The sequence below is a fragment of the Modicisalibacter sp. genome (assembly GCF_055145905.1).
Genome location: NZ_JBSREH010000014.1, coordinates 1 through 55,590 on the forward strand (window position 1 = coordinate 1; position 55,590 = coordinate 55,590).

The window sequence follows — 55,590 nt, forward strand, 5'->3', positions numbered from 1 at the left end:
GCCAGATGCGATCTTCGTCCCTCCACCCCGGCAAGTCTTCTCCATACTGCCCGTGTTGGGTCATTTCCAACATACAAGCGACTTCAGTCGCGATGAAGCCGCCATCGGGGATAAATCCCCGCCCCACGATACCCCGGCGGGCCCGTCAGCCTGAATGACCACCTCCCGATTAGTCGGGTGGGGCTTCCCGTGAACAACCGGGTGGGTTTACACAGCCCGACTCTCCCATGACGTTGCCGGCCACGGACGCTATAATCGGGCCCATTTTTCCTCACGCCTGCGATCGGTGGCGCGCCGCGACAAGCGAGGCCGCGCTCGGTCGACCCGGCACCGTCAGACAGAGCGCTCATGGACAAGACCTACCAACCCGAACAGATCGAAACCCGCTGGTACCAGCGCTGGGAAGCCGACAACCGCTTCGCGCCCTCGGGCGAGGGTCAGCCCTTCTCGATCATGATCCCGCCGCCCAACGTCACCGGCAGCCTGCACATGGGGCATGCCTTCCAGGACACCATCATGGACACCCTGGTGCGCTACCAGCGCATGAAGGGCCGCAACACCCTGTGGCAGGTGGGCACCGACCACGCCGGCATCGCCACCCAGATGCTGGTCGAGCGCAAGGTCGCCGCCGAGGAAGGCAAGAGTCGCCACGACCTGGGCCGCGAGGCGTTCACCGACAAGATCTGGGAATGGAAGCAGGAGTCCGGCGGCCACATCACCCGCCAGCTGCGGCGCATGGGCGCCAGCGTCGACTGGACGCGCGAGCGCTTCACCATGGACGACGGCTTCTACAAGGCGGTGCAGGAAGTCTTCGTGCGGCTGTTCGACGAGGGCCTGATCTACCGCGGCAAGCGGCTGGTCAACTGGGACCCCACGCTGCACACCGCGATCAGTGACCTCGAGGTCGAGAACAAGGAGCAGCAGGGCCAATTCTGGCACTTCCGCTACCCGCTGGCCGACGGCGTCACCACCGACGCGGGCCTCGATCACCTGGTGGTCGCCACCACCCGCCCCGAGACCCTGCTCGGCGACACCGGCGTGGCGGTCAACCCGGACGACCCGCGCTATGCCTCGCTGATCGGCAAGTTCATCGAGCTGCCGCTGGTCGGCCGGCGCATTCCCGTCGTCGCCGACGAGCACGCCGACATGGACAAGGGCTCGGGCTGCGTGAAGATCACCCCGGCCCACGACTTCAACGACTACGAGGTCGGCAAGCGCCAGGGGCTCGCGCTGATCAACGTCATGACCCCCGAGGCCACCATCCGCGAGCGCGCCGAGGCCTTCGACCTGCAGGGTCGCCCACGTGACGACATCGATCCCGCCCTGCCGGCCGCCTACGCCGGGCTCGATCGCTACGCCGCCCGCGAGCGCATCGTCGCCGACATGGAGGCCGCGGGGCTGCTCGAGAAGACCGAGACGATCACCAACACACTGCCCTATGGCGACCGCAGTGGCGACGTCATCGAGCCGCTGCTCACCGACCAGTGGTTCGTCGCCGTCGAGACGCTCGCCAAGCCCGCCATCGAGGCGGTCGAGAACGGCGATATCCAGTTCGTGCCGAAGAACTACGAGAACATGTACTTCGCCTGGATGCGCGACCTGCAGGACTGGTGCATCTCGCGCCAGCTGTGGTGGGGCCATCGCATCCCGGCCTGGTACGATGCCGAGGGCAACGTCTACGTGGCGCGCAGCGAGGCCGAGGCCCGCGACAAGTACGGCCTTTCCGCCGACGTGGCGCTGACCCAGGACGAGGACGTGCTCGACACCTGGTTCAGCTCCGGGCTGTGGACCTTCGGCACCCTGGGCTGGCCGGAGCCCACGCCCGAGCTCGCCACCTTCCACCCCTCCAGCGTGCTGGTCACCGGCTTCGACATCATCTTCTTCTGGGTCGCGCGGATGATCATGATGACCCTGAAGTTCACCGGCGAGGTGCCCTTCAGGCAGGTCTACGTGCACGGCCTGGTACGCGATGCCCAGGGCCAGAAGATGTCCAAGTCCAAGGGCAACGTGCTCGACCCCATCGACCTGATCGACGGCATCGACCTGGACAGCCTGGTGGCCAAGCGCACCGGCAACATGATGCAGCCGCAGAAGGCCCGCGCCATCGAGAAGGCCACCAGGGCCGAGTTCCCCGAGGGCATCGAGCCCCACGGCACCGATGCGCTGCGCTTCACCTTCCTGTCGCTGGCCACCACCGGGCGCGACGTCAAGTTCGACATGGGCCGTCTCGACGGCTTCCGCAACTTCTGCAACAAGCTGTGGAACGCCTCGCGCTACGTGCTGATGAACACCGAGGGCGAGGATGTGGGACTCGACGGCGAGGTCGAGCTGTCGCTGGCCGACCGCTGGATCGTCTCGCGGCTGCAGCGCACCGAGCGCGAGGTCACCCGCACGCTCGACGACTACCGCTTCGACCTGGCCTCCCAGGCGCTCTACGAGTTCGTCTGGAACGAGTACTGCGACTGGTATCTGGAGCTCTCCAAGCCGGTGCTGTGGGACGACAACGCCTCGCTGGCGGCCAAGCGCGGCACCCGGCGTACCCTGGTGCGCGTGCTCGAGGCCATCCTGCGCCTGGCGCACCCGATGATGCCGTTCATCAGCGAGGAAATCTGGCAGCGCGTGGCGCCGCTGGCCGGCACGGCCGCCGAGGGCGCATCGCTCATGACCCAGCCCTGGCCGCAGGCCGACGACGCCCGCCTCGACGAGACCGCCGAACGCGACATCGAGTGGCTCAAGGGCGTGATCGTCGCGGTGCGCAACATCCGCGCCGAGATGAACCTGGCCCCCGGCAAGCCGCTCGACGTGCTGCTGACCAAGGGCAGCGACGCCGACCGCGAGCGGCTCGTGGCCAATCGCCGCTTCCTCGCCAAGCTGGCCAAGCTGGACAGCGCCGAATGGCTCGACGACCCGGCCGCGGCACCGCTCGCCGCCACCCAGCTGGTCGGCGACATGGAAGTGCTGGTGCCGATGGCCGGGCTGATCGACAAGGACGCCGAGCTAAAGCGCCTGGGCAAGGAGCTCGACAAGCAGGACAAGTTCATCGGCGGGCTCGAGAAGAAGCTCGGCAACGAGAGCTTCGTCGCCAAGGCGCCCGCCGAGGTGGTCGAGAAGGAGCGTGCCAAGCTGGCCGAGGCCCAGGCCAGCCGCCAGGTGCTCGCCGAGCAGCGCGACAAGATCGCCGCCCTGTAGACCCGCTCCTGCCGGCCCGGCCATACCCGGCCGGGCCGGTCGTCCTCACGAACGTGACGGGGCGAAGGCCAGCGACATCTCCCGGGCGGCCTCGCGGGCGGCGGGAGATTCGATGTCGTGCCCGCAGACCCGATTGCGCCCGCTGCGCTTGGCGGCATACAGCCGCTGGTCGGCCAGCGCCACCAGGGCATCGAGGTCGGGGGCCTCCCGAGGCACCGCCACGCCGATGCTCACCGTCAGGGACAGCGTACCGTGGCTCTGCGTCTCGTAGGGCGTGTCGCTCACGCAGGCCCGCAGGCGCCGGGCCACACCCATCGCCTCCTCGCGATCCATGCCCTGCAGCACGGCGATGAATTCCTCGCCGCCGTAGCGGCCCAGCATGTCCTCGTCACGCAGGTTGAGACGCAGGCATTCGACCACATGGCACAACGCGCGGTCGCCGCACTTGTGGCCGTAGGTATCGTTGATGCGCTTGAAGTGGTCGATATCGAGCATCAGCAGGGCGAAGGGCGCGCCGCTCAGCTGAGCGCGCTCGATGGTCCTGAGCGCCGCGCGACGGTTGTAGACGCCGGTCAGGGCGTCATGGTTGGCCTGGCGCCGGTAGCTGACCTCGAGACGCTCGGTCACACCCTCGAGCTGGCGCAGGATCACGCCGAACAGCACGCTCACCGTGGCCAGGTTCACCATCAGCACGCTATCCGCCACCCCCGGCGTCAGTCCGCTGGCGGGCGTGCCGTTGCGCGTCAACTGCCAGGTGGTCAGCGCCAGCACCCCGGCGCTGACCAGCCACTTCAGACGCTGATCGAGGGCACTGATGCAGGTAATCAACAGAATCAGGGCGAAATACAGTTCGAAGCCTCGGCCGCTGCCATAGATCTGCAGGGCCGACAGCATGTGGACGGTCATCATCCCCAGCAGCAGCATCACGGCGCTGCCCATGTAGCCGCGTCGGTGAATCTCGCGGGCCACCAGCGTCACGGCCAGTCCGACCAGCGATACCGCCAGCAACCGTTGACTGCCCAGCAGCCAGAACAGCGGAATCAGGTCGACGACATAGGTGACGATGGCGATCAGGTACAACCGCGACAGCGTGTGAAAGTAGCGCTGGTGTTCGGGCGGCAGAACACGAACCGGCAGCATGCGCGCCAGCCGAGCCTGCAACGGACGGAAGATGCCTCGCATGGAAAGTCCCTTTCTCCTTCCACCGGCCTCGTGCCGGCGGCTGCCTTCTCGTCGGCGGGCAAGCCGCGGGCGAGAGGCCTCATGGTCCGAATGCTCGATGCCGTCGCGGTTTCACGGACGTCCTTGCCCGCTGGCGCGACGCAGCATCACTCCTGGCAATACGACGAGTCTTCGGCTGCGATGTCATTCTTTGTGTCTGGATCCTTGGCGTCCCGCCGTCCTGGCCGGCGGTTGCGCCATCGAGGCACGGCGACCTCGACGGTTCCTTAGGGTAGCCGCTCGGCCCCGGCTTTTGTAGGGCCTAAGGGCATTTTGTTCGCCCGCTGCCGACGGCGTTGTCATGCCGTGGAAACGGCGGCTGGGAGCGGCGCCCGCGCTGTGGAATAGTAGGCACGGCAACGTCATTCATCGATTCAGGGAACACAAGGGACTCTCGATGCACCACGACGCTCTCGGCAAGCTCGTCCTGCGCCTGGGACTGGGCGGCCTGATACTGCTCCACGGTATCGCCAAGCTGCTCCACCCCGACACGCTCAACTGGATCGGCGGGCTTGTCGCCGATCACGGCCTGCCTGCCTTCCTGGCCTACGGGGTGCTGATCGGCGAGGTGGTTGCGCCGCTGATGGCGATCATCGGCTGGCAGACGCGCATCGCCGGCGTACTGATGGCCGGCAACATGATCATCGCCATCGCGCTGGTGCATACCGGCCAGCTGCTGAGCCTGACCGACCAGGGCGGCTGGGCACTGGAGCTGCAGGGCATGTACCTGATCGGCGCCCTCGCCCTGATCCTGCTGGGTAGCGGGCGGCTGGCGATCCGCCCCGACTAGGCATTGTCTGAAAACTGTCTGCGCTCGGCCATACTGCGTTAAAAATCAGCTCAAAATGCTCATTTACACCCCGTAAACTCCGCCTTTTCGCTGATTTTTGCCTTGTCTGACCTTCGCTCGTCGACTTTTCAGACAGTGCCTAGGCTCGCCACACGGCCGGTTCAGCCCAGCCGGCGTGCGGCATCGAGCGCCTCGAGGCGCGCCGCCAGCAGGGCCGGAAAGCGCCGGTACCAGGTCTGGTTGAGCGGCGAGGGATGCGGCAGTGGATACAGCCGGAAGGTCGCCGCGTGGCCGTTTTCCAGCGTCAGCGTCGTGTCATGGTGGCTCTCGAAGCGGTCGTCGCGCTTCCAGAACGCCTCCAGCGCCTGACGCGTCTCGCGCGGCTGGTTGATGCCGAACCACAGGAAGGCTTCGCGGCCCAGGGTGATCAGTTCCCGCCCCTGCCAGTGATCCACCAGCACGGCGGCCATCAGCGGCTGGAAGCGGCGCTTGACCGCCATCGGCCAGGCCTTGTTGCCGGTCGGCTTGTAGGGCACGGTGTTGGCCCAGAAGGCCAGCCGGCCGACCTCGCGCGAGGCCTCGAAATCGGGCAGCGCCGCGCCGTGGATGGCCCGGTACAGCCCTTCGCGGACCTTCTGCCCGCCGGCGCCGATGAACGGCTCGCCCCAGCGCACCTCCTGCTCCCCCGGGTCGCGGCCGAAGAAGCCGACCGGCGCCTCGCGCGGACCGAGGCCGATGATCGGCTCGCACGGGTCGCGGCCGTACTTCTCGTAGGCCGCGACATCGACGCCGTCCAGCTCCGCCGCCTCGCGGCGAAAGGCGGCGTGCAGTGTTTCATCCAGCTGCATGCGCTCCTCCCTAGCCTCAACCAATACCCAGAGGGTGTTTGCAAATGTTACGAGCGACGGCCAGGCAAGGAAAAATCAGCCGAAATAGCGGAGTTTACGAGATTGTAAATGAGCACTATTGACCGGGCTCGCGCGCGAGGCTGATTTTGACGCAGCATGGCCTAGCGCAGTAGTTTGCAAGCATCCTCTTTACCAGCTGCCGGTATTCTCCATGGAAGCCCACGGCTCTTGCGGCGCCAGGGCATCGCCCTTCTGCAGCAGTTCGATGGAAATGCCGTCCGGCGAGCGCACGAAGGCCATGTGGCCGTCGCGCGGCGGACGGTTGATGGTCACGCCGTTGGCCTGGAGGTGCTCGCACAGCGCGTAGATGTCGTCGACCCGATAGGCCAGGTGGCCGAAGTTGCGACCCCCGGTGTACTCCTCGGGGTCCCAGTTCCAGGTCAGCTCGATCATTGCCGTGCCTTCCTCGCGCGCCCGTGCCTCGTCCTCGGGTGCCGCGAGGAAGACCAGCGTGAAACGCCCCTTCTCGCTCTCCTTGCGGCTGATCTCCTTGAGTCCCAGCAGGGTGCAGTAGAAGTGCAGCGACGCCTCGAGGTCGCTGACCCGGACCATGGTGTGCAGATACTGCATGTTCAGGTTCCTCCGTGGTGGGCTGCCGGGAACGGCTTTTCCCGGCGACGCGTTCTGGGGCATGATGCCCGATGACGGCCGCCACGTCACACGGGCGGCCCGGGTACCTCCATTCGCGATGCGGAAACCGCCATGGCCGACTACTGTGACCTGGCCCCCGGCCACCCCTACCACGGGCCCTACCATGACCGGGAGTACGGCTTCCCGGTCACCGACGACGACACCCTGTTCGAACGCCTGATCCTGGAGATCAACCAGGCGGGGCTGTCGTGGTTGACGGTGCTCAAGAAACGCGAGGCCTTCCAGGCCGCCTTCGAGGGCTTCCGCGTCGCCCGGGTCGCCGCCTACGGCGACGCCGAGCGCGAACGCCTGCTCGGCGATGCGAGCATCATCCGCAACCGCCGCAAGGTCGACGCCGCGATCCACAACGCCGGCGTGGTGCAGGCCCTGCAGGCCGAGCACGGCAGCTTCAAGGCCTGGCTGGATGCCCATCACCCGCGGTCACTCGCCGAGTGGACCCGGCTGTTCAAGCGCACCTTCCGCTTCACCGGCCCGGAAATCGTCAACGAGTTCCTGATGAGCACCGGCTACCTGCCCGGCGCCCATCGCGAGGACTGCCCGGTCCACGCCCGCGCCCTCGCCCATCGTCCGCCCTGGGCCGCGGCCTGAGGTTGGCCACCGCCGACACACGCCGGTCATCCGGCCGAGCTAGACTCCTTGCCCTTGTCCGCACCGCCGCCCCAGGCGGCCGCCACCTTTCAGGAATCGATCGCATGTCACAGCCCCTGACCCTGCACAACCGGCCCCGCCAGGTGATCGACGCCATCACCCGGGCCAACGCGGGCCTCGACGCGGCCGACCGCGACGCCAAGTATGCCAAGCTGGCCGCCTCCCCCTACCGCTTCTTCCGCGGCACCAACCATCTCTACTGGGACGACGTGTGGCACGACTGGCGCGTCGCGCTGTTCGGCGGCACGCCCGAGACCCAGACCTGGCTGCAGGGCGACGCCCATGCCTACAACTTCGGCGCCTACGGCCACCACGACGATCGCGTGCGCTACGGCATGGACGACTTCGACGACGCCCTGATCGGCGACTACCAGTACGACGTCTGGCGCCTGGCGATCAGCGTGGTGCTCGACGCCCGGGAGAACGTGGGGCTGTCCGCCAAGGCCACGCGCAAGGCGGTCGCCACCCTGCTCGCCCACTATCAGGCCGAGCTGGCCCGCCACCGCGAGGGCGAGATCCCCGAGGCCGTCAACCTCGATACCGCCAAGGGCGTGCTCAAGGGCTTTCTCGGCGACGTCGCCGCCAAGAACAGCCGGGCGCGCATGCTCGGCAAGTGGACCCGGCGCGACGGCGAGGGGCGTCGCTTCGCCGACCGCCCCAACAAGCTGGCCGGCCTGCCGGCCGACAAGGCCAGCCAGCTGCGCAAGGCGGTGGAGACGGAATACCCGCAGACCCTGTCCGGCGGCGCCGCCAACCAGGGCGCGGCGCACTTTCGCGTCAAGGATCTGGCGCGCCGGCTCGACGCCGGCACCGGCTCGCTGGGGCTGGAGCGCTATTACGTGCTGATCGAGGCCGACGAGGCCCACGGCCACGACGACGTGATCCTCGACATCAAGCAGCAGACGCCGCCGGAGGGCTGGCGGCTGATGGACCGCGCCGAGAAGCGCGCCTGGCGGGCCGCCTTCCCGCACGAGGGCATCCGTCACGCCGCCGCCTTTCATGCCATCGCCGAGCACCCCGACCCGTACCTGGGCTGGCTGCATCTCGGCGAGACGGTGTTCTCGGTGCGCGAGCGCTCGCCGTTCAAGGCCGACTATCCGACCCACAAGATCGATGACGGCAAGTCCTACCGCAAGCTGGTCCGCCAGTGGGGGCGGATCCTCGCCCGCGAGCACCTGCGCGGCTCGCGCTCGCTCAATCCCGACGACCCGGGCCGTTTCGCCCGCCATGTCTGCCACCATCTGGAAGGCCGACTGGACGCCTTCACCGACCTGGTCACCACCCTGGCGATGCGCTATGCCGACTGCGTCGCCCAGGACCACCGGACGTTCGTCGCGTCCGGTGCCGGAAACGACGATGCCGGGCGCTGAGGCCCGGCATCGTCGCTCGATGGCGTGCTGATTACAGACGGTCGACCAGCGCGTCGATGGCCTGGCGCGCCTCGCCCAGGGCCCGCTCGCGGGCCTCGTCGCCCATCGCCAGGCCTTCGGCATACACGAACTCGACGTCGCCGATGCCCATCAGTCCCAGCATGTGGGTGAGGTGCGGCGTCTGGGAGTCGAGCGGCGTGCCGGCATACTGGCCGCCGCGGGCGGCGAGCACCAGGGCGCGCTTGCCCTCGACCAGCCCCTGCGGGCCATTCTCGGTATAACGGAAGGTGCGGCCGGCGCGCAGCACGCGGTCGAACCAGGCCTTGAGCTGCGAGGGGATGCCCAGGTTGTACAGCGGCGTCGCCAGCACGATCACGTCGTGCGCGAAGAGTTCCTCGAGCAGCGTCTCGGAACGCCCGGCCAGGTCACGCTGGGTGGCATCACGCTCGGCCGCGTCGACCATCCAGCTGCCCAGCTCGGCGCCGTCCAGGTGCGGCAGCGCATCGTCCACCAGGTCACGCTCGGTGATGGTCACGCCGCCGCGACGCTCGGCCTGCGCCTTGAAGTGGGCCGCCAGGCCGCGCGACTGGCCGTTGTCGCCGAGAATCGAACTGTTGAGCAGCAGCACCTTGGTCGGTGTGGTCATGGGTCTGGCCTCCTGATGAATGGATCATGCCGCCCATGTTACTTGGCTTTTTTGCAATGAAAATCGCAAAAAACTCCGCCAACCATTCGACAAAATCGACTCAGGAGGATCGCTCGATGCCCTGCCCGCAGCCCTGCAGGACCCGTTCGGGGGTCTCGATGCGCACCCGCACCGGGTAGGGCTTGCCGCTCATCGCGTCGAAGCAGGCCCGCGCCCGCAGGCGGATGGTGATCGGCTCGCCGTTGTCGTGGGCGCGCAGGGTGACACGGGCCTGCTCGCCGTTGTCGAGGCCGAGCAGCTGATACTTCAGGGTGCGCGCCTGCTCGCCGTACTCGGTCACCAGATGCAGGCGGGCGGCACGGCGGTCCAGATCCAGCGTCCAGCCCGGCTCGTTGCCCACGGCGTGGAAGATCGAGTCGGGATGATCGGCCCGGGTCAGGGTGCGGCGATGCACGTCCTCATGGCACTCCAGGCGGCCGTTGTCGCTCTCCACCAGCGCCTTGTCGCCCTGATTCCAGAATGACAGGTCTCCCTTCACGTAGCGGGCGCCCGAGGCCACCACCGCCGGGTCGAGCCGGTAGTGGCCCTGGCCCGACCACAGCCGCAGATGATCCTCGGGGAACGCCGAGATCAGGTCCTGGGCCGGCGTGCAGCGCCAGGCGATGAAGGCATCGGCCCCGTCGGCGAAGAACGCCGAGGGCAGCAGCGGAGATGCGGGCGCGGCGCTCGGGTCGGCCGATGCCTCCCCGGAGGCCAGATCGGACACCGCCGGCGGCGGCGAGCCGGGCTGGTGGACGGCACAGCCGGCCAGCCCCAGCGGGCCGGCAAGCATCAGGAAAAGCAGCGAGGCAGGAATGAGGCGCATGATGACTCCCGTCGGATGAAAGCGATGCGATCGGGACCATCTTATCAGTCATCGTGCAAGCGGCGACGCCCGGCCGCACACCGGCGACCGGGCGTCGCGCTCGACCGGCCTGGCTCAGCCGAAACGCCGGCGCAGCACCCCGGCGGCCTCGACCATCGCCGCCAGCGCCGGTTCGACCTCGGCCCAGCCGCGGGTCTTGAGGCCGCAGTCCGGGTTGACCCACAACCGCTCGGCGGGGATCTTCTCGGCGGCCCTGGCCATCAGCGCCACCATCCAGTCCACCTCGGGAATGTTCGGCGAATGGATGTCGTAGACCCCCGGGCCGATCTCGTTGGGATAGGCGAAGTCCTGGAAGGCGTCGAGCAGTTCCATGTCCGAACGCGAAGTCTCGATGGTGATCACGTCGGCATCCAGCGCGGCGATCGCGGCGATGATGTCGTTGAACTCCGAATAGCACATGTGGGTATGAATCTGCGTCGCGTCGCGGGCCACCGCCGCGCTCAGCTGGAAGCAGTTCACCGCCCAGTCGAGATAGCCCTGCCAGCGGCTCTGGCGCAGCGGCAGCCCCTCGCGCAGCGCCGGTTCGTCGATCTGGATCACGCCGATGCCCGCGGCCTCGAGGTCGGCGACCTCGTCGCGCAGCGCCAGGGCGATCTGCCGGCAGGTGGTCTCGCGGGGCTGGTCGTCACGCACGAACGACCACTGCAGGAGGGTCACCGGGCCGGTGAGCATGCCCTTCATCGGCCGGTCGGTCAGCGACTGGGCATAGCGGCTCCATTCCACGGTCATCGGCCGCGACCGGCTGACATCGCCGACGATCACCGGCGGCTTGACGCAGCGCGAGCCGTAGCTCTGCACCCAGCCGAAATCGGTGAAGGCGAAGCCGTCGAGCCGCTCGCCGAAGTATTCGACCATGTCGTTACGTTCCGGCTCGCCATGCACCAGCACGTCAAGCCCCAGGGCCTCCTGGCGCTCGACGGCATGGGCGATTTCCTCGCGCATGCGCGCCTCGTAGGCCTCGCGGCTCAGCTCGCCACGCCTGGCGTCGCGCCGCGCGGCACGGATCGCGGCGGTCTGCGGGAAGGAACCGATGGTGGTGGTCGGGAACAGCGGCAGCTTGAGCCGGGCATGCTGCGCCCGGGCCCGCTCGGGATAGGGGCTGGCGCGGCGGGCATCCTCCGGGCGCAGCGCCGCGAGGCGCTCGGCGACGGCCGACCGATGGATGCGCGTCGAGCGGCGGCGGGCATCGAGCGCCGCGGTGGCAGCCTCGAGCGCGGCCCGGTCGGCGTCATCGCCTCGATTGTCGACCAGCCGCGCCAGGGTGGCCACCTCGTCGAGCTTCTGGCGGGCGAAGGCCAGCCAGCCCTTGAGCTCGGGGTCGAGGCGCGTCTCGCTGGCGAGATCCACCGGCACGTGCAGCAGCGAGCAGGACGGCGCCAGCCACAGCCGCTCGCCGAGGCGCATGCGCGCGGTGGCCAGGCGCTCGCGCAGCGCCGCCAGGTCGGCGCGCCAGATGTTGCGGCCGTCGATCGCCCCCACCGAGAGGATCTTGTAGGCCGGCAGGCGGTCGAGCACCCGTTCGAGCTGGTCCGGCGCCCGCACGCAGTCGATGTGCAGGGCATCGACCGGCAGCCCGGTGGCCAGGCCCAGGTTGTCGCCCAGATCATCGAAGTAGGTGGCCAGCAGCAGCCTGACCGGCGCCGACTGCAGCTTGTGGTAGGCCGTCTCGAACGCCTGCTGCCAGTCCCGCGGCAGGTCCTGGACCAGCGCCGGCTCATCGAGCTGCACCCATTCGACGCCCTGCTCGGCCAGCCGTGCGAGGATCTCGCCGTAGACGGTGACCAGCTCGTCGAGCCGCCCGAGGCGCTCGACGCCCGCCTCCCGGGTCTTGGCCAGCCACAGCCAGGTCAGCGGCCCCGTCAGCACCACCTTGACCGGATGGCCGGTGGCCAGCGCCTCGTCCACCTCGTCGAACAGCCGGGTGCCGGCGAGACGCAGCGACTGATCGCGATACAGCTCGGGGACCAGGTAGTGATAGTTGGTGTCGAAGTACTTGGTCATCTCGCAGGCCGCCGCCGGCGTGCCGGTCGGTGCCCGGCCGCGGGCCATGCGGAAGGCGGTATCGAGCGACACCGCCCCGCGTGCCACCTCGTCCTCGGCGCCGAAGCGCGGCGGCACCGCGCCGACCAGCACGGAGACGTCGAGCACCTGATCGTAGAAGGCGAAGTCGCCCACGGTGATGAAGTCCAGCCCGGCGTCGCGCTGCGCCTGCCAGTGGCGCGCGCGCAGCTCGCGGCCGGTGGCCTCCAGCGCGGCCGCGTCGATCTCGCCCTTCCAGTAGGCCTCGACGGCACGCTTGAGTTCGCGATGTGCCCCGATGCGGGGATATCCCAGGGTATGAGCCAGCGTCATGATTATTCCTTGCCGTCGTGAACCGGTAAAATGCGAACAGGTTTCGCCATTCGCGTTGACGGCAAGTCTCACTGGCCACGCAAGGTGAATCAAACTAAATTAACTAATCATCAACGTGAGTGGCTTTCATGTCATGCTCGAGCTTCGTCATCTCCGCACCCTGATTGCCCTGCGCGATGCCGGCTCGCTGGTCGAGGCCGCCGAGCGGGTTCACCTCACCCAGTCCGCCCTGTCGCACCAGATCAAGGACCTCGAGGAACGCCTGGGCAACCCGCTGTTCCTGCGCAAGACGCGCCCGGTGGCCTTCACCCGCAGCGGCGAGCGGCTGCTGGCGCTGGCCGACCAGATCCTCCCCCAGGTGCGCATGGCCGAACGCGACCTGGCGCGCCTGGCCGGCGACGAGCAGGGGCGGCTGCACATGGCCATCGAGTGCCACAGCTGCTTCCAGTGGCTGATGCCGACCATCGATCGCTTCCGCGACCACTGGCAGGAGGTGGAGGTGGACATCCCCAGCGGCCACAACTTCGACCCGCTGCCGGCGCTGGCCCGCGAGCAGCTCGACCTGGTGATCACCGCCGACCCCCAGCCGCTGGCCGGGGTGCATTACGAGCCGCTGTTCCGCTACGAGGGATTGCTGGCGGTGGCCAAGCAGCACCGCCTGGTGGACCGGCCCTACGTGACGCCGTCGGATCTGGCCGAGGAGACGCTGATCACCTACCCGGTGGAGCACGCCCGGCTCGACGTCTTCACGCAATTTCTCGACCCGGCCGGGCTGGCGCCGCGCGAGGTGCGCACCGCCGAGCTGACGATCATGATGATGCAGCTGGTGGCCAGCGGCCGCGGCGTCTGTGCACTGCCCAACTGGGCACTGACCGAATACCTGGAGCGCGACTACGTGCGGGCACTGCCGCTGGGCGAGCACGGCGTGTGGAGCACGCTGTTCGCGGCAATCCGCGAGGACACCCGCGAGCTGCCGTGGATGGAGGACTTCCTGCGCACCGCCCGCGAGACCTCGTTTGCGGTGCTGTCGGGGATCAAGCCGGCCTAGGCTTCCCGGCAGCGCTGCGGGTCCACTCGAGAAGCGTCGTGTAGCCGCCCTCGGGCCGCTGCGGGCTGGGTTCGTCGGTGGACAGCACCAGGCGGCCGTCCTCGAGCACCACCTGGCGGGTCAGGCGGGCGCCTTCCCAGAACGGCAGGCTGGCGATATCGACATCGTGATGCACCGCGTCGTCATCCAGCGTCCAGCACCCGCCGTAGGCAAAACCGCTCTGGAAATGGGCGGCCAGGCCGGCCTCGCTGGCCGGGTCGAACGGCGGGCGCCGGTCGGCGGCCACCTGCACCGCCATGCGAGCCGGCCGGGCATCGCCGTCCAGAAGATAAAGCAGCTGACCGCGCACCTCGCCCAGCGGGGCCAGTTCGCGCCCGTCGGGCCAGCGGTAGACGAAGCGCTCGAGCCGCCAGGCACCGGCCAGGTCAGCGACACTCACGGTATTCTCACGGGACATGGGAGCTCCTTGGATCAGGTGACGGGGCCCTTGCGTACGACCTGCGTGGTGACCGGCAGCAGCAGACTGAAGCGGCCCCCCCCCAGGCGCGGGCTGTCGTCGACCACCACGCTGCCGCCGTGCCAGAGCATGATCTTCTGCACGATCGACAGGCCCAGGCCATAGCCGCCGGAGCGCCGCGTGCGGCTGTCGTCGAGCCGGGCGAACGGCTTGAAGACCTCCAGGCGGTCGCCTTCCGGCACCCCGGGGCCGTCGTCCTCGACGTCCAGGCGCACGGCCCGGGCATCCTGCGACAACCGAATCAGGACCCGGGCCTCGGCATGCCGGCAGGCGTTGGCCACCAGATTCTGCAGGGCCCGCTGCAGATAGCGCGGCTCGGCGATCACGTCGACATCCGGCCCCGGCGCCACGGACAACTGAATCCGCGGATGCAGCGGCGCCAGGGTCTCGACGACCCGCTCGGCCATCGCCCGGCAATCGACGCTGTCGGTTTCCAGGCGCACGCCGCTGGCGTTGTCGCTACCCAGCCGGGCGTAGGTGAGAATCTCGTCGATGAGCTGGTCGAGTTCCTCGATATCGTTGTCGATGCCCTCGAGCTGGCGGCGCACCGCCTCCTGTTCGGTCATGTCGTCGACCATCTGCACGGCGAAGCGGATCCGCGCCACCGGCGTGCGCAGCTCGTGGGAAACCGCCCGGATCATCTCCTGCTGGGCCCGGATCAGCGACTGCACCTGCGCCGCCATGCCGTTGAAGGCCATGCCCAGCCGGCCCATGAAGTCGCTGCTGTCGACCTTGACGCGGGTGTCCAGGTAGCCGCCGGCGATGCGCGTCGCCGCCTTCTCGAGCCGCGCCATGCGCGCCTCGACACCACGCACGATGAGGTAGATGGCGCCGGCCAGCAGCATCAGCGAGATCAGCACCAGCCCCAGGGTCAGGGTCAGCGGCATGGTGTCGAAGGCGTGCACCGGCCCCACCTGAAGCCAGCGCGTGCCGGTCCCCTCGTCGCCCAGCGAGAGAACCCGGGCATGGGCCGACAGGCTGCGCTCGACCGGCTCCAGGCGCAGCACCACCTCGCCGCCGCGCAGCCGCTCGGCCTGGCGTTCGTCGAGACCCTCGGGCGGGTCGGCGGTCAGGGTGATGGGCAACGACTGCTTGTCGACCAGCGCATGCAGGCGCTGGTCGGGGTCGGGCACCGACTCGAGCCAGCCGCGCAGGCTGTCGACCAGCCCGCGCATCTGCTGCTCGGTCAACTGCTCGAGCATCGCCTCGAGTATCACGGCTTCACCGGGCACCTGCCGCCACAGGTGCCAGGTCCCGTGGCCGTCCCTCTCGACCAGCGGGCGTCCCTCCTGCAGGCGGGCACGCTGGAAGTAGTTGATGTCGAGGGTATCCGACGCATGCAGGATCAGGGCGATGTTGAGACGCTCACTCTGGCGCTCGAGCCAGGCGGGGCGTTCGTGGGGCGCGACCTCGCCGACCAGGGTCGAGAGCAGCACCATGGGCGCGCTGGCCAGGCGCTCGCGATAGTGCTCGCGACGCACCTGGTCGACCACCAGATAGCCCAGCATCGCCAGGCCGAAGGTCAGGACCAGCGCCAGCAGCAGCGCGGCGTAGACCCGCAGGAAGGTGCTGTCGGCCAGCATCCGGCGCATGGCGATCAGGCGTCCCTGACGAACAGATAACCCTTGCTGCGCACGGTCTTGATGCGATGCGGCTGGTTGGGATCGTCACCGATCTTGGGCCGGATTCGCGACACGCGCACGTCGATCGAGCGGTCCTGGCCGTCGTACTTGATGCCGCGCAGCGCGGAGAAGATCTCCTCGCGGGTCAGCACCCGGCCGGCATTGTCGGCCAGCAGCCACAGCAGGTCGAACTCGGCGCTGGTCAGGTCGATGCGCTCGCCCTCCAGCCAGGCCTCGCGCGTGGCGCTGTCGATCACCAGGTTGTCGAAGGTCAGGCGGACCGCGCCGCTGGCGCTCTCCATCGGCTCGCTGCGACGCATCAGCGCCCGCATGCGGGCCAGCAGTACGCGCGGCTGTACCGGCTTGGGCACATAGTCGTCAGCCCCCATCTCCAGCCCCAGCACCTGATCCATGTCGTCGGTGCGCGCGGTCAGCATCAGAATCGGTCCGGCATACTGCGGGCGAACGCGCCGGCAGATGGACAGGCCGTCCTCGCCGGGGAGCATCAGGTCGAGAATCACCAGGTCCGGCTCCAGCTCGACGATGCGCTCGACGGCATGGGTGCCGTCCGCCTCGAGCGTCACGCGAAAGCCATTGGCCTCGAGATACTCCCGAGTCAGGTTCGCCAGGCGCTCATCGTCCTCGATGATCAGTACATGATCCTTGTGTTTGCTGTCCAAGCTGTCATCCATCCTGTTGACTGGGGCGGCCTGACGCCGCCGACGATCGGTTCCCATCGGCCCCTGCAACCGCTTCCATGATGCTACACCCTGCAACACGGGGTTACGAGACGGCCCTCCTCAACCCTAGCGAATCGTCGCAGAGGATAGCCGAACTCGTTTCGGCTCGCGGGCCCTGCCAGTCCGGCACCGGCGAGACGCCTGCCTTCGGCATCACGGCCCCGGAGCGACTCGCGCTGAAAACGTGCCAATGCATCTCATTGTAAACACTCATGCGCGGCATCGAAAACGTCCGAAAGCGCCGAAAGGCGCAACCATGCACCCTGCAGCCGGGTCGCCTGAAAGCCCCCGGACAAGACACACCTTGCCCACAAGTTATCCACTTGCCGAGCCCCGAAAAGCACACTATCTTGTGCCCATTCACCTCAAGGGCACTATATGCTGTGCCGCCTAACAAGTCAGGACAGCGCTGTCAATGACCGCATCCGCGGCTCGCTGACCGCATTGTCATGCCGCCCTGCCGGCGGCGAACTCACTTCACCACCTTTCACCAACGGATGACCGGCGCCATGGAAACCACTCTCGCTCCCGACCCGACGGGCATGAACGTGACCGCTCCCAAGCAACTGCGGGTGATCAAGCGCAACGGCGATGTTGCCGCCTTCGACGCCAGCAAGATCTCGGTGGCCATGACCAAGGCCTTCATCGCGGTCGAGGGTGACAACGCCGGTACCTCCTCGCGCATCCGCGACTTCGTCGCCGAGGCCACCGCCCAGATCGTCGAGGCCTTCGAGCGGCGCACGCCGGACAACGGCACCCTGCACATCGAGGACATTCAGGACCAGGTAGAGCTGGCCCTGATGCGCGCCGGCGAGCAGAAGGTCGCCCGCGCCTACGTGCTCTACCGCGAGGAACACGCCCGCGCCCGCCAGGCCGCCGGCGATGACATCGCCAAGCCCCACCCCACGCTCAACATCACCCTGGCCGACGGCACCGTGCGCCCGCTCGACCTGGGCCGGGTCGAGACCCTGGTGCATGACGCCTGCGCGGAGCTCGAGAACGTCGAGCCCAAGAAGATCGTCGACGACTCGCTGAAAAACCTCTACGACGGCGTCAGCGCCGACGGGGTCTCCCAGGCGCTGATGATGACCGCACGCACCCTGGTCGAGAAGGAACCCAACTACACCTACGTCACCGCCCGGCTGCTGCAGGACAACCTGCGCCGCGAGGCGCTGTCGTTCCTGGGTATCGCCGACGAGGCCACCTTCGGCGACATGGCCGAACTCTACAAGCCGGCCTTCCAGGCCTACATCGCCAGGGGCATCGAGTTCGAGCAGCTCGACCCGGCGCTTGCCGAGTTCGATCTGGAGCGTCTGGGTGACGCCCTCGACCACACCCGCGACAACCAGTTCACCTACCTGGGCCTGCAGACCCTCTACGACCGCTACTTCATCCACCGCGACGACGTCCGCTACGAGCTGCCGCAGGTGATGTTCATGCGCGTCGCCATGGGCCTGGCGCTCAATGAGGACGACCGCGAGGCGCGGGCCATCGAGTTCTACGAGCTGCTCTCCAGCTTCGACTACATGGCCTCCACGCCGACCCTGTTCAACGCCGGCACGGTGCGCAGTCAGCTATCCAGCTGCTACCTGACCACCGTGCCCGACCACCTCGACGGCATCTACAGCGCGATCCGCGACAACGCCCTGCTCTCCAAGTGGGCCGGCGGCCTGGGCAATGACTGGACCCCGGTGCGCGCGCTGGGCTCCTACATCAAGGGCACCAACGGCAAGAGCCAGGGCGTGGTGCCGTTCCTCAAGGTGGTCAACGACACCGCGGTGGCCGTCAACCAGGGCGGCAAGCGCAAGGGCGCGGTGTGCGCCTACCTCGAGACCTGGCACCTCGATATCGAGGAGTTCATCGAGCTACGCAAGAACACCGGCGACGACCGCCGCCGCACCCATGACATGAACACCGCCAACTGGGTGCCGGACCTGTTCATGAAGCGCGTGTTCGACGACAAGGAGTGGACGCTGTTCTCGCCCTCCGTGTGCCCGGACCTGCACGATCTGTACGGCGCCGCCTTCGAGAAGCGCTACGAGGAGTACGAGGCGATGACCTATACCGGTCAGCTCAAGCTCTTCAAGCGCGTCAAGGCCAAGGACCTGTGGCGCAAGATGCTCTCGATGCTGTTCGAGACCGGCCACCCGTGGATCACCTTCAAGGACCCGTGCAACCTGCGCAGCCCGCAGCAGCACGCTGGTGTGGTTCACTCATCCAACCTGTGCACCGAGATCACCCTGAACACCAGCGCCGACGAGATCGCGGTGTGCAACCTGGGCTCGATCAACCTCGCCCAGCACGTGGTCGACAGCGCCTTCGACGGCGAGAAGCTCAAGAAGACCGTGAAGACCGCGGTGCGCATGCTCGACAACGTCATCGACATCAACTACTACGCGGTGCCGCAGGCGAAGAACTCGAACTTCAAGCACCGCCCGGTGGGGCTGGGCATCATGGGCTTCCAGGATGCGCTGTACAAGCAGGGCATCGCCTACGCCTCGGATGACGCGGTGAGCTTCGCCGACACTTCCATGGAGCTGGTCAGCTACCATGCCATCGAGGCCTCCTCGGACCTCGCCGCCGAGCGCGGCCGTTACGAGAGCTACGAGGGCTCGCTGTGGAGCCAGGGCATCCTGCCGATCGACTCCATCGAAAAGCTCAAGGCCGAACGCGGCGCCGACTACATCGAGGTCGACACCAGCACGACCCAGGACTGGCAGCGCATCCGCGACAAGGTCGCCAGCCAGGGCATGCGCAACTCCAACGTCATGGCCATCGCCCCGACCGCGACGATCTCCAACATCTGCGGCGTCTCGCAGTCGATCGAGCCGACCTACCAGAACCTGTTCGTGAAATCGAACCTGTCCGGCGAGTTTACCGTGGTCAACGCCTACATGGTGCGCGATCTCAAGGAGCGCGGCCTGTGGGACGAGGTGATGATCAACGACCTCAAGTACTACGACGGCAGCGTGCAGCCCATCGACCGCGTACCGGACGATATCAAGGCGCGCTACGCCAGCGCCTTCGAGATCGAACCCAAGTGGCTGGTCGAGGCCGCCGCGCGTCGCCAGAAGTGGATCGACCAGGCGCAGTCGCTGAATCTCTACATCGCCGGGGTCTCGGGCAAGAAGCTCGACGTCACCTACCGCATGGCCTGGTTCCGCGGTCTCAAGACCACCTACTACCTGCGTGCCCTGAGCGCCACCTCGGTGGAGAAGTCGACCGTCGACCGCGGCAAGCTCAACGCCGTGAGCAACGCCGGCGGCGGCGAACCCGCGCCCGCCCCGGCCGCCGAGGCGCCGAAGCCCGAACCGCGCGGCATCGACGACTTCCTGACCGGCAAGGGCGGCAGCGGCTCGCGCGCCCCCTCCGCCGGCGAGATCGACGAGCTGGGCTGCGAGGCCTGTCAGTAATCCGGTCACGGGCAGCGAGCCGCTCGAAGCTCGAAGCTCGAAGCTCGAAGCTCGAAGCTCGAAGCTCGAAGCTCGAAGCCCACAGAGTCCAGCCACCGGCGTCAGCCCCTGACGCCGCCAGCGAGAGAACAGGACAGAGACATGCTGAACTGGGACGATTTTTACGAAGACGAGGCCCCGGCCGCCGAGCAGCCCGAACCGGCCCCCGCGCCGCAGCCGACGCCACGTGCCGAGCCGGCCGTGAAGGAAACCGGCGGCGACTACCGCCCTGCCGAGGGCGACCGGCTGGCCCGGGCCCGTGCCTCGCTGGAGGAACTCGACGTCGCCGCCGGCCTCGAGGAACTCGAGATGGGTGCCGCGCGCATCGATGTCGAGGACAAGCGCATGATCAACGCCCGCGCCGACCTCAACCAGCTCGTGCCCTTCAAGTACGAGTGGGCGTGGCAGAAGTACCTGGATGGCAGTGCCAACCACTGGATGCCCCAGGAAATCAACATGAACGCCGACATCGCGCTGTGGAAGAGCAACGACGGCCTGACCGCCGACGAGCGGCGCATCGTCGAGCGCAGCCTGGGCTACTTCTCCACCGCCGACTCGCTGGTCGCCAACAACCTGGTGCTGGCCGTCTACCGGCTGATCACCAACCCCGAATGCCGCCAGTACTTGCTGCGCCAGGCCTTCGAGGAAGCGATCCACACCCACGCCTACCAGTACTGCGTGGAATCGCTGGGCATGGATGAAGGCGAAGTCTTCAACATGTACCGCGAGGTGCCCTCGGTCTCCGCCAAGTCGGCCTGGAGCCTCAAGCACACCCAGTCGCTGGCGCGTCCGGACTTCCACACCGGCACCCCGGAAACCGACCAGGAACTGCTGCGCAACCTGATCGCCTTCTACTGCGTCACCGAAGGCATCTTCTTCTACTGCGGCTTCAGCCAGATCCTCTCCATGGGTCGGCGCAACAAGATGACCGGCGTCGCCGAGCAGTTCCAGTACATCCTGCGCGACGAGTCGATGCACCTGAACTTCGGCGTCGACATGATCAACCAGATCAAGATCGAGAACCCGCACCTGTGGACCGCCGAGTTCCAGGACGAGGTCACCCAGATGATCCTCGAGGGCACCGAACTGGAAGTCGCCTATGCCCGCGACACCATGCCCCGCGGCGTGCTGGGCATGAACGCGGCGATCATGGAGGAGTACCTGCACTTCATCTGCAACCGCCGCCTGGCGCAGATCGGCCTCAAGGAGCAGTTCCCCGGCGCGCAGAATCCCTTCCCGTGGATGAGCGAGATCATCGACCTGCGCAAGGAGAAGAACTTCTTCGAGACGCGCGTCACCGAATACCAGGTCGGCGGCGCGCTGAGCTGGGACTAAATTAGCAAGCTTTGGTCCCTACCCAATGCTTGGGTAGGGACCAATAGAAAGGCCCAGGACTGACGCCCTGGGCCCGAGAGAGGGGAAGGTGGCACTTCCCGCATCTCTTGGAGCAGGCACCTTGGCCAACTCCGATCGCGAGGGAATTCTGGTCGTGATGCTTGCTCAAGTCAACCACTGAAATGTGCAATGACGGAGGCTAGCTAGCCATGCAGTTTGATGCCGCATTAGTGAAAGAGCAAGGCGTTACATTCGCGGTCGTAGTAGTTAAAAAGCATGTTGTTAACTCACTGCACGAGAGTCAGAAGGCCATCGCCTCCTTCTCTCAGAGTTTTCCCAACACCCCAATAATTTTGATGGGGCAAGATGCACGAGGCGTCCCAACATTTAGGGGAAGACGCGACATTGTTAACTTTCTATCCAGAGTCCATGTTTCGCGACTCCCATGGAAAAGATACTCCACTGCAGCTTGAAGCCTTGAGAACAAGATGCCCGTAACTAGGGCATCTGCCTACAGGGCCATGTCACACGACATGGCCCGCTTTGCGTCCCGGCACCGCTGACGGTAGGCTTGCCGCCGTTCCGACTTCCCTATCCCCGATCCATCGTCAAAGGAAACACCATGCAACTCGGTATCATCGGCCTCGGCCGCATGGGGGGCAATATCGCCCGTCGTCTGATGCGCGGCGGCCATGAGGTCGTCGCCCACGATCAGGACCCCGCCGTCACCTCGGCGCTCATCGAGGAAGGCGCCGGCCATGCCGACAGCCTGGCGGCGATGGTCGACCGCCTCGAGGCCCCGCGCGCGGTCTGGGTGATGCTGCCGGCCGGCGAGCCTACCGAAGCCACCATCAACACCCTCGCCGAGCTGATGGCGCCGGGCGACATCATCATCGACGGCGGCAACACCTTCTACAAGGACGATATCCGCCGGGCCCGGGCACTCAAGCCCCGGGGCATCCACTACGTGGACGTGGGCACCTCCGGCGGCGTGTGGGGGCTGGAGCGCGGCTACTGCATGATGGTCGGCGCCGAGCAGGCGGTCTTCGACTATCTCGAACCGCTGTTCGACACCCTGGCGCCCGGCTACGGCGATCTCGAGCGTACCCGCGGTCGCAACGCCCCGGACGACCGCGCCGAGCGCGGCTACATCCACGCCGGCCCGGTGGGCGCCGGTCACTACGTGAAGATGGTTCACAACGGCATCGAGTACGGCCTGATGCAGGCCTATGCCGAAGGCTTCGAGCTGATGCAGAGCAAGTCCTCGGACGCCCTGCCGGAGGATGAGCGCTTCGACCTGAACCTGGCGGATGTGGCCGAGGTCTGGCGGCGCGGCAGCGTGGTTTCCTCCTGGCTGCTCGATCTCACCGCCCAGGCACTGGCCGGCGACCCGCGGCTCGACCACTACACCGGCGCCGTCGCCGACAGCGGCGAGGGCCGCTGGACGATCGACGCCGCCGTCGAGCAGGGTGTGGCCACCCCGGTGCTGGCCAATGCACTGTTCTCGCGCTTCAGCTCGCGCAAGGAAAACACCTACGCCAACCGCCTGCTCTCGGCGATGCGCTTCGGCTTCGGCGGCCACGTCGAGCCGCCGAAGTAATCTCGCCTTCGGAAACGCAATGGGCCGCCCGGGCGTGACAACACTCGGGCGGCCCGAACTTGCGCTCAACCTGATCGACATCAATGGCGCCGACCTTTCCCGCCCACGACGTGCGATACTGATTTACGCTGGACGGGATAAAACGCGAGCGATGGCAGCCCCTTCACGTTCACGACGCCGCATCGCGCCACACGGTCTGTCGTCCTTTCAGGTACCGGAGAACCAGTATGCTAGACGCCCTCGCCCTGCTGATGATCTTCATCGGGGTCGCCTTCTCGATCTACCAGCTCTATGACATCTACTACGATCAGAACTTCGGCGATGATGAATTGATCGCCCGGGGGGATGTGCCGGACATGGAGGCCCTGGCGCAGCTGGCGGCAGGTGCCGACGACGACGCCTTCCGCCACGCGATTCGCTCGACGTTCGGCGAGAACGTCGACGAAGGCGTGATCCGCCGGGTCCTGGCCAGCGAATCGCGTCAGGCCTGTGCCGAGCCGCTGCTGCGTCGCGGTCACCGGATCGTGTTCGACGGCGGGCTGCGGGTCCGGCATCTGCCATTCTGGGAGACTCGCCCGCCACGCCACAGCTTTCGAGCCACGCTGCTGCTGCTCATCCTGGGCTGCTGCCTGGCGGTGCTGTTCATGGGCGGGCTGAGCATCTACACCATTGCCTATCCGCTCTCGGCCGCCTGGCTGAGCTGGGCCAACGTCCCCTGGATACTGATGGTGGTGATCTACGGCCTGATCGCGCTGACCCACCTGCTGGCCCGACTCGACAAGTATCTCCACGACCTCCACGAGCTCGGCCGGCTAGACGAGCCGCCGGCCCGCGACGCGCCCCTGCACCCGAAGGCGCCGTAACTCTCACTAACCCTCACTCCACCAGCCCCAGCGAGCGCCGCCAGCGGGCTTCCAGGCTGTCCGGCGCCGTGGCACCGAACAGTGCCCGGGGCTCACCGCGATACCAGGCCCACATCTGGTCGCCGTAGCTGTAGTGCCACCACTCGCTGGGCAGGTTGGCAAAGCCAGCATCGACCATGGCGTGGTAGAGGATGCGCCGCCGGTCGCGCCAGAGGCGCGACTCGGCATCGTCGGCGTGATGCTCGAAATGCACAGTGTGCGAGCTGGCCCGCGCCTCGTCGAAGGCCGAGCCCATGTCGAGCAGCAGGCCATCGGCGTCGCACAATGCGACATCCACCGCGCCACCGGTCAGGTGCGGGCTGGGACATTCCGCACGCTCGCTGGGCGGCGACACGAAGGCACGGGTCAGCTCATGGCGATCCGCGGCATCGAGATCGGCATAGCGCGCCTCGACCATGCCCAGCAGGGTGTCGTAAAGGTAGCGCTGCACCACGTAGGGGCGCCAGGCGTCGAGCACCACCAGCCCCAGCCCTTCCGGCAGGTGGCGCGCCACCTGCAATAGCCGCCGGTAGAGCGCCTCGCGCGTCCAGCACTCGGGTACCGCCCGGGGCACACCCAGGGTGTGGTAAATGGGCAGGGTGCGCAGTGCCGGCGCGGCGAGGCTCAGCGGATGCAGCGGCGCGCCCTCGTCGACGATGGGGATGGCCGCAATGATCTCCCACTGCGGCTCGGCGATGTCAGCGATGGGGCGTCGGGTCGGATCAGTCACGTTCGCGTGGTTCATGGTCAGGATGCAATCAGCCCAGGGTTTCGGGTAGCCAGGTAATCAGGCCAGGGAAGAGGATCAGCACCAGCAGCACCGCCACTGCGGTCAGGATGAACGGCCAGATGGTGCGGAACAGCACGGTGATGTCGAGGCGGCTGACCGCCGCGGCGATGAACAGGCAGGCGCCCATCGGCGGCGTGATCAGGGCGATGGTGATGTTCAGGGTGATGATGATGCCCAGAGCCACCGGGTCGATGCCGGCGGACAGCGCCACCGGGGTGAACACCGGCGAGAGCAGCATCAGCGCCGAGACTTCCTCCATGAACATGCCGGTGACGAAGGTGATCGCGCTGAGCAGCAGCAGCACGATGACCGGGGAGTCGATAAACGGCTCGAGCAGCCCGGCAAAGCGATCCGGCGCTTGGGCATAGGCCAGCTCCCAGCTGATCACCGAGGAGATGCCGATGATCATGAAGATCGCCGCGGCCAGCCGCGTGGTCTCCACCACCGCCCGCCAGAAGGCGCCCGGGCGCAGCTCGCCCATCGCCAGGCCGCACAGGGCGACATAGAGTACGGTCAACGCCCCGGACTCGGTGGGCGTGACGAAGCCCAGCACGATCCCGGCGACGATGATGAATGGCGCGACCAGCGCCGGCAGCGCACCGCGTACCGCCTCGACCACCTCGTTCATCGCGGGCAGCGTGGTGCGCCGCTCGAGGCCGGCGCGCCGGGCATGGAAGGCATTCATCGCCATGAACGCCAGCGCCAGCAGCAGGCCCGGCACCACACCGCCGAGGAACAGCTGGCCGACCGAGGTATTGGTCTGCGCACTGTAGAGGATCATGAAGATGCTCGGCGGGATGATCGGCCCGATCAGCGAGCTGCCGGCGGTCAGCCCGGCGGCGAAGGCGGTGGAATAGCCCTCGCGAGTCATCGCCGGCACCAGCAGCGCACCCAGCGCCGAGGCGTCGGCGGCCGCCGAACCGTTGACCCCGGACATGAAGACGCTGCCCACCACGTTGACGTGACCGATGCCGCCGCGCAGATGGCCAACCAGCAGACGCGCGACGCGCATCAGCCGCTCGGTCATGCCGCAGGCGTTCATCAGGTTGCCGGCGAGGATGAACAGCGGAATCGCCATCAAGGAGAAGCTGTTCAGGCCACCGAAGAACTGCTGCGGCATCATCCGCGCGACCATTCCCGGGTCGACGAACACGAAACCCACCAGCGCGGTGACGATCAGCGTCAGAAACAGCGGGATGCCCAGCAGGGTGTTGGCCAGCAGGGTGACGAACATCGTGGCGACCATCATGAGGTAGCCCCCTCGGCGGCGTTCGTGTCATCGGCACCGGGTTGCGGCAGCGGGTTCGGGCCGTAGATCAGCACCTGCAGCGCGAGCAGGCCAAAGCCCAGCGGCATGGCCATCATGGGGATGGTGCGGCTGATGCCCAGCCCCTGGGAGGTGAAGTAGCCGACCGACAGCGCGTAATGCCAGCTCCACCAGGTCATCGCCAGGGCCAGGACCAGCGTCAGCAGCCACTGATAGGCCAGCAGCACGCGGCGGGCGGTCGCGCCCAGGCGGCGCTCGAGCAGCGCCACGCGCATGTGCTCGCCGCGCACCCAGACGTTGCCGGCGATCAGCAGCGCCGAGGCGATCAGGCAGTAACGGGCGAGTTCGTCGCTCCAGATCGGCGCCTGGCCGACCACGTAGCGGGTAATGACGCCATAGAGGATGTCGACCAGCGTGATCAGCAGTGCCAGGCCGCCGAGGCCGGTGGTGACCCGCCCCAGCAGCGTCAGCAGGGTATTTCGGAACATGGTGTTGTCACACGCTCATGGCCGGCCGACGGCCGACCATGAGGCATGCCTCGTCGAGTGAATGGAGAGCGGTCAGTCGGCGAGCAGGTCGCCCTGCCCGGCATCCTCGAGAGCCATCTTGATCCACTCGTCGCCGATATCCTTCTGCCGGAGCCAGTCGATGTAGGCCGGCTGCCCCTTCTCGCGGAAGGCGGCGAGCTCCTCGTCGGAGGGTTCGATCACCTGCATGCCGTGGTCGGCGAGGAACTGGATGCGCTCGTCGACACGCTTCTCGACGTCCTCGCGGTTGAGCGCGTTGGCCTCCTTCACGGCCGCATCAATCGCCTGGCGGTCCTCCTCGGAGAGACCGTCGTACCAGCTGCCGTTGGCAATCAGGAACTGATCCGAATACTGCACGTTGGCCAGCGTCAGGTACTTCTGCACCTCGTAGAGGCTGCCCATGATGATGTACATCGGCGGGTTCATCTGGCCGTCGGCGACATTGGTCTTGAGCGCCATGTAGGTATCGGTCCAGGGGATCGGCGTGCCGGACGCGCCAAAGGCCTCGTAGAGCGCCACCTGGCTGGGATCCATGGCACGGAAGCGCAGGCCGTCGAAGTCGTCCGGGCTGCTGATGGGACGCTTGGAGTTGGTGAAATCGAGGAAGCCGCCCTCCTCGATCACCCCGAGCAGCTCGGCGCCGGTGCGCTCCTTCAGGGTGTTCTCGACCTTGTTCCAGTAGTCGCCCTCGTCGAAGAACTGGTGGGCGGCGTCGTAGTCCTCGAACAGGAAGGGGATCGCGCTGACGTAGATCTCCGGCACGATCGGTGACAGGCCGGCGAACGAGGCGATGTTCAGGCTCGGCGAGTTGATCACCTGCTCCATGCGTTCCTGCTCTTCGCCGAGCATCGAGTTGGGGTAGAGCTTGAGCTGGATGTCGCCGTCGGTCTTCTCCTCGACCAGTCGCTTGAGGTTGCTGGCGAACAGGTGCACGGCGTTCTTGTCGGTATCGGGCGGACCGTTGTAGCTCAGGTTGATGGTCGTGGCGGCGTTGGCCAGGCTCGCTGTGGCGAGCATACCCGTCGCGGTGACGGCCAGCAGGGCATTGTGAAGGGTGGGAATACGCATGAAAGGCTCCTTGTTATTGTGCGAGTTCGCGTGAAACCGGCGTCGGCCAAGGACGACACATCGACGCTAGCCGTTGCGCTGTTGACCTTTCAAGCGCACAACCGTTGCCCTCAGGGCAACACCCGTGAATCCAGGAGCCGAGGCGCATCGGCGCTGAAGAAACGCATGCTGCGTCGCAGGTGCCTGATGAAGGCCTGGGCGGCCACCGTCAGCGGCCGTTCGGCCTGGCTGACGATGCGCGCCCGGGCATGGCGCAGTACCCCGGCCTCGACCTCGCGGGCGACGATGCTGCCCTCGTGGATCTCCTCGAGCACGGTCAGCTCGGGCATGAAGGTCACGCCCAGCCCCGAACGCACGAAGTTCTTGAGCACCGACACCGAGTTGGTCTTCATTCGCGGCCGGTAGGAGAGATGAGCCTCGTAGAGTGCCATGTCGACCAGCTGCCCCATGCCGGTGTGGCTGTCGATCAGCGCCAGCGGGTGCTCGGCGATCGCTGCCAGTGGCAGCGGCGCTACCGCCCGGGCCAGGGCGTGGCCGGCGGGCACGATCAGGTCGAGCGGCTGGCAGCGATCGATGTGCGAGACCAGTTGCGGGTCGTCGGGCGGCGCGTAGAGCAGCGCCAGGTCGACGGCATCCTCCTTGACCAGCATCATCGCCTCGGTGAGGCCGGCCATGTGGACCTCGATCTCCAGGCCCGGATAGGTGGCCAGGAAGTTCTGCAGCGGCGCCGAGATCAGATCGGCGATGAAGCCCTCGCCGACGGCGATGCGCACCTCGCCACGCTCGAGGTTCTGCAGCGCCTGCAGGCGCGACAGCGTGGCCCGCTCGGCGGCGCGCTGGTCGCGATAGTGGCGCAGGATCAGCTCGCCCGCCGGGGTCAGCGCAACCCGCGAGGCACGCACCAGCAGCAGGGTATCCAGCTCCTCCTCGAGGGCGCGCAACTGGCGACTGAGCGCCGACGGATTGACGCCCAGCTGGGCGGCAGCACGGCGCAACGAGCCGTAGTGGACAATGGCGTCGAGGTATTCCAGGGCGCGGGTCTTGAAGGGGCTCATCACGAACTCGGCTCGGCAGGCGGTCTCTTCATCTTTGCGGCCGCGGCGTCGCGACCTTCACGAAAGAGCATCATACTCCGACCACTTCGCTCGAGCGCATTACGTCCCTCGTGACCGTGCTAGGGTGGAGGCATGTCCGCCAACGCTCCCAGCACGCCACATTTGCGCCCCGCCCGAGGCGACGACCTCGACACCGTGCTCGCCTGGCCCGCCGACGCCGCGGCGAGCCGGCGCTGGGCGGGGCCGCGGCTGCCCTACCCGACCACGGCCAACACCGCCTGGATGACACTGGAGGCTTCGCCGGAGAACAGCTTCGCGCTGGTCGACGCCGACGGCGCGCTGCTCGGTTTCGGCCAACTACTGCGCTGGGACTATCGAGTGGTGCATCTGGCACGACTGATCGTCGCCCCGGCTCAGCGCGGCCGCGGCCTGGGGCGCGAGCTCTGTCGGGCGCTGATCGCTCGCGCCAGCGAGGCGTTCGAGGCCCGCCGGTTGACCCTCAACGTCTATGCTGACAACCATACTGCCTTAAGCCTGTATCGCTCGCTGGGCTTCACCGAACTGCTGCGCAACGAAGCCGGTGACGTGATCTTCATGAGCCTGGTATTGTCTTTACGTTGAGCCGTTGCCCCGGGAATTTGCCAGGCGTACCGAGACGCGGTAGCTTGAGGCAACGGAATACTTGAGTGGAGTACTCGGAGAATGAATCAGCGCAAGAGTGTCATCACCCGCGTCTACGTTCCCACCCATGTCCGTGACCTGCCCAACGGCGAACGGGAGACGATTCCCGGGCATTACCGGACGCCCGAGACCGGCCAGGAGTCAACGGACAACGACGGCGATACCCACGACTCCTGAGCCTCGTGCGTCATCGGCTCAGGTCGACCTCGAGCGTCTGCCCCCTGCCGACCTCGATCTGCTTGAGGATCAAGGGGCTGCGCGACTGGCCGCCGGGCAGCAGCACGCTGCCGGCGACGTAGAACACCCCCGCCGGAATGTCATGGGCCACGAAATAGCCATTGGCGTCGGTCTCGGCGTAATGGGTGTATTCCCGTGCCCGCGGATCGGCGGGTTCGATGCGCTTGCCGGCCAGCGCCACCTCGGCGGCTTCGGCGGAGTATTGGGTAGCCGGCGCGATCGATACCGTCTCGTGGGCGCCGACGAGCGTCTGTCCTTTTGAGGTGGTGTAGCTCAGACGCCCCTTGATCGTCGCGCTGCCGTGCTTGTCGAGCTTGGCGTAGGTCTCGGCGGGAAACGGCACCTTGCGTTCGACCATCCCCGGCTGTCCGGGCGCCTCGCCACCGCGCTCGATGACTGTCGGGCGGCCCGTCTCGCCGCCCCCCGGCAGCATGCTCTGTAATCCCTGACAGCCGCTGAGCAGCAGTCCCAGCAACACCACTCCCATCCATTGGCGCATCACAGCCTCCCCTCCATGCCCAAGCCGCTCGGGCCTGATTTATCGACACGGCGCTTACGTCTCGTCATGCGTCGGCGCGCTCAGCACCATCTGCGAACCACGAATCCGGATATCGAAACGGCCGAGAAAACTCATCCCCAGCAGGGCAGTATCGACGCCGATGCCCGCGTTGATCGAGCCGCCAACGTCGCGGGCCCGCAGGCCACCCAGCGAAACCTCGTCGAGAGTCGTCAGGAACCCGCTGGCGCGCCCGTTGGCGGTATCGAACGTGGCCCGAATACCGCGCTCGAGCCCCAGGCGATCGGCGAGACCGGCGGGAATTGAGACCAGACTGGCGCCGGTGTCCAGCAGGAAGGTCACCGGCTCACCGTTGATACGTCCGGTGGCCACAAAGTGCCCGCTGGCATTGCGCGTCAGAGTGATCGGCCCAGTACCTTCGTCCTCCACGAGTCCGGCATTAGGATTGTGCCGCGTCGTCAGGCGATCCTGAAACCAGAGTACTGCCAGGCCCAGCAGGATCACCCAGAACAGCACCATCATGCCCAGGCCGGTGCGTCGCACGCCGTCGTTATTATCGTTCATTTTACCTCGATCATTGCTCCCGTCGGCGTGTCACACTACCCGAGAGAGCCGCCCAGCATAGTCATCAGGACGACACTCTGGCAGACAATCACGATGCTACTACTCTGACATTCGTTGATGTATGTCATGTTGCGTGTCGTCAATACACAGATAATGAAACAAGAACTGACCACTGCAATTGGGCAGGATATCAAGCATGCGCCAAGAACTCCGCAAACCCCTGATCTGGGGCCTGCTCCTCGTCTCCGTTCTCGCGATCGCGGCCACGCTGGCCTGGTGGGAGCTGCGTCCCGAAGAGCTCGACGAGTCGATCGCCAGCGGCAACGGGCGCATCGAGGCCACGGAACTGGACGTGGCGACCAAGCTGAGCGGCCGTGTCGCCGAGATTCTGGTCGACGAAGGCGACTTCGTTTCCCCCGGCCAGCTTCTGGCGCGCATGGACACCCGAACCCTCGAAGCGGAGTTGCGTCAGGCCCAGGCCGAATTGCAGCGCATGCGCAACGCCCTGCAGACCGCCCAGGCCACGGTGGCACAGAATGAAAGCAACAAGGCGGCGGACGAAGCCGTCGTGCATCAGCGCCAGGCGGAGTTGACCGCGGCGCGCAAGCGCTACGAGCGCTCCAATGCCCTGCTCCAGCGTAACGCCATTTCCCGTCAGCAGGTGGATGATGACCTGGCGGCCATGCAAAGCGCCGAAGCGGCGCTGGCGGCGGCCAAGGCCCAAGTCTCGGCCGCCCAGGCCGCCATCGTCGCGTCACGCTCCCAGGTCGTCGAGGCGCAGTCCGCCATCGACGCCGCCGAGGCCAGCGTAGCGAAGACCCAGGCGGACCTGGAAGACAGCCAACTGCGTGCCGACCGCCTGGCCCGGGTACAGTATCGCGTGGCGGAACCCGGCGAAGTCCTCGCGTCCGGTGGCAAGGTTCTCAATCTGATCGATTTGACTGACGTCTACATGACGTTCTTTCTGCCCACCTCGCAGGCCGGTCGCGTGGCGCTGGGCGACAAGGTGCACCTGGTGCTGGACGCTGCCCCGGAGTACGTGATTCCCGCCCGCGTCAGCTTCGTCGCCAGCGCCGCTCAGTTCACGCCCAAGACAGTGGAGACCGCCAGTGAGCGTGAGAAACTCATGTTTCGGGTTCGGGCACGCATCGATCCACAACTACTCAAGGAACATCTCAAGCAGGTCAAGACCGGCCTACCTGGCATGGCCTACCTCAAGCTCGATTCCGAGTCCGAGTGGCCCGATTCACTTCAGGTGAACGTTTCAACATGACCGGGGACATCGTCGCACGGCTGCACAATGTTGGTCTGCAGTACACTAAAACCATGGCCTTAGCCGACGTGAGCCTCGAGATCCCGGCCAGGCAAATGGTCGGGCTGATCGGTCCCGATGGCGTTGGCAAGTCGAGCCTGCTGGCGTTGATCGCCGGGGCCAGACGCCTCCAGGCAGGCGGCGTGGAAGTGCTCGGGGGTGACATGGCGAACGCTGAGCATCGCCGCCTCACGGGGCCGCGCATCGCCTACATGCCCCAGGGACTTGGCAAGAACCTGTATGCGACGCTGACCGTACGCGAGAACCTCGAGTTCTTCGCTCGCCTGTTCGGCCAGGAGCGGGCCGAGCGCGAGCGGCGCATTGCCGACCTGACCCGCAGTACCGGCCTGGCCGATTTCACCGAGCGCCCCGCCGGCAAGCTCTCTGGCGGCATGAAGCAGAAACTGGGCTTGTGCTGCGCGCTGATCCACGACCCCGACCTGCTGATCCTCGACGAGCCCACGACCGGGGTCGATCCGCTCTCGCGCAGCCAGTTCTGGGACCTGATCGCCCGCATCCGCCAACAGCGCCCGCACATGAGCGTCCTGGTGGCCACGGCCTACATGGACGAGGCTCAGCGCTTCGACTGGCTGGTGGCGATGAACGACGGCCGGATACTCGCCACCGGCACGCCCGAGACCCTACTCGAGCAGACCCACTGCACGACGCTGGAAGAGGCGTTCGTCGCATTGCTGCCGACGGAAAAACGCCGCGGCCACCGCCAATTGACCATTCCACCGCGACCCGCCAACGACGACATCGCCATCGAGGCCCATGGCCTGACCAAGCGCTTCGGCAACTTCACCGCGGTGGATCATGTCGATTTTCGCATCGAACGTGGCGAGATCTTCGGCTTCCTCGGCTCCAACGGCTGCGGCAAGTCGACCACCATGAAGATGCTGACCGGCCTACTGCCGTTCGAGGAAGGCCAGGCCCAGCTTTTCGGTCAGCCGGTCGATCCCAACGACATCGAGACCCGGCGGCGGGTCGGCTACATGTCGCAGGCGTTCTCGCTGTACAGCGAACTCAGTGTGGGACAGAACCTCGACCTCCATGCCCGCCTGTTTCACCTGCCCGACGCCGACTACCGCCAGCGCCGCCAGGAACTGCTGACCCGTTTCGATCTGGAGAGCGTCGTCGACCAGCTTTCCGGCCGCCTGCCGTTGGGCGTTCGTCAGCGCCTGTCGCTGGCGGTGGCGGTGCTGCACCGTCCGGAAATCCTGATCCTCGACGAGCCGACCTCCGGCGTCGATCCGGTCGCCCGCGACAATTTCTGGGCCCAACTGGTCAAGATGTCGCGCGAGGATGGCGTCACCATCTTCATCTCGACCCACTTCATGAACGAGGCCATGCGCTGCGACCGCATCTCGCTGATGCATGCCGGCCGGGTGCTCGCCAGCGATACGCCACAGGCACTGATGGCGAGCCGTGGCAGCGACACGCTGGAACAGGCTTTCATCGCCTACCTGCGTGAGGCCAGGCAGGTCTCGGAAGAGCCGAACGACAGCGCTCCCGCAGCCCCCCCTTCCGTCGTTACGGCAACGGCCGACGTCCCGCCGCCACGCTTCAGCTGGCGACGGCTGTTCAGCTATGCTCGCCGCGAGAGCATGGAGCTGCGCCGCGATCCGGTACGTGCCACGCTGGCCCTGGTCGGGACGCTGCTGCTCATGTTCATCGTCGGCTACGGCATTACCATGGACGTGGAAGATCTGTCCTTCGCCGTGCTCGACCGCGACCAGACCACGACCAGCCAGCACTATATTCTCGACCTGTCCGGCTCACGCTACTTTCACGAAAAGGCGCCACTGCAAAGTTACGACGACCTCGACACGCGGCTGCGCAACGGCGATATCAGTCTGGCCGTGGAAATCCCGCCCGATTTCGGGCGCGATCTCAAGCGCGGCGACTCGCCTCAGGTGTCCTACTGGATCGACGGTGCAATGCCCACTCGCGCCAGCACCATCCGCGGTTATGTCCAGGGCATCCACGCCAGCTATCTGCAGGAACTGGCCCGCGACAACGATGCCCCCGGCAGCGGACAGGTCGATATCGCCCTTCGCTATCGCTACAACCCCGACGTTCAGAGCCTGCCGGCGATGGTGCCTGGAGTCATTCCGCTGCTGTTGATGATGATTCCCGCCATGCTGACCGCGTTGGGCGTGGTACGCGAGAAGGAGCTCGGTTCGATCACCAACTTCTACGTCACCCCGGTAACGCGTCTCGAGTTCCTGATCGGCAAGCAGCTGCCCTACGTGGCCATGGGCATGATCAATTTCGTCCTGCTCGTGCTGCTGGCGATCCTGGTGTTCGGCGTGCCGGTCAAGGGCAGCCTGCCGACGCTGGCTCTGGGGGCACTACTTTACGTGATGTGCGCCACCGGACTGGGTTTCCTGTTCTCGGCCCTGTTCAATAGCCAGATTGCGGCGATCTTCGGCACCGCCATCGGCACCCTGGTGCCGGCGATCCAGTTCTCGGGCATGATCCATCCCGTATCGTCACTGGAGGGCGCCTCAGCCGTAATCGGCCAGCTCTACCCCACCAGCCATTTTCTGATCATCAGCCGAGGCATCTTCTCCAAGGCCCTCGGACTGGCCGAACTTTATCCCTATTTCCTGGCCCTGCTGGCAACCATCCCGGTGTTGAGCCTGCTGAGCCTCGCCGGCCTCAGGAAGCAGGAGACATGATGCGCATCCTCTCCAACATTTTTCAGCTCGGGCTCAAGGAACTGCGCACGCTCCTGCGCGATCCCGCCATGCTGCTGCTGATCGTCTACGCCTTCAGCATCAGCATCTATTCCAGCGCCACGGCGATGCCGGAGACCCTGCACCGGGCCGCGATCGCCATCGTCGACGAGGATCGCTCGCCTGCCTCGCAACGCCTCATCGATGCCTTTCAGGCGCCCTACTTCCTGCCGCCGGAACTTACGGGACACGCCGACATGGACGAGGGCATGGACGAGGGACGCTACACCTTCACGCTGAACATCCCCCCCGGTTTCCAGCGCGACCTGCTCGACGGCGATACGGTCACGATCCAGCTCAACGTCGATGCGACCCAGATCAGTCAGGCATTCACCGGCGCCGGTTACATCCAGGAAATCGTCAACGATGAAGTCGCCACCTTCCTGGCGGGACACGACCCCGATGCCGTCACTCCCGTTCAGGCGGTGGTGCGCGTGGCCTACAATCCCAATCTGGATCAGGCCTGGTTCGGCGCCGTGAACGAGGTCATCAACCAGATTACCATGCTGTCGATCATCCTCACCGGCGCGGCGCTGATCCGCGAACGCGAACATGGCACCATCGAGCACCTGCTGGTCATGCCGGTCACGCCCTTCGAGATCATGACGGCCAAGGTCTGGTCGATGGGTCTGGTAGTCCTGGTGGCCTCCGCCTTCGCCCTGCGCGTGGTCGTGGAAACCTGGTTGCAGGTCCCTATCGCCGGTTCGGTCGCCCTGTTCCTGTTCGGCGCCATGTTGCATCTGTTCGCCACGACTTCCATGGGCATCTTCTTCGGCACCGTGGCACGCTCCATGCCGCAGCTCGGGCTGCTGATCATCCTCACGCTGATCCCGTTACAGGTGCTGTCCGGCGGCACGACGCCGCGGGAAAGCATGCCGGTGTTCATTCAGGACATCATGCTCGCCGCTCCGACCACTCACTTCGTGATGCTGGGGCAAGGCATCCTGTTTCGAGGGGCGGGGCTGGCCATCGTCTGGCCGCAGCTATTGGCACTGCTGGTGATTGGCGCGGCTTTCTTCCTGTTCGCCCTGTCCCGGCTACGCAAGTCGCTGAGCTGAAAGAACATACCTGTTGTCATGCTTACTGATAGGAACTGTAATTCTTCCGAGATGTCTTCGCCCATGAAAGAGCCGGGCTATATTGACCAGCACGGCAACCATCTGACCATCGTCGGTGACTGGACGCTGCCGTATTATGCCGCTTTACGCCTCGAACTCGATCGCCGCCCCCGGCATGAGACTACCGCCACGACCATCGACCTCACTAAACTCCGAGCCCTGGACACCGCCGGTGCCGCCTTGTTGATGGAACTCGTCGGTGCCCGATGGCTTGCTGAGATAGACGAACGGGCACCCGAATTGCCGACGACACGCCGCGCCCTGCTGCGCACCTTGGGCGAGGCCATGATCGACAACCCGCCTCCCTCGGCGCGGCCCGGTCGACCATTGTGGGACACCCTGGCCCGGACCGGCCAGCACGTCGAAGGAATCTGGCAGCAGCAATACCAGTTGCTCGGCTTCATCGGCCAAGTGCTCGCCACCCTCGCCGTCACGGCCTGGTGGCCGCGACGCTGGCGACTTACCTCAATGGTGGCCCAACTGCACCAGACAGGCCTCAACGCCCTGCCCATTGTTGCCTTGCTGACCTTCCTGGTGGGCGCAGTGGTGGCCTTTCTCGGCGCCACGGTGCTGCGCGACTTCGGCACCACTATTTACACGGTCAACCTGGTCGCCTTTGCCTTCCTTCGTGAGTTCGGCGTGCTACTCGCTGCCATCCTGCTCGCCGGTCGTACCGCCAGCGCCTTTACCGCCCAGCTCGGTGCCATGAAGGTCAATGAGGAACTCGACGCCGTGCGTACCCTCGGCCTCGACCCCATCGAGTTGCTTGTGCTGCCGCGGGTGCTGGCGATGATGCTGAGCCTGCCGATCCTTACCTTCGTGGGCATGTTGAGCGGCATTCTCGGCGGTGCCCTGGTCTGCCTGCAGGCCCTGGATATCTCGCTTATCCAGTTTCTGGCCATCCTGCAGCGTGACATCCCGCTCAACCACTTCCTGGTGGGACTCGCCAAGGCACCGCTGTTTGCCTTCCTCATTGCAGTAATCGGTTGCCTGGAGGGCTTCAAGGTCAGCGGCAGCGCCCAGTCGGTGGGCGAACACACCACCTCGAGCGTGGTGCAGTCGATCTTCGTGGTGATTCTGCTGGATGCAGTGGCGGCGCTGTTCTTCATGGAGATGGGCTGGTGAGCGCGTCCCGGGAACCACTGATCCGGGTTCGCGGACTGGCCAACCGCTTCGGCCAGCACAGCGTTCATGAGAACCTCGATCTCGACCTCTACCCGGGCGAGATCCTCGGAGTAGTCGGCGGCTCGGGCACCGGCAAGTCGGTTCTGCTGCGCAGCATCGTCGGCCTGTTGCGGCCCAGCGCCGGGCGCATCGAGGTGTTCGGTGAAGACCTCCCGCAGCTCCCCGCCCGGGATCGCTCCCGAGTGGAACGCCGTTTCGGAGTGCTCTTCCAGCGTGGTGCGCTGTTCACCTCACTGACCCTGCAGGAGAACGTCGCCCTGCCACTGATCGAGCACGCCGGACTCCCCCGCGCCGACGCCGAAGCCCTGGCCCGGGTCAAGCTGGCCCTGGCCGGCCTGCCCGGGGAGGTCGCGATCCTGTACCCCGCCGAACTCTCTGGCGGCATGATCAAGCGGGCCGCGCTAGCGCGTGCCCTGGCACTGGACCCCGAAGTGCTGTTCCTGGACGAGCCGACGGCGGGCCTGGACCCGATCGGTGCGGCGGCCTTCGATCGCCTGATTCTGACCCTGCGCGACGCCCTGGGTCTGAGCGTTTTCCTGGTCACTCATGACCTGGACACTCTCTATGCCGCCTGCGATCGGGTGGCCGTGCTATCGCGCCGGCGTGTGCGGGTTGCCGATCGGCTCGACATCGTCGCGGCCACCGACGATGAATGGATCCACGACTACTTTCATGGCCCCCGAGGCCGCGCCGCCTATCGGGCGGCCCATCCAGAAGAGAGCCCCTGACGATGGAACCTCGTGCTCATCATGTGCTGATCGGACTGTTCACGGTGATTACCCTGGGTAGCGCGCTGCTGTTCGCCCTCTGGCTCGGCAAGTCCAGCGTTGACCGCGACTATGCCTGGTACGAGATTCGCTTCAACCGGGCCGTCAGCGGGCTCGCCGAGGGCAATGCAGTCCAGTACAGCGGTATCGAGGTCGGCGATGTAGTCAGGCTACGCCTCGATCCCCAGGACCCGCGCCAGGTACGGGCGCTGATCCGCGTCTATAGCGACGTTCCAGTGAAGCAGGATACCCGCGCCAGCCTGGCGCTGGCCAACATCACTGGCACCATGAACATCCAACTGCTCGGCGGCACCCCGCAGAGTCCGCGCCTGCAAGGCGGCCGCGACGATCCTCCACTGATCCAGGCCGAACCTTCGCCGCTGAGCTCGCTGCTCGCCAACAGCGAGGAGCTCTTCGCCCAGGTGGAGCGCTTGCTGACCAGCGCCAACCGGCTGCTTTCCGCAGAGAATGCCGAAAGTCTGACGCGCACCCTGGGCAACCTGGAGAGCGTCTCGCGGGCGTTGGTCGACCAGCGTCACGCCCTCGGCGAAGCCATGGCGCGCTTCGGACGGGCCGGCGAGCAGTTCGAGGCGGCCCTCGAAAGTTTCAGCCGACTGGGCGAGACTGCCAACGGCCTACTGGACAAGGAGGGTGGCGAGGCTCTGCAGAGTGCCCGCCGCGCGATGCAATCGCTGGAGTCCACTACCGCCCGGCTGGATAGCCTGACCGCACGCCACGAGGGCTCTCTGGCCAGGGGCCTTCAAGGCGTGGGCGAACTCGACCCGGCCATGCGCGAGCTGCACGCTACGCTGCGCGTCCTGAACCGTCTGGTGCGGCGCTTCGAGGAGAATCCGGCCGAAGCCTTGCAGGGCCGCAACGAGATGCAGGAGTTCAGTCCATGAGCCTATCGCGCATGCCACGCCTCGCCATGCCGCTGCTGGTGCTGAGCGGACTGCTTTCAGGCTGCAGCCTGCTCCCCGAACGCGAGCCGGTACGCCTTTTCACGCTATCCGAACCGTCACTCTCAGCGTCCCCTGGTAGCGCCTGTGACCTGACCCTGAGGGTCGATACCCCCAGTGCCGGGTCGCCGCTGGATGGCCCGCGCCTACTGATCATGCCTTCCCCCGGCGAGTTCCAAGCCTATGCCGGGGCACGCTGGCGTGATGATGCCCCGCTGCTAGTGCGCGATCATCTAATCGAAGCCTTCCGCCTCGATGGTCGGCTGGCCGCTGTGGTGGACGATGCCAGTCGGGCGCGCAGCGACGCCACCCTAGCGAGCCAGCTAGGGGCCTTCTATAGCCGCTACCGCAAGGGCACGCTCGAGGTAATGGTCCGCCTTGACGTCCAGCTTCTCGACGAGGCGAACCGCGAGGTGCTGGCCAGCCAACGCATCGAGGTAGCGGCACCCAGTGATGACGACGGCCTGGAGTCCGTGGTCGAAGCCTTCGGCCACGCCGCCGACCAGCTCGCCAGCGAGTTGGTCGATTGGACGCTCAGAGAATTAGCGTCCCAAAAGTCGTGAGTGATGCCCGCGCTGGCGAAATCAGTCGAAAAGGGGTCTTTGGATGCATCATAGGGGGTTTAGCTCGGTCAAGCAGACGAACCGACCATTCACTCCTGCGCCAATGGGGTCCGACCGCCACTGGCCATGGATCCGGGTTTGGCATCAGTCGCGTGCCTTCGCCGCCCGCGGCGTCGCGGCTGGCGTCGAGCGGCTCTCGCCCATCGACCGGACGGGGCGCCAGTGCAGCAACCCATGCGCGAGCATGCCGAACACCACGCCCCAGAACGCCGACCCCAGCCCCAGCAGGCTCATCCCCGAAGCGGTCGCCAGGAAGGTGATCACCGCGGCCTCGCGGTGCTCAATATCCTCGACCGCGGCGACCAGGTTGCCGGCGATCGCGCCGATCAGCGCCAGCCCGGCCAGTACCGCGACGAAGGCGTCGGGCAGCGAGGTGAACAGCGTCACGATGGTCCCGGCGAACAGCCCGCCGAGCAGGTAGAACAGGCCGTTGGCGATGCCCGCCACGTAACGCCGATCGGGGTCCTCGTGAGCGTCCTTGCCGGTGCAGATCGCCGCGGTGATCGCCGCCACCACCGTGGTGATGCCGCCGAACAGCGCCGTGCCCAGCGAGACCAGGCTGGTGGTGGCGATGATCGGCCGCGAGTGGACCCGGTAGCCGGCACCGCGCATGATCGCCATGCCCGGCAGGAACTGGCCGGTCAGGCTGACCAGCACCAGCGGCAGCGCCAGGCTCAGGGTCGCGTGCCAGCTCCACTCGGGGGCGATGAACTGCGGCGTCGCCAGCTGCCAGCGCACGCCGCTCAGCGAGGTGCCCTCGAGCCCCACCGACAGCGCGATGCCGGTCACCAGCAGCAGCACCAGGCAGTAGCGCGGCGCCAGACGCTTGAACACCAGGTAGGCGGCGAGCATGCTCAGCGCCAGCAGCGGCGTGCTCTCCACCGAGCGGAAGGCGCCGAGCCCGAACTGGAACAGGATGCCCGCCATCATCCCGGCGGCGATCCCCGAGGGGATGCGCCGCATCAGCCAGTCGAAGCTCCCCGAGACACCGACCAGCAGGATGATCAGCGCCGCAACGAGATAGGCGCCCACCGCCTCGTTGAGCGACAGCCCCGGGAACAGCGTCACCAGCAGTGCCGTGCCCGGCGCCGACCAGGCGGTGATCACCGGTATTTTCAGCCAGGCGCTGAGCAGGATGCCGGACAGCGCCGCGCCGATCGAGATCGCCCACACCCAGGAGGTCAGCATCTCGGGAGCGACATCGGCGCTGCGGGCCGCCTGGAAGAAGATCGCCAGCGGCCCCGAATAGGAAATCAGCACGGCCAGGAAACCGGCCGCCACGGCGGAAATCGACCAATCCTTGAACATCATCGTCTCTCCAGCGGGTCAGGGAAACCGGCACGCGGAGTCCGGGCCGGTCTCGCGTCGCAAAAAAGGCCCGCACGGCCTGGGCAGCCTGCGGACCAATGGAGGATATCGGGCGGCACGGCAGCGGCCATGCCCCGGGGGCTCGTGGCCTCAGGCGATGGCACCGCGCCCGAGGCGTCTCGGCTCAGGACGCCGAGGGCTCGTTGGCGACCCGGCGGATGAACTCGAAGTCCCTGGTCTCGAAGATCAGCGAGACCCCCACGCCCAGCACCAGGGCCCAGAAGGACGAACCGATGCCCAGGATCTGCAGGCCCGAGGCGGCGATCAGGAAGGAAAACAGTCCGCCCATCTCGTGCTTGCCCGCGAAAGTCATGTACATCGCCGAGGTGATCACCCGCAGCAGGGCCAGGCCGGCGATGATGGCGATGAAGTAGGACGGCATCGCCTCGATCAGGCTGACCACGTAGCCGTAGAAGGGGGCCGCTACCACGAAGATCGCCCCGGCGATCACCGCCGCCACCCAGCGCTTGTCCGGCTTGCCGGCCTCGGGCGAGGAGCAGATGCCGGTCATCGGCGCGGCGATGCAGGTGCTGTGGAGGTTGAAGAAGGACGAGATCATGGTCGCGAAGCCGCCCACCGCGGTGATGGCATTGGCCGGCACCGACTTGTAGCCCATGCCCTGGACCAGGCCGACGCCGGCCGGCGTCTCCATGCCCACCAGGATCAGCGCCAGCGGCAGGCCGTAGGCCAGGAAGGCCTCCAGGGTAAACTTGGGAACGATGAACTCGGGCAAGGTCACCGAGAACGTCACGCCGGAGAAGTCGACCCCGGTGACCAGCATGTAGGCGATGCCCGCCAGCATGGCCACGATCAGCGGCGGTACCCGGCGCAGCAGGCGCGCCGACAGCAGAAAGGCCAGGATCATGATCGAGGCCGGCAGCAGGGCATGCTCCAGCGGGGCGACCATGTTGAGGCCGAACTTGAGCAGGATGCCGCCGACCATGCCCATGACGATGGGCATGGGGATCAGCTTCATGACGATCCCCATCACCCCGGCCAGCCCCGCCACCAGCGAGATGGCCCCGGCGATCAGCGAGGCGCCGAGCGCGGCTTCCACGCCGACCACCGGGATGATCGCCGCGAACAGCAGCGCCCCGGGGATGGAGTTGGCCATCGGCAGCGGCAGCCGGTAGTAGGCGGGCATGAACAGCCCGAACAGGCCGTTGATCATCAGGTAGGCGATGACCCAGATCATGATGAAGTGGGGGTCGAGTCCCGCGGCGGTGCCGGCGCTGATGTGGATCACGCCGGCGCTGAGGCCGAAGATACCGGCCACAACCCCGGCACTGACGTTGTCGACGTTGAGATCACGAATGAAGTCGGCGGGGGCGCGCCGCAGACTGACGCCCTTCTCGAGGTGTTTCACGGTGTACTCCAGACATTGTTGTCGTTGGAATCGGGAGACGGTGGCGCCGCGCCCCGAGGGGGCGCGGCGGGCAATCAGCCCTGGTCGCCACCGGCCACCGGCAGCACGCTGCCGGTGATGTAGCTGGCCTCGTCGGAGGCCATGAACAGGATCGGTGCGGCCATCTCGTCCAGGGTGCCGTAGCGGCCGAACAGGCAGCTCTGCCTGGTCTGGTCGATATGCGCCTGGAACCAGGCCTGCTCGGTCGCATTGCGCGGCTCCGGGGTGCCGCGCGAGATCTTGCGTGGCGGCGCCTCGGTGCCGCCCGGCGCGGTGGCCACCACGCGGATGCCGTGCTCGGCATACTCGAAGGCCAGCGACGCCGTCATGGCGTTGACGCCACCCTTGGCCGCGGAGTAGGGAATCCGGTGGATGCCGCGGGTCGCCGCCGAGGAGACGTTGACGATCACCCCGCCGCCCTGCGCGATCATCGTCGGCAGCACCGCCCGGCAGCACCACAGGGTGGGCATCAGCGAGCGGGTGATCTCGGCCGAGATCTGCTCGGGGGTAAACTCGGTGAACGGCTTGAAGTTGATCGCCCCGCCCACGTTGTTGATCAGGATGTCGATGCGCCCGAAATGCTCGACACTCCGGGCCATGACCGTCTCGGCCCCCTCCCAGGTCTCCAGGTCGGCCTGCAGGGCGATGGCCTCCGCCCCCTGCCCCACCAGGTCGGCCACCACCTCCTGGACGAGATCGGAACGATCGACCAGCGCCAGGCGCGCGCCCTCGGTGGCGGCCCGCTCGGCGACGCGACGCCCGATGCCCTGGGCCGCGCCGGTGATCACCATCACCCGGTCCTGGAAACGCGAGTCCTGAAAGCGCCTCATGCCGCGCCCCCCGGTGCCTGGTTGGGGGTGAACTTCTCGTAGTAGAAACTCTGCGGGGTGATGCCCTGCTCGTCGAAGTACCTGAGCACCGCATCGACCATCGGCGGCGGCCCGCACAGGTAGACGTCGATGTCGCCGTCGTGCAGTACCCCGGCGTCCATGTGATGGGTCACGTAGCCCTTGCGCGGATGCTCGCTGGCCTCATCCACCACCACGGTGGCATAGGTGAAGTTGTCCAGCTCCCTGGCGAAGTGCTCCAGGGCATCGACCTTGACCAGATGGTCATCCTTGTTGACGCCGTAGATCAGATGGATCGGCTGGTCGTTGACCTCCCCTTCGGCCTTCTTCTGCACCAGCCGCTCGAGCATCGACAGGAAGGGCGCGAGACCGGTGCCGCCGGCCAGCATCAGCACCGGGCGGGTGATCTCGCGCAGGTAGAAGCTGCCCATCGGGCCGGTCAGCGAGAGCCGCTCGCCCGGCCGGCAGCGATCGCTGAGATAGCCGCTCATCAGGCCGTCGGGCACGTTGCGGATCAGGAAGGTGGCCCGCGAGGCGCCCGGCCGGGAACTGAAGGAGTAGGAACGATGCTCGCCGGAGCCCGGCACGTCGATGTGGATGTACTGGCCGGGCAGGAAGGCCAGCTCGGCACCGTCGTCCAGGTCGATGGCCAGCTCGATGCTGTCCTCGGAGAGCGGCTCGACCACGGCCACGGTGCCCTCGACCTTGCCGACCGCGGTCTTGCACAGCGCCGAGGCCACCGGCACCTGGATGACGCAGTCGGAGGACGGCACCATCTGGCAGGTCAGCACCAGGCCGTCGGCCGCCTCCTCGTCGGAGAGCGCCTCCTCCAGGTACTCGTCGCCCAGGTCGAACTCGCCCTTCTCGCAGTGGCCCTTGCAGGTTCCGCAGACACCGTCCGAGCAGTCCATCGGCAGATTGACCTTCTGGCGATAGGCGGCATCGAGCACGGTCTCGCCGTCCTTGCAGCCGATGAAGCGGGTCACCCCGTCCTCGAAGTTGAGTGCAATGGTGTAGCTCATGGTCGTTCTCCTCCTCCACCGGTCTCCGCGACCCGGTCGGCACGACCCGGCCGGTGTGACCGGGCCGTTCACCCCGATCAGATGTGGTAGATATCGATGACCTGGTGGATGTAGTCGTTGTTCAGGATCACCTTCTTGTGGGCGATCAGCGGCGTCTCGCCGGACACGTCCAGGGTGTAGAAGGACGTCCCGAAGAACTGGTTGGTCTGCTGGTAGCGATGGCTCAGGGTGTGCCAGTTGAAGCGCAGCTCCACCGTGTCGCCCTCCTGGGACAGCACCTCGAGGTTGCTGACCTGGTGGGTGGTGCGCGGCTCCGGCGTGCTCGCCCCACTGCGTTCGGTCTTGATCCGGTAGACCCGGTCCTCGAGCCCCTCGCGATTCGGGTAGTAGATCAGCGAGATCTCGCTGTGCGGATCCCGGGTCAGCTGGTCGTCGTCGTCCCAGGCCGGCATCCAGAACACCGCGTCCTTGCTGTAGCACTCGAGCCACTCGTCCCATTGGCGGTCGTCGAGCAGGCGCGCCTCGCGGTAGAGGAAGGCCTGGATATCCAGATAGCTGATGCTCATGGTCTCTCTCCCCTTGTCACGCGGTGGCGATGTACTGGCTGCGTTCCTTGTCGATGGCGCGCAGCATTTCCTCGACCCAGTGGCGGTGGTGCAGCACGTAGAGGCCTTCGTCCTCCGGGGCCGCGCCGCTGAGCAGCGGCTTCATGCCGATCGCCCTGGCGTTGTCGTCGGCGCCCTCGATCCACTGCTTGGCCCCGCGGGAGAGGTCGTTCCACTCGGCCAGCGCGCCGTTGTAGCCCTCCTGGCAGGCCCGGAACTCCTCGAGATCGTCCGGGGTGCCCATGCCGGAGACGTTGAAGAAGTCCTCGTACTGGCGGATGCGCACCCGGCGGCTCTCGGCGGATTCGCCCTTGGGCGCGAAGCAGTAGATGGTGACCTCGGTCTTGTCCACGGCGAGCGGGCGCAGCACGCGGATCTGCGTGGAGAACTGGTCCATCAGGTAGACGTTGGGGTACAGGCAGAGGTTGCGGGTCTGGTTGACGATCGAGTCGGCCCGCGCCTCGCCCAGCTCCTTCTCGATCCGGTCCTTCTCGTTGTAGACCGGGCGCACCTCGGGATTGAGCAGCCGCGTCCACAGCATCATGTGGCCGTTCTCGTAGGAGTAGAAGCCGCCCTGGCTCTTCGACCAGCCGTCGGCGTCCACCGCCTTGGTGCCGCCGGCGTCGTAGTTGCGGCGATCCATGGTCGAGGCATAGTTCCAGTGCACGCTGCTGACGTGGTAGCCGTCGGCGCCGTTCTCCGCCTGCAGCTTCCAGTTGCCGTTGTAGGTGTACGACGAGGTGCCGCGCAGGACCTCCAGGCCTTCCGGCGCCTGGTCGACGATGTTGTCGATGACCTTGGTGGTCTCGCCCAGGTACGCCTCGAGCGGCTGCACGTCGTCGCTCAGGCTGCCGAACAGAAAGCCCTTGTAGCTCTCGAAGCGCGGCAGGCGGGTCAGGTCGTGGGAGCCTTCCTGCTTGAAGCTGTCCGGGTAGGCGCCGGTCTTCTCGTTCTTGGCCTTGAGCAGCTTGCCGTCGTTCTTGAAGGTCCAGCCGTGGAACGGGCAGGTGAAGGTGCCCTTGTTGCCGCGCTTGCGCCGGCACAGGGTCGCGCCGCGGTGGGCACAGGCGTTGATCAGGCCGTGCAGCTCGCCCTGCTTGTCGCGGGTCACCAGCACCGGCTGGCGGCCCATGGTCACGGTGAGGTAGTCGCCCGGCTCGGGCAGCTGGCTTTCGTGGCCCAGGAACAGCCAGTTGCCCTCGAAGACGTGCTTCATCTCGAGTTCGAAGAACTCGGGATCGGTGAAGATGCTGCGGTGAACACGATAGATACCGGCGTCGGCGTCATCGACCACGGCACCGCGGACGCGTTCCTCGAGAAGATCAAGCTTGGTCGTCATGATCGGGATCCTCGATGGTTGTCGGGGGAAGGCCCTGGCGGCAGGGCCTTCCCGGTCGTCGGGAAGTAGCGGAGGCGCTGGGCCTCAGACCTTGGCGGTACCGGCCAGCTGGCTGGCCTTGTCCTGCTCGTCTTCCTTGGCACGCGGACGCGCGTGACGATGCTGGAGCTCAGGGTCGTCGGTCGCCGTCAGCACGATATCGAAGGTCACCTCGGAGAACGGGCCGTCCAGCTCGCGCCTGGCGATCTCGTCGGCGTCCTCGATGCGGTTGGCCGGAATCACCAGCTCCTCGCGCGTCGCGTAGGCGAAGTCGTCGAAGGTGTAGGGGTCGCCGGCCAGGTTGATCTGGGTGGTCAGGTGCTGGTGGCCCGGTGCCGAGATGAAGTAGTGGATGTGCGCCGGACGCTCGCCGTGGCGGCCGAGCAGCTTGAGCACCTGATCGGTGGGGCTACCCTCCGGCACCCCGTAGCCGGAGGGGACGATGCTGCGCGCGGTGTAGCGGCCCTCGGCGTCGGTCACGATGGTGCGGCGCAGGTTGTACTCGCTCTGGGTCGGATCGAAGAACGAGTAGCCGCCCTTGGAGTCGGCATGCCAGATCTCGACCCTGGCCCCGGCGATCGGGTTGCCGTCGACATCGCGCACCTGGCCGGTCAGCCATAGGGTCTCGCCGTCGGTGTCCCGGCCGTCGTCCATGCGCGCGAAGCCCTCGGCTTCCGGCGCCCCGGCCACGTAGAGCGGGCCCTCGATGGTGCGCGGGGTGCCGCCGACTCGCCTGGCCTCGGCGTCGATGGCGTCCTGGCGCATGTCCAGGTAGTGGTCGAAACCGAGCCCCGGCGACAGCAGGCCGAACTGGGTCTGGCCACCCAGCGCGTTGAGCAGGCTGACGGCGGACCAGTACTCCTCGGGGGTGACGTCGAAGTCGTCGATCAGCTTGTACAGGTCGGAGAGCAGACGGTGCATGATCTGCTTGGCGCGCTCGTCGCCACCGGACTGGTCGAACCCGCTGACGGTCTTGAGGAAATCCTGGACTTCGGGGGTGTCGAAGATCTTGACGGTCATGGTCTTGGCCTCGTGTTGTTATCGTGCTCTTCAGTGCGTGAACGGGCGTGATGCGGCGTCAGGCGTCGCCGTCGCGGACGGACGACGGATGCCGGCACAGCGGCTTGACGGCGATCTCCATGTAGGGGAACAGCGGCAGGCTGGAAACCAGCTCCTGCAGCTCGGCGTTGTCCTCGACATCGAAGATGCTGACGTTCGAGTAGCTGCCCGCGACCCGCCACAGGTGGCGCCACTTGCCCTGGCGCTGCAGGTCCTGCGAATAGGCCTTCTCGGTCGCCTTGATCTCGGCGGCCTGGTCGGCCGGCATGTCGGGCGGCAGCTTGACGGTCATTTCCACCTGAAACAGCATGTCGTTCTCCTCCTCGGCGCGTACGCGTCTCAGTGCTTGCGCGAATAGTGCGCGAGCTTGTCCTCATCCAGCGTGATGCCAAGCCCCGGGCCGGCGGGCAGCGCGACCCCGAAGTCGCGGTAGTCCAGGGGCTCGGCGACGATGTCGTCGGTCAGCAGCAGCGGGCCGAACATCTCGCTGCCCCAGGCCAGCTCGGGCAGCGTCGCCCAGGCATGCAGGGCGGCGGCGGTACCCACGGTGCCCTCGAGCAGGGTGCCGCCGTAGAGTCCCATGCCGACGGTGCGCGCCAGCCCGGCCAGCTCCAGCGCGCCCAGCGGCCCGCCGGCCTTGGCGATCTTCAGCGCGACGGCACCGCTGAAGCCTCGCGCGGCCAGCTCATAGCCGTCGCGGGCATCGGCCACCGCCTCGTCGGCGAGCATCGGTACCCGGAAGCGCTCGGCCAGTCGCACCAGGCCGGCGTGGTTGCGGGCGTCGATGGGCTGCTCGATCAGCGCGATGCCGGCATCCTGGAGCGCGGCGATACCGCGCACCGCCGTGCCTTCATCCCAGGCCTGGTTGACGTCGACCCGGACACTGGCGCGATCCCCCAGGGCGGCCTTGATAGCGGCCACATGGGCGACGTCCTCGTCCACCGGGCGGGCGCCGATCTTGAGCTTGAAATCACCGTGGCGACGCTCGTCGAGCCGCTGGAAGGCCTCGTCGATATCCCGGGCGGTGTCGCCGCTGGCCAGGGTCCACAGCACCGGCAGGTGGGTCTGGCGCGCGCCGCCGAGCAGTTCGGCCACCGACAGCCCCAGGCGCTTGCCCTGGGCGTCCAGCAGCGCGGTCTCCAGCGCCGACTTGGCGATGGCGTTGCCGCGCACATGGCGGTTCATCCGCGCCCGCAGCGCATTGATGCTGTTCGACGGCTGGCCGATCAGCAGCGGCGCCAGGTAGGTGTCGATGTTGCACTTGATGCTCTCGGGGCTTTCCGGCCCGTAGGCCAGCCCGCCGATGGTGGTGCCCTCGCCGAGTCCCTCGAGGCCGTCGCTGTGACGCATCCGCACGATGACCATGGTCTGGCAGGCCATGGTGGTCATGGACAGCTTGTGGGGGCGGATGGTCGGCAGATCGACCAGCAGGGTCTCGATGGACTCGACGACGGCGGACATGGCAGCTCCCGAAAGGCTGGATGCATGGAATATGTGAAAGTTTGCTTGCCGGCGTGAACTCCGACCAATATTGTTTGGGTCACCAGCCATACCCAGGAGGTATCATGGAACTGCGCCATCTCCGCTACTTCCGGGTCGTCGCCGAGGAGCTCAACCTGACCCGGGCGGCGCGTCGCCTGCACATGTCACAGCCGCCATTGACCCGACAAATCAACCAGTTGGAAGAGGAAGTGGGGGCCAAGCTGTTCTCCCGGAGCACGCGTGGCATGGCCCTGACCCCGGCCGGACAGTTCTTCCTCGAGCATACCCTGCAGATACTGGAAAAACTCGACACGGCGGTGGCCGGCACCCGGCGCCTCGCCCGCCACCACCGCGAGCTCTTCGGCATCGGCTTCGTGCCCTCGGTGTTCTATGGCCAGCTCCCCCTGCTGGTCCGGCAATTACGACAAAAGGATGACATCGAGTTGACACTGGCCGAGCTGACCACCGTGCAGCAGGTCCAGGCGCTCAAGGCGGGCCGCATCGACATCGGCTTCGGCCGCCTGCGCATCGACGACCCGGAGGTGGTCCAGGAGGTGCTCTTCGACGAGCCGATGATCGTCGCCATGCCCTCGGGGCATCCCCTGGAGGGCACGCGCCCGACCCTCGCCGAACTGGCCGAGTACCCGCACGTGCTGTTCCCGGCCGCGCCGCGCCCCAGCCTGGCCGACATCGTGCTGGGCATGTACCGTCGCCGCGGCCTGAAGATCGACGTCGCGCAGGAGGCCAACGAGCTGCAGACCACGCTCGGCCTGGTCGCCTCGGGCTTCGGCATCACCCTGGTGCCCGAGCAGGTGCGACGCCTTCAGCGCGACGGGGTCGCCTATACCCCCCTGGCGGACGAGCACATCACCATCCCGATTCTCTGCAGTCGGCGCCGCAACGAGGCGCCCGGCCCGATCATGCAGGAGGCCAACGCGATTCTCGAGGTGATGGTGGAAAACCGCCGCAGCGGACGTTACCCGTGAACCGGGCAGGCGGCGTCAGGCGTCAGGCGTCAGGCGTCAGGCGTCAGGCGTCAGGCGTCAGGCGTCAGGCGTCAGGCGTCAGGCGTCAGGCGTCAGGCGTCAGGCGTCAGGCGTCAGGCGGGATCAGGGAAACACCGGCAGCGCCAGGTGCCAGCGGATGGCGGCCAGCCGCAGCGCCAGCGTGATGCCGATGCATGCCAGCATGGCCACCCCGGCGGGCAGCGGCAGCCGGAACAGCACCACATAGGCGGTGGCCCCGGCCATCGAGGCGGTGGCGTAGATCTCCTGGCGCAGCACCAGCGGCACGCGGCGGGCCAGCACGTCGCGCAGGATGCCGCCGGCCACCCCGGTCAGCATGCCCATCAGCACGGCCACGCTGCCGCCATGCCCCAGCACCAGGGCCTTGTGGGTGCCGATCGCCGTGAACAGCGCCAGGCCGAAGGCATCGAGCACCGGCAGGACGGCCTGCGAGAGCCGGTGAACGTGGCGCAGGCCGACCAGCGACAGCGCCACGGTGGCGGCGATCACCCACAGATAGCTGGGGGCGGTGACCCAGAATACCGGCCGCACGCCGAGCAGAAGATCGCGCAGCGTGCCGCCGCCGATGCCGGTCACCGCCGCCAGCACCAGCATGCCGAACGGGTCCATGCGGGTGCGGCTGGCGAGGATCACCCCCGACAGCGCGAATACCGCCACCCCGGACAGGTCCAGCCAGTAGATCCAATGTGCCAAGTGAAACACCTCGTCTGCGATGGAATGCCGAGGCGCGGCCGCTCTGTTCAGAAATTATAGGAATATGTCAGATAGAGCCGGTCGGCATCGTGGGTGATGAATCCCGCCGGAGGCGCATAGGTCAGCGCCCTGCCGTCGCCCGAGGCCGGCTGGCCCTGCGTCTTGAAGTCGACGTGCAGCCAGGCCAGCGACAGGCCATCCAGCGGCCCCGAGAAACGATACTTCAACAGGCTCAGGAACTCGCGGCGCGAGAAGTCCCGATAGCCATCGGCCGAGCCGGAGGCGGCGTAGTGGCCGTCCCAGCGCAACCCGTCGAGACCCAGCGCGGCCAGATCGAGGCCGGCGCTGAGCTTCCACATCGCCTCGCCTTGAAGCCCGAACCAGTAGAAGTTGTTGGCAGCGCTGTCCCAGCTGCCGTAGTCCCCGGCGAACAGCAGGCGATCGTAGTTGTCGCCGCTCACCTTGTTGTAGGCGAGCCCCAGATAGCCGCCATGGCGCCGCCAGGTGGCGGCCAGCTCCGTGTAACGGGCATCGTGCGACGCCTCCGCCGGGTAGCGACCGGGCACGGCCCGGGTCTCGAACAGGTTGCCGCCATCACGCTGGGCGCCGTATTTCAGTCCGACCGCCAGCGTCGAGTCTCCGGGCAGCGAGAAGTCGCGGCTCAGCCCGAGGAAGGACTCGTCGAGATAATCGTGGGCGGTCAAGTACTCGGCATCGAGCCGGACCTCGCCCGGCAGCACGTAGCTCAGCCCGGCCAGGTCCACGCTGTCGATGGTCTGGCCGTCGATGGTATGCAGGTCATCGCCCCAGCCCGATTCGTCGCGCCGGCTGAAACGCTCGATGCGTGCCGCATAGAGTTTGAGATCGCGATAGTCGTAGGCAATATCGTAGCCGATCGAGGCGGCCGGCAGGATGCGGGTGGTGTTGTCGGCGTAGAGGTGATAGTCACGCACCTTCTTGCCCCAGCCCATATGCAGCCGATTGCCGTCATCGCCGAAGCGCAGCTTGAGATAGGCGGTGATCGGCTTGGCGATGGGATCCGGGTCCTGGACGTCGCCGTCGGCGGAGAGGTTGCTGATGTTGTCGGCCTCGTCGCCCACATGCAGGGCGTCGGCGGCGGCATAGCCGAGATCGAGACCCAGCGTGTCGCGATAATAGCCCGACCGATAGTCGAGCAGCAGCGCCTCGACCCACTCGTCGCGGGTCGGACCGACACCCCCGTCCGGGTCCTCGTTCCAGTAGTACTGACGGTACTGCAGCTGTGTCTGGCCGTCGGCGAAAAACCCGCTGGCGACAGCCAAGGTGGGCGCCAGGCTCAACAACAGGGCACTGCCTGCCAGGATACGGGTAAAAGGGATCATGATGACCTCGTGTAGTGTTGTCGTTGTAGTCGATCTCGCGGGGTCGGCGTGGCGACCGGACGCACGCCGCCGGGCCTGCCCCGGCAGAGGCAGGTCGGCAACAATCAGGTAGTGCTGGAGCGGGGCGAATCCGGGCTGCAAGCCACCCGGCAGGAACGCCCCGCGAAGGTCGGGCGAGAACCGCCCGCCGTGCTCAGTCGGCCGTCAGCCAGGCCAGTGCCCCGCTCGCCAGGGCTTCGATGCCGGTGCGCAGGGTCACGGGATTGCCCGGAAAGTAGTAGGGCGAGTGCGGCATCTCCAGATGGCGCATCTTTTCCGCCACGCTCTGGCCCGGCGTGGCCTGCCAGCGCTCCTCGGGGGTGGCGCCGATGAACCAGTAGACGTAGGGGATGTCCTCGCCGCCGAAGCCGCCCGCCGCGGCGGTGCCGAAGTAGGGAAAGTCCTCGCTGCCGTTCAGGCGCGGCATGGCGAACACCTGAGCCTCGCCGAACTGCGCGGCATGCGCCCGCTGCAACTGCGCCACGCCGTCCGGGTCGTTGTTCAGGGTGATGGTCTCCGAGAGCACCCGGAACTCCGGCTCCCTGGGCGAGCGACCCGCCTCGCACTCGGCACGGATGATGCGCCGGATCGATTCCAGCACCTGCTGGTGCAGGGCATCGTCGAAGCTGCGCACGTTGATCTCCAGCTCGGCGCTGTGGGGAATGATGTTGCCCTGGGTGCCGGCCTGCAGCTTGCCCACCGTGACCACCACGGTCTGCTCCGGCGGCACCTCGCGGGCGACGATGGTCTGCAGCCGGGTGACAATGTGCGCGGCGATCACCACCGGGTCGACGGTCTGCGCCGGCATCGAACCATGCCCCCCGGCGCCGTGGACGGTCACCCCCAGGGTGGTGGCGGCCGCCATCGCCTGGCCGGGAATGTGACCCACCGTGCCGGCCAGGGCCGGCATGTTGTGCTGGCCGAGCACGATGTCGGGCCGCGCGAAGCGCGTGTAGAGGCCGTCGTCGAGCATCGCCCGGGCGCCGCCGAAGACCTCCTCGGCCGGCTGGCAGACCAGCATCAGGGTCCCGCGCCAGCGCTCGCGCAGTTCCGCCAGCACCGCCGCGGCGCCCACCAGGCAGCTGCTGTGCAGGTCATGGCCGCAGGCATGCATCACCGGCACCTGCTTGCCCTCGGATGTCTCGGCGCGCTCGTGGCTGGCGAAGTCGAGCCCGGTCTGCTCGGCGATGGGCAGGGCGTCCATGTCACCGCGCAGCATGACCGTCGGCCCGTCGCCGTTGCGCAGCATCGCCACCACGCCGGTGCCGCCCACGCCGCGGGTCACGTCGTAGCCCAGCGCCTCCAGCGTCTCGGCGAGGCGGGCGCTGGTTTTGTGCTCCTGAAACGGCAGCTCGGGGTAGCGATGCAGCTCCCGGTAAAGGCCCTGCACGCGCTCGTGGGTCCGCTCGACCTGTTCATCGATGGCCGCCGTCAGCGTGGCGACCGAAGCTGGATTGCTCATGAGACTCTCCATCTGACTAGGAAGGGATGCGTCAGGCATCGGCCCGGCCGGCCACGGAGCGCACCGTGAACGCCTGGCAGAGGCCGAGCACCGCCAGGTTGACGAGCATGCCCCAGACCCCGGCGTGCCAGCCCAGCGGCGAGCCGATACCGAAATCGAACAGCAGGAAGGCGAGGCTGCCGGCGACGGCACCCGCCATCACGCTGTGGCGACGCAGGCTCGGGAAGAACAGCGCCCCCAGCACCATCGGGAAGAGTTGCACGATCACTCCATAAGCGGTCAGCAGGATCATGACCAAAGAGGCGGGATTGAGCAGGGCGATGACGTAGGCCAGCAGCGACAGGCCCAGCACGCTCCAGCGGGTCGCCGTCACCGTGGCACGCTCGTCGGCCCGCTGCATCAGGGTGGGGCCCAGCACGTCCCGCACCAGCACGATGGCTGCGGTATGGGCCAGGTTGGCGCCGGTGGACATCGCCGCGGCCAGCGCCCCGGAGAGCATCAGGCCGATTACCCAGGGCGAGAAGTCCGCCATGTCCATGACCAGCCGCAGCAGCACGGTGTCGGCACGCGCCAGGGGCGCGTCGGCGAAGGCCAGGATGCCGGCGAAACCGATCAGCAGCAGCGGTACCAGCAGATAGGCATAGAGCGGGTAGAAGACGCTGACCTTGCGCAGGGTCCGACCGCTGTCCGCCGAGTAGAACTTCATGAACAGGTGCGGCCACATCGCCCCGCCGAAGGCGCTGACCAGCACCGCGGTGCTGAAGTAGCCCCAGTTCATGTCGGTGGCCCCCGGCAGGGTCAGGTATTCGGGCGCGGCCTGCTGAATCTGCGCGAACATCTCGCCGACCCCGCCGTAGAGACGCTCCGAGACCGCCAGCCCCAGGAACCAGGCGATGAAGATCATCATGACGCCCTGCACCAGGTTGGTCCATCCGATGCCGTTCAGGCCGCTGCAGAACACGTAGGCGGCCACCACCACGAAGGCCAGCAACGCCCCCAGCCAGAAGGGAATCATGCCGTCGGTGGCGGCCTGGAACAGCAGGCCGGCGCCGGCGATCTGGATCGTCAGGTAGGGCACCAGGGCCACCACGCCGATGATCCCGGCCAGCATGCCCAGCGGCTTGCTGCGGTAATGGTCGGCGATCATGTCGCCCTGGGTCAGGTAGCCGCGCTCGCGCCCCAGCCTGGCCACCCGCGGGCCCAGCGCCCAGATGGTGATCGGCACCAGCGACAGGTAGGCGAGGATATAGAACGCCGGCGCCCCGCGCTGGTAGGCCCAGCCCGGTGTGCCGAGGAAGGCGAAGGCGGAGAAGATCTCGGCGCCGAGGATGAAGAACAGGATCACCACGCCGACATGGCGGCCGCCGGCGACATAGCCCTCCAGGCTCGAGCTCGACTGGCCGCGGGCGCGCAGGCCCACCACCAGCACCATCGCCAGATAGGCGAGCGTGACGCCGACCACGATCACGGAATCACTCATGGCGGTCGCCTCCATGCCGCACGACGAAGGCGACCCACATGCCGGCGAACAGCACCAGCATCCACAGGATATACCAGGCGAACAGGAACGGCAGGCCCAGCACGGTGGGCTCGATGCGGTTGGCGATCAGGGCGCCGGGCCAGATCATCGCCAGGGTGCAGATGGCGAAGTGCAGCCCGACCAGACAGTGATAGGTCTTGTTCATGGTCGATGTGTCCCCCTCGCTCACGGCGAGGTTGTTGTGGCTTGTCATTCCACTATGGGCGCCGCCAGGCCATCGAAAAAATAGTTATAATGGATACCAGCCATCGCAATTCGGCATGACTGTCAGCAAGAGTCCCGCCATGGAACTTCGTCAGCTTCGCCACTTCCTCGCCGTGGTCGAGACGGGCTCGGTATCGGCGGCCAGCCGTCGGGTGCATATCGCCCAGCCGGCGTTGACGCGCCAGATTCGTCTGCTCGAGGAGTCGCTGGACACACGGCTGTTTCACCGCCACGCACGGGGCATGCAGCTGACCGTGGCCGGTCGCGCCCTGGTCGAGGAAGCCCGGGAACTGCTCGACCACCACGATCGCATCAAGTCGCGGCTCTCGGCGCTGGGCCAGGGTGTGGTCGGCAAGGTCAGCCTGGGGGTGACGGTGACCCACTTGTGGGTACCGCAGGTGGCACGGCTGCTCGCCGGTTATCGCCAGCGCTATCCGAACGTCGCCTTCGAGGTCTTCCCGCTGCTGTCCGGACCGCAGCTCGACCGGCTGCGCGAGGAGCAGCTCGACGCCGGGATTCTCTATCTCGACGGCGCCGACCAGCCGGGCCTGGAAACCCGCCTGCTGCACCGCGACCACCTGATTCTCGCGGTGCCCGACGCCTCCCGCTGGGCGGTCTCGCCACCGGCCACGCTCGCCGAACTGCGCGATGCCGATTTCGTCTGGGGCTTTCGCCAGGCATCGCCGGTCTACTACGACCGCATGCTCGCCCACTTCCGGCGGCTCGATTTCCATCCCCGAGTGGTGCAGTACGGCGCCGACAACATCGCCAT

At 66.8% G+C, this 55,590-nt stretch carries 50 protein-coding genes (1 of these 50 only partly in view); 20 read left to right on the forward strand and 30 right to left on the reverse strand.

Features of this window, described 5'->3' with window-relative positions; genetic code table 11:
* Nucleotides 1-348: 348 nt before the first annotated feature.
* Complete coding sequence (locus ACTCB7_RS04960; RefSeq protein ID WP_463005771.1) at nucleotides 349-3,189, forward strand: valine--tRNA ligase; 2,841 nt, start codon at nucleotides 349-351, stop codon at nucleotides 3,187-3,189.
* Nucleotides 3,190-3,234: 45 nt separating this feature from the next.
* Here the strand turns inward: ACTCB7_RS04960 and ACTCB7_RS04965 are convergent, their stop codons facing one another.
* Nucleotides 3,235-4,371 carry a GGDEF domain-containing protein gene (locus tag ACTCB7_RS04965; RefSeq protein WP_463005772.1) on the reverse strand — a complete coding sequence of 379 codons (1,137 nt, stop codon included), beginning with the start codon at nucleotides 4,369-4,371 and terminating at the stop codon, nucleotides 3,235-3,237.
* A gap of 436 nt (nucleotides 4,372-4,807) precedes the next feature.
* Here ACTCB7_RS04965 and ACTCB7_RS04970 point away from each other — a divergent pair, with 436 nt between their 5' ends.
* Entirely contained in the window at nucleotides 4,808-5,200 is a 393-nt protein-coding gene (locus ACTCB7_RS04970) for a DoxX family protein (RefSeq protein ID WP_463005773.1), read from the forward strand.
* A gap of 161 nt (nucleotides 5,201-5,361) precedes the next feature.
* Here ACTCB7_RS04970 and ACTCB7_RS04975 read toward each other — a convergent pair whose 3' ends face one another.
* A complete protein-coding gene (locus ACTCB7_RS04975; protein WP_463005774.1) occupies nucleotides 5,362-6,048 on the reverse strand; it encodes a uracil-DNA glycosylase family protein in 687 nt (228 codons plus the stop codon).
* 189 nt (nucleotides 6,049-6,237) lie between these two features.
* Nucleotides 6,238-6,678 (reverse strand): lactoylglutathione lyase, encoded by a 441-nt coding sequence (gloA, locus tag ACTCB7_RS04980; protein ID WP_463005775.1) that lies wholly within the window; start codon nucleotides 6,676-6,678, stop codon nucleotides 6,238-6,240.
* A 132-nt stretch (nucleotides 6,679-6,810) separates the two neighbouring features.
* Here gloA and ACTCB7_RS04985 point away from each other — a divergent pair, with 132 nt between their 5' ends.
* Complete coding sequence (locus ACTCB7_RS04985) at nucleotides 6,811-7,347, forward strand: DNA-3-methyladenine glycosylase I (protein WP_163650335.1); 537 nt, start codon at nucleotides 6,811-6,813, stop codon at nucleotides 7,345-7,347.
* A 104-nt stretch (nucleotides 7,348-7,451) separates the two neighbouring features.
* Nucleotides 7,452-8,777, forward strand: coding sequence for a DUF2252 domain-containing protein (locus ACTCB7_RS04990; protein WP_224415569.1), 1,326 nt, complete (start codon nucleotides 7,452-7,454; stop codon nucleotides 8,775-8,777).
* Nucleotides 8,778-8,808: 31 nt separating this feature from the next.
* Here ACTCB7_RS04990 and ACTCB7_RS04995 read toward each other — a convergent pair whose 3' ends face one another.
* The 3 genes from ACTCB7_RS04995 to metE all read right to left on the reverse strand — a co-directional run bounded on the left by ACTCB7_RS04995 (nucleotide 8,809) and on the right by metE (nucleotide 12,700).
* Entirely contained in the window at nucleotides 8,809-9,423 is a 615-nt protein-coding gene (locus tag ACTCB7_RS04995; protein ID WP_224415570.1) for an FMN-dependent NADH-azoreductase, read from the reverse strand.
* 100 nt (nucleotides 9,424-9,523) lie between these two features.
* Nucleotides 9,524-10,288, reverse strand: coding sequence for an MliC family protein (locus ACTCB7_RS05000; protein WP_224415571.1), 765 nt, complete (start codon nucleotides 10,286-10,288; stop codon nucleotides 9,524-9,526).
* 114 nt (nucleotides 10,289-10,402) lie between these two features.
* Nucleotides 10,403-12,700, reverse strand: coding sequence for a 5-methyltetrahydropteroyltriglutamate--homocysteine S-methyltransferase (gene metE, locus ACTCB7_RS05005; protein WP_463005776.1), 2,298 nt, complete (start codon nucleotides 12,698-12,700; stop codon nucleotides 10,403-10,405).
* 133 nt (nucleotides 12,701-12,833) lie between these two features.
* Here metE and ACTCB7_RS05010 point away from each other — a divergent pair, with 133 nt between their 5' ends.
* Complete coding sequence (locus ACTCB7_RS05010; RefSeq protein WP_224415573.1) at nucleotides 12,834-13,748, forward strand: LysR family transcriptional regulator; 915 nt, start codon at nucleotides 12,834-12,836, stop codon at nucleotides 13,746-13,748.
* Here the strand turns inward: ACTCB7_RS05010 and ACTCB7_RS05015 are convergent.
* From ACTCB7_RS05015 to ACTCB7_RS05025, 3 genes are read right to left on the reverse strand one after another with little or no spacing between them, the layout of a single operon-like run.
* Complete coding sequence (locus ACTCB7_RS05015; protein ID WP_463005777.1) at nucleotides 13,735-14,205, reverse strand: lipocalin-like domain-containing protein; 471 nt, start codon at nucleotides 14,203-14,205, stop codon at nucleotides 13,735-13,737. The genes ACTCB7_RS05010 and ACTCB7_RS05015 overlap by 14 nt on opposite strands.
* Before the next feature lie 14 nt (nucleotides 14,206-14,219).
* Entirely contained in the window at nucleotides 14,220-15,857 is a 1,638-nt protein-coding gene (locus ACTCB7_RS05020) for an ATP-binding protein (RefSeq protein WP_463005778.1), read from the reverse strand.
* A 5-nt stretch (nucleotides 15,858-15,862) separates the two neighbouring features.
* Nucleotides 15,863-16,579, reverse strand: coding sequence for a response regulator (locus tag ACTCB7_RS05025; protein WP_463005779.1), 717 nt, complete (start codon nucleotides 16,577-16,579; stop codon nucleotides 15,863-15,865).
* Between the two features lie 557 nt (nucleotides 16,580-17,136).
* Here ACTCB7_RS05025 and ACTCB7_RS05030 point away from each other — a divergent pair.
* The 4 genes from ACTCB7_RS05030 to ACTCB7_RS05045 all read left to right on the forward strand — a co-directional run bounded on the left by ACTCB7_RS05030 (nucleotide 17,137) and on the right by ACTCB7_RS05045 (nucleotide 23,877).
* Complete coding sequence (locus ACTCB7_RS05030; RefSeq protein ID WP_463005780.1) at nucleotides 17,137-20,040, forward strand: ribonucleoside-diphosphate reductase subunit alpha; 2,904 nt, start codon at nucleotides 17,137-17,139, stop codon at nucleotides 20,038-20,040.
* 141 nt (nucleotides 20,041-20,181) lie between these two features.
* Nucleotides 20,182-21,414: a ribonucleotide-diphosphate reductase subunit beta gene (locus ACTCB7_RS05035; protein WP_463005781.1), complete on the forward strand. Its 1,233-nt coding sequence runs from the start codon at nucleotides 20,182-20,184 to the stop codon at nucleotides 21,412-21,414.
* A 622-nt stretch (nucleotides 21,415-22,036) separates the two neighbouring features.
* On the forward strand, nucleotides 22,037-23,014 hold the full coding sequence (gene gnd / locus ACTCB7_RS05040; RefSeq protein ID WP_224415579.1) for a phosphogluconate dehydrogenase (NAD(+)-dependent, decarboxylating): 978 nt from the start codon (nucleotides 22,037-22,039) through the stop codon (nucleotides 23,012-23,014).
* A gap of 227 nt (nucleotides 23,015-23,241) precedes the next feature.
* Nucleotides 23,242-23,877, forward strand: a complete 636-nt coding sequence (locus tag ACTCB7_RS05045) for a hypothetical protein (RefSeq protein WP_463005782.1) — start codon at nucleotides 23,242-23,244, stop codon at nucleotides 23,875-23,877.
* 13 nt (nucleotides 23,878-23,890) lie between these two features.
* Here ACTCB7_RS05045 and ACTCB7_RS05050 read toward each other — a convergent pair whose 3' ends face one another.
* The 5 genes from ACTCB7_RS05050 to ACTCB7_RS05070 all read right to left on the reverse strand — a co-directional run bounded on the left by ACTCB7_RS05050 (nucleotide 23,891) and on the right by ACTCB7_RS05070 (nucleotide 28,623).
* Entirely contained in the window at nucleotides 23,891-24,646 is a 756-nt protein-coding gene (locus tag ACTCB7_RS05050) for a M15 family metallopeptidase (RefSeq protein WP_463005783.1), read from the reverse strand.
* 28 nt (nucleotides 24,647-24,674) lie between these two features.
* The gene (locus tag ACTCB7_RS05055) at nucleotides 24,675-25,952 is read right to left on the reverse strand and encodes a TRAP transporter large permease (RefSeq protein ID WP_463005847.1); all 1,278 of its coding nucleotides are present in this window, start codon (nucleotides 25,950-25,952) and stop codon (nucleotides 24,675-24,677) included.
* Nucleotides 25,952-26,461 carry a TRAP transporter small permease gene (locus tag ACTCB7_RS05060; RefSeq protein WP_463005784.1) on the reverse strand — a complete coding sequence of 170 codons (510 nt, stop codon included), beginning with the start codon at nucleotides 26,459-26,461 and terminating at the stop codon, nucleotides 25,952-25,954. The genes ACTCB7_RS05055 and ACTCB7_RS05060 overlap by 1 nt, the downstream gene beginning before the upstream one ends.
* A 72-nt stretch (nucleotides 26,462-26,533) precedes the next feature.
* Entirely contained in the window at nucleotides 26,534-27,568 is a 1,035-nt protein-coding gene (locus tag ACTCB7_RS05065) for a TRAP transporter substrate-binding protein (RefSeq protein ID WP_463005785.1), read from the reverse strand.
* A gap of 110 nt (nucleotides 27,569-27,678) precedes the next feature.
* Nucleotides 27,679-28,623, reverse strand: coding sequence for a LysR family transcriptional regulator (locus ACTCB7_RS05070; protein ID WP_463005786.1), 945 nt, complete (start codon nucleotides 28,621-28,623; stop codon nucleotides 27,679-27,681).
* A gap of 132 nt (nucleotides 28,624-28,755) precedes the next feature.
* Between ACTCB7_RS05070 and ACTCB7_RS05075 the strand changes: the two genes are divergently transcribed.
* The gene (locus tag ACTCB7_RS05075) at nucleotides 28,756-29,244 is read left to right on the forward strand and encodes an N-acetyltransferase family protein (protein WP_463005787.1); all 489 of its coding nucleotides are present in this window, start codon (nucleotides 28,756-28,758) and stop codon (nucleotides 29,242-29,244) included.
* Nucleotides 29,245-29,325: 81 nt separating this feature from the next.
* On the forward strand, nucleotides 29,326-29,481 hold the full coding sequence (locus ACTCB7_RS05080) for a hypothetical protein (RefSeq protein ID WP_163650317.1): 156 nt from the start codon (nucleotides 29,326-29,328) through the stop codon (nucleotides 29,479-29,481).
* 10 nt (nucleotides 29,482-29,491) lie between these two features.
* On the opposite strand, the gene ACTCB7_RS05085 is transcribed toward ACTCB7_RS05080, so the two are convergent.
* Together ACTCB7_RS05085 and ACTCB7_RS05090 are read right to left on the reverse strand one after the other, a co-directional pair.
* On the reverse strand, nucleotides 29,492-30,040 hold the full coding sequence (locus tag ACTCB7_RS05085) for a carboxypeptidase regulatory-like domain-containing protein (RefSeq protein ID WP_463005788.1): 549 nt from the start codon (nucleotides 30,038-30,040) through the stop codon (nucleotides 29,492-29,494).
* Nucleotides 30,041-30,094: 54 nt separating this feature from the next.
* Nucleotides 30,095-30,622 carry a retropepsin-like aspartic protease family protein gene (locus ACTCB7_RS05090; protein ID WP_463005789.1) on the reverse strand — a complete coding sequence of 176 codons (528 nt, stop codon included), beginning with the start codon at nucleotides 30,620-30,622 and terminating at the stop codon, nucleotides 30,095-30,097.
* Nucleotides 30,623-30,818: 196 nt separating this feature from the next.
* On the opposite strand from ACTCB7_RS05090, the gene ACTCB7_RS05095 reads away from it, so the two are divergent.
* The 7 genes from ACTCB7_RS05095 to ACTCB7_RS05125 all read left to right on the forward strand — a co-directional run bounded on the left by ACTCB7_RS05095 (nucleotide 30,819) and on the right by ACTCB7_RS05125 (nucleotide 39,267).
* Nucleotides 30,819-31,895, forward strand: a complete 1,077-nt coding sequence (locus tag ACTCB7_RS05095) for an HlyD family secretion protein (protein ID WP_463005790.1) — start codon at nucleotides 30,819-30,821, stop codon at nucleotides 31,893-31,895.
* The gene (gene rbbA, locus ACTCB7_RS05100) at nucleotides 31,892-34,618 is read left to right on the forward strand and encodes a ribosome-associated ATPase/putative transporter RbbA (protein WP_463005791.1); all 2,727 of its coding nucleotides are present in this window, start codon (nucleotides 31,892-31,894) and stop codon (nucleotides 34,616-34,618) included. Before ACTCB7_RS05095 ends, rbbA begins: the two co-directional genes overlap by 4 nt.
* The gene (locus ACTCB7_RS05105; RefSeq protein WP_463005792.1) at nucleotides 34,615-35,733 is read left to right on the forward strand and encodes an ABC transporter permease; all 1,119 of its coding nucleotides are present in this window, start codon (nucleotides 34,615-34,617) and stop codon (nucleotides 35,731-35,733) included. The genes rbbA and ACTCB7_RS05105 overlap by 4 nt, the downstream gene beginning before the upstream one ends.
* A 63-nt stretch (nucleotides 35,734-35,796) precedes the next feature.
* Complete coding sequence (locus ACTCB7_RS05110; protein ID WP_463005793.1) at nucleotides 35,797-36,918, forward strand: MlaE family ABC transporter permease; 1,122 nt, start codon at nucleotides 35,797-35,799, stop codon at nucleotides 36,916-36,918.
* Entirely contained in the window at nucleotides 36,915-37,706 is a 792-nt protein-coding gene (locus ACTCB7_RS05115; protein ID WP_092848708.1) for an ABC transporter ATP-binding protein, read from the forward strand. Before ACTCB7_RS05110 ends, ACTCB7_RS05115 begins: the two co-directional genes overlap by 4 nt.
* A 2-nt stretch (nucleotides 37,707-37,708) precedes the next feature.
* Nucleotides 37,709-38,647, forward strand: coding sequence for an MlaD family protein (locus ACTCB7_RS05120; RefSeq protein ID WP_224415590.1), 939 nt, complete (start codon nucleotides 37,709-37,711; stop codon nucleotides 38,645-38,647).
* The gene (locus ACTCB7_RS05125) at nucleotides 38,644-39,267 is read left to right on the forward strand and encodes an ABC-type transport auxiliary lipoprotein family protein (RefSeq protein WP_463005794.1); all 624 of its coding nucleotides are present in this window, start codon (nucleotides 38,644-38,646) and stop codon (nucleotides 39,265-39,267) included. Before ACTCB7_RS05120 ends, ACTCB7_RS05125 begins: the two co-directional genes overlap by 4 nt.
* A gap of 144 nt (nucleotides 39,268-39,411) precedes the next feature.
* Here ACTCB7_RS05125 and ACTCB7_RS05130 read toward each other — a convergent pair whose 3' ends face one another.
* The 9 genes from ACTCB7_RS05130 to ACTCB7_RS05170 all read right to left on the reverse strand — a co-directional run bounded on the left by ACTCB7_RS05130 (nucleotide 39,412) and on the right by ACTCB7_RS05170 (nucleotide 48,473).
* A complete protein-coding gene (locus tag ACTCB7_RS05130; RefSeq protein ID WP_463005795.1) occupies nucleotides 39,412-40,638 on the reverse strand; it encodes a benzoate/H(+) symporter BenE family transporter in 1,227 nt (408 codons plus the stop codon).
* 181 nt (nucleotides 40,639-40,819) lie between these two features.
* Nucleotides 40,820-42,061, reverse strand: coding sequence for a benzoate/H(+) symporter BenE family transporter (locus ACTCB7_RS05135; RefSeq protein ID WP_163650313.1), 1,242 nt, complete (start codon nucleotides 42,059-42,061; stop codon nucleotides 40,820-40,822).
* 74 nt (nucleotides 42,062-42,135) lie between these two features.
* Nucleotides 42,136-42,930, reverse strand: coding sequence for a benzoate diol dehydrogenase BenD (benD, locus tag ACTCB7_RS05140; RefSeq protein ID WP_163650312.1), 795 nt, complete (start codon nucleotides 42,928-42,930; stop codon nucleotides 42,136-42,138).
* Entirely contained in the window at nucleotides 42,927-43,970 is a 1,044-nt protein-coding gene (gene benC, locus ACTCB7_RS05145; RefSeq protein ID WP_463005796.1) for a benzoate 1,2-dioxygenase electron transfer component BenC, read from the reverse strand. The genes benD and benC overlap by 4 nt, the downstream gene beginning before the upstream one ends.
* A gap of 77 nt (nucleotides 43,971-44,047) precedes the next feature.
* Entirely contained in the window at nucleotides 44,048-44,536 is a 489-nt protein-coding gene (benB, locus tag ACTCB7_RS05150; protein ID WP_463005797.1) for a benzoate 1,2-dioxygenase small subunit, read from the reverse strand.
* 16 nt (nucleotides 44,537-44,552) lie between these two features.
* The gene (locus ACTCB7_RS05155; RefSeq protein WP_163650309.1) at nucleotides 44,553-45,914 is read right to left on the reverse strand and encodes a Rieske 2Fe-2S domain-containing protein; all 1,362 of its coding nucleotides are present in this window, start codon (nucleotides 45,912-45,914) and stop codon (nucleotides 44,553-44,555) included.
* Nucleotides 45,915-45,998: 84 nt separating this feature from the next.
* Entirely contained in the window at nucleotides 45,999-46,973 is a 975-nt protein-coding gene (gene catA / locus ACTCB7_RS05160; protein WP_463005798.1) for a catechol 1,2-dioxygenase, read from the reverse strand.
* A gap of 58 nt (nucleotides 46,974-47,031) precedes the next feature.
* Nucleotides 47,032-47,322 (reverse strand): muconolactone Delta-isomerase, encoded by a 291-nt coding sequence (gene catC, locus ACTCB7_RS05165; RefSeq protein WP_224415594.1) that lies wholly within the window; start codon nucleotides 47,320-47,322, stop codon nucleotides 47,032-47,034.
* Between the two features lie 29 nt (nucleotides 47,323-47,351).
* Nucleotides 47,352-48,473: a muconate cycloisomerase family protein gene (locus tag ACTCB7_RS05170; RefSeq protein WP_463005799.1), complete on the reverse strand. Its 1,122-nt coding sequence runs from the start codon at nucleotides 48,471-48,473 to the stop codon at nucleotides 47,352-47,354.
* A 104-nt stretch (nucleotides 48,474-48,577) separates the two neighbouring features.
* On the opposite strand from ACTCB7_RS05170, the gene ACTCB7_RS05175 reads away from it, so the two are divergent.
* Complete coding sequence (locus ACTCB7_RS05175; RefSeq protein WP_463005800.1) at nucleotides 48,578-49,480, forward strand: LysR family transcriptional regulator; 903 nt, start codon at nucleotides 48,578-48,580, stop codon at nucleotides 49,478-49,480.
* A gap of 123 nt (nucleotides 49,481-49,603) precedes the next feature.
* Here the strand turns inward: ACTCB7_RS05175 and ACTCB7_RS05180 are convergent, their stop codons facing one another.
* The 5 genes from ACTCB7_RS05180 to ACTCB7_RS05200 form a co-directional block, all read right to left on the reverse strand.
* Nucleotides 49,604-50,221, reverse strand: coding sequence for a trimeric intracellular cation channel family protein (locus ACTCB7_RS05180; protein WP_463005801.1), 618 nt, complete (start codon nucleotides 50,219-50,221; stop codon nucleotides 49,604-49,606).
* A gap of 38 nt (nucleotides 50,222-50,259) precedes the next feature.
* Nucleotides 50,260-51,573 carry an OprD family outer membrane porin gene (locus tag ACTCB7_RS05185; protein ID WP_463005802.1) on the reverse strand — a complete coding sequence of 438 codons (1,314 nt, stop codon included), beginning with the start codon at nucleotides 51,571-51,573 and terminating at the stop codon, nucleotides 50,260-50,262.
* A gap of 193 nt (nucleotides 51,574-51,766) precedes the next feature.
* Entirely contained in the window at nucleotides 51,767-53,074 is a 1,308-nt protein-coding gene (locus tag ACTCB7_RS05190; RefSeq protein WP_463005803.1) for an amidohydrolase, read from the reverse strand.
* 31 nt (nucleotides 53,075-53,105) lie between these two features.
* On the reverse strand, nucleotides 53,106-54,554 hold the full coding sequence (locus ACTCB7_RS05195; protein ID WP_463005804.1) for a sodium:solute symporter family protein: 1,449 nt from the start codon (nucleotides 54,552-54,554) through the stop codon (nucleotides 53,106-53,108).
* Nucleotides 54,547-54,759, reverse strand: coding sequence for a hypothetical protein (locus ACTCB7_RS05200; protein WP_463005805.1), 213 nt, complete (start codon nucleotides 54,757-54,759; stop codon nucleotides 54,547-54,549). Before ACTCB7_RS05200 ends, ACTCB7_RS05195 begins: the two co-directional genes overlap by 8 nt.
* A gap of 139 nt (nucleotides 54,760-54,898) precedes the next feature.
* On the opposite strand from ACTCB7_RS05200, the gene ACTCB7_RS05205 reads away from it, so the two are divergent.
* A protein-coding gene (locus ACTCB7_RS05205) for a LysR family transcriptional regulator (protein ID WP_463005806.1) crosses the window boundary here: on the forward strand, nucleotides 54,899-55,590 show its 5' portion. The gene runs 196 nt beyond the window's last position; 692 of the gene's 888 nt are visible here — the first part of the coding sequence; it begins with the start codon at nucleotides 54,899-54,901; its stop codon lies off the right edge, out of view.

What these genes read in the sequence shown, in the direction of transcription:
- benB (WP_463005797.1), bottom strand. Translation starts at nt 44,536, where the DNA reads ATGAGCATCAGCTATCTGGATATCCAGGCCTTCCTCTACCGCGAGGCG.
- benC (WP_463005796.1), bottom strand. Translation starts at nt 43,970, where the DNA reads ATGAGCTACACCATTGCACTCAACTTCGAGGACGGGGTGACCCGCTTC.
- ACTCB7_RS05170 (WP_463005799.1), bottom strand. Translation starts at nt 48,473, where the DNA reads ATGTCCGCCGTCGTCGAGTCCATCGAGACCCTGCTGGTCGATCTGCCG.
- ACTCB7_RS05075 (WP_463005787.1), top strand. Translation starts at nt 28,756, where the DNA reads ATGTCCGCCAACGCTCCCAGCACGCCACATTTGCGCCCCGCCCGAGGC.
- ACTCB7_RS05175 (WP_463005800.1), top strand. Translation starts at nt 48,578, where the DNA reads ATGGAACTGCGCCATCTCCGCTACTTCCGGGTCGTCGCCGAGGAGCTC.
- metE (WP_463005776.1), bottom strand. Translation starts at nt 12,700, where the DNA reads ATGACGCTGGCTCATACCCTGGGATATCCCCGCATCGGGGCACATCGC.
- ACTCB7_RS05045 (WP_463005782.1), top strand. Translation starts at nt 23,242, where the DNA reads ATGCTAGACGCCCTCGCCCTGCTGATGATCTTCATCGGGGTCGCCTTC.
- ACTCB7_RS05035 (WP_463005781.1), top strand. Translation starts at nt 20,182, where the DNA reads ATGCTGAACTGGGACGATTTTTACGAAGACGAGGCCCCGGCCGCCGAG.
- ACTCB7_RS05080 (WP_163650317.1), top strand. Translation starts at nt 29,326, where the DNA reads ATGAATCAGCGCAAGAGTGTCATCACCCGCGTCTACGTTCCCACCCAT.
- ACTCB7_RS05195 (WP_463005804.1), bottom strand. Translation starts at nt 54,554, where the DNA reads ATGAGTGATTCCGTGATCGTGGTCGGCGTCACGCTCGCCTATCTGGCG.
- ACTCB7_RS05025 (WP_463005779.1), bottom strand. Translation starts at nt 16,579, where the DNA reads ATGGATGACAGCTTGGACAGCAAACACAAGGATCATGTACTGATCATC.
- benD (WP_163650312.1), bottom strand. Translation starts at nt 42,930, where the DNA reads ATGAGGCGCTTTCAGGACTCGCGTTTCCAGGACCGGGTGATGGTGATC.
- ACTCB7_RS04965 (WP_463005772.1), bottom strand. Translation starts at nt 4,371, where the DNA reads ATGCGAGGCATCTTCCGTCCGTTGCAGGCTCGGCTGGCGCGCATGCTG.
- ACTCB7_RS04985 (WP_163650335.1), top strand. Translation starts at nt 6,811, where the DNA reads ATGGCCGACTACTGTGACCTGGCCCCCGGCCACCCCTACCACGGGCCC.
- catC (WP_224415594.1), bottom strand. Translation starts at nt 47,322, where the DNA reads ATGCTGTTTCAGGTGGAAATGACCGTCAAGCTGCCGCCCGACATGCCG.
- ACTCB7_RS05095 (WP_463005790.1), top strand. Translation starts at nt 30,819, where the DNA reads ATGCGCCAAGAACTCCGCAAACCCCTGATCTGGGGCCTGCTCCTCGTC.
- ACTCB7_RS05200 (WP_463005805.1), bottom strand. Translation starts at nt 54,759, where the DNA reads ATGAACAAGACCTATCACTGTCTGGTCGGGCTGCACTTCGCCATCTGC.
- ACTCB7_RS05055 (WP_463005847.1), bottom strand. Translation starts at nt 25,952, where the DNA reads ATGGTCGCCACGATGTTCGTCACCCTGCTGGCCAACACCCTGCTGGGC.
- ACTCB7_RS04960 (WP_463005771.1), top strand. Translation starts at nt 349, where the DNA reads ATGGACAAGACCTACCAACCCGAACAGATCGAAACCCGCTGGTACCAG.
- ACTCB7_RS05020 (WP_463005778.1), bottom strand. Translation starts at nt 15,857, where the DNA reads ATGCGCCGGATGCTGGCCGACAGCACCTTCCTGCGGGTCTACGCCGCG.
- ACTCB7_RS05085 (WP_463005788.1), bottom strand. Translation starts at nt 30,040, where the DNA reads ATGCGCCAATGGATGGGAGTGGTGTTGCTGGGACTGCTGCTCAGCGGC.
- gnd (WP_224415579.1), top strand. Translation starts at nt 22,037, where the DNA reads ATGCAACTCGGTATCATCGGCCTCGGCCGCATGGGGGGCAATATCGCC.
- gloA (WP_463005775.1), bottom strand. Translation starts at nt 6,678, where the DNA reads ATGCAGTATCTGCACACCATGGTCCGGGTCAGCGACCTCGAGGCGTCG.
- ACTCB7_RS04970 (WP_463005773.1), top strand. Translation starts at nt 4,808, where the DNA reads ATGCACCACGACGCTCTCGGCAAGCTCGTCCTGCGCCTGGGACTGGGC.
- ACTCB7_RS04990 (WP_224415569.1), top strand. Translation starts at nt 7,452, where the DNA reads ATGTCACAGCCCCTGACCCTGCACAACCGGCCCCGCCAGGTGATCGAC.
- ACTCB7_RS05130 (WP_463005795.1), bottom strand. Translation starts at nt 40,638, where the DNA reads ATGATGTTCAAGGATTGGTCGATTTCCGCCGTGGCGGCCGGTTTCCTG.
- catA (WP_463005798.1), bottom strand. Translation starts at nt 46,973, where the DNA reads ATGACCGTCAAGATCTTCGACACCCCCGAAGTCCAGGATTTCCTCAAG.
- ACTCB7_RS05015 (WP_463005777.1), bottom strand. Translation starts at nt 14,205, where the DNA reads ATGTCCCGTGAGAATACCGTGAGTGTCGCTGACCTGGCCGGTGCCTGG.
- ACTCB7_RS05185 (WP_463005802.1), bottom strand. Translation starts at nt 51,573, where the DNA reads ATGATCCCTTTTACCCGTATCCTGGCAGGCAGTGCCCTGTTGTTGAGC.
- ACTCB7_RS05190 (WP_463005803.1), bottom strand. Translation starts at nt 53,074, where the DNA reads ATGAGCAATCCAGCTTCGGTCGCCACGCTGACGGCGGCCATCGATGAA.
- ACTCB7_RS05065 (WP_463005785.1), bottom strand. Translation starts at nt 27,568, where the DNA reads ATGCGTATTCCCACCCTTCACAATGCCCTGCTGGCCGTCACCGCGACG.
- rbbA (WP_463005791.1), top strand. Translation starts at nt 31,892, where the DNA reads ATGACCGGGGACATCGTCGCACGGCTGCACAATGTTGGTCTGCAGTAC.
- ACTCB7_RS05120 (WP_224415590.1), top strand. Translation starts at nt 37,709, where the DNA reads ATGGAACCTCGTGCTCATCATGTGCTGATCGGACTGTTCACGGTGATT.
- ACTCB7_RS05010 (WP_224415573.1), top strand. Translation starts at nt 12,834, where the DNA reads ATGCTCGAGCTTCGTCATCTCCGCACCCTGATTGCCCTGCGCGATGCC.
- ACTCB7_RS05105 (WP_463005792.1), top strand. Translation starts at nt 34,615, where the DNA reads ATGATGCGCATCCTCTCCAACATTTTTCAGCTCGGGCTCAAGGAACTG.
- ACTCB7_RS05070 (WP_463005786.1), bottom strand. Translation starts at nt 28,623, where the DNA reads ATGAGCCCCTTCAAGACCCGCGCCCTGGAATACCTCGACGCCATTGTC.
- ACTCB7_RS05000 (WP_224415571.1), bottom strand. Translation starts at nt 10,288, where the DNA reads ATGCGCCTCATTCCTGCCTCGCTGCTTTTCCTGATGCTTGCCGGCCCG.
- ACTCB7_RS05060 (WP_463005784.1), bottom strand. Translation starts at nt 26,461, where the DNA reads ATGTTCCGAAATACCCTGCTGACGCTGCTGGGGCGGGTCACCACCGGC.
- ACTCB7_RS05030 (WP_463005780.1), top strand. Translation starts at nt 17,137, where the DNA reads ATGGAAACCACTCTCGCTCCCGACCCGACGGGCATGAACGTGACCGCT.
- ACTCB7_RS05090 (WP_463005789.1), bottom strand. Translation starts at nt 30,622, where the DNA reads ATGAACGATAATAACGACGGCGTGCGACGCACCGGCCTGGGCATGATG.
- ACTCB7_RS04975 (WP_463005774.1), bottom strand. Translation starts at nt 6,048, where the DNA reads ATGCAGCTGGATGAAACACTGCACGCCGCCTTTCGCCGCGAGGCGGCG.
- ACTCB7_RS05110 (WP_463005793.1), top strand. Translation starts at nt 35,797, where the DNA reads ATGAAAGAGCCGGGCTATATTGACCAGCACGGCAACCATCTGACCATC.
- ACTCB7_RS05155 (WP_163650309.1), bottom strand. Translation starts at nt 45,914, where the DNA reads ATGACGACCAAGCTTGATCTTCTCGAGGAACGCGTCCGCGGTGCCGTG.
- ACTCB7_RS05125 (WP_463005794.1), top strand. Translation starts at nt 38,644, where the DNA reads ATGAGCCTATCGCGCATGCCACGCCTCGCCATGCCGCTGCTGGTGCTG.
- ACTCB7_RS04995 (WP_224415570.1), bottom strand. Translation starts at nt 9,423, where the DNA reads ATGACCACACCGACCAAGGTGCTGCTGCTCAACAGTTCGATTCTCGGC.